This window comes from Barnesiella sp. WM24, from assembly GCF_004570975.1.
In the GTDB taxonomy this organism is placed as follows: Bacteria; Bacteroidota; Bacteroidia; order Bacteroidales; family Muribaculaceae; genus Muribaculum.
In genome coordinates, this window is the sequence record NZ_SPPC01000009.1 from 57,672 (window position 1) to 115,342 (window position 57,671).

A 57,671-nucleotide genomic window follows, 5' to 3' on the forward strand; every position below is an offset into this window, starting at 1 on the left:
TTAAGAGACTCTCAACTGGTCTTGATGCCGGCGGTAAGTGCCTGCCACAGATTGTCGTCGGGCACAGGGGCGGTTATGTCTATGCGTTCTCCGCTGACAGGGTGAATAAACTCTATGCGATGAGAAAGCAGGGAGATGCACCCGTCAGGGTTGCTGCGCTTGTCGCCATATTTAAGGTCTCCTTTTATGGGGCAGCCTATAGCCGACATCTGGACCCTGATCTGGTGTTTGCGACCTGTAAGAAGATTTATTTCAAGAAGGTGATAACGGTCGGATGAAGCGATGTGGCGGTATTGCAATATCGCTTTTTGTGACCCTTTTTTCTCATTGACCGATGCGTAGGATTTATTGTTGCGTTCAGTCGTCGTGATGTAGTGTGTCAATGTGTCAGATTCTTTTGGCGGGCAGTTACGCGTGATTGCCCAATAAGTCTTTTTCACCTCTCCCTTGCGAAACATTTCGTTCATGCGGGTCAATGCCTTGGAGGTCTTGGCGAATACAACAAGCCCTCCGACAGGGCGGTCAAGCCTGTGGACGACACCGCAGAATACATTTCCGGGCTTTGCATATTTCTCCTTAATCCAAAGTTTAAGCTCTTCAACCAGTGGGCGGTCGCCTGTCTTGTCGCCTTGCACAATTTCTCCCGGAGCCTTATTTACTATGATTAAATGATTGTCTTCGTAGATTACTTCCATCTTGGGCTTTTCATTAAAATGCTGGCGACCGCCTATGGAAGTCGCCAGCATTTATTATACATTTTGTGACCGGCTATCAATCAATGCCAAGGTCTTTCTTTATCTGTTCAATCTTGTTGTTGGCGTCAATATTGGCCTTTTCATAGTCAGCGGCTTCTTTCATGACACCTCTTACCTCAACATAGAACTTGATTTTAGGCTCGGTTCCTGAAGGACGTACCGACACCTTTGTGCCGTCGGCAGTGAAATACTGGAGCACATTGCTGGTAGTGGGCATGTCCATCTTGGTTATCTCGCCTGACTTCATGTCTTTCATGTTCAGGTCAGCATAATCCTTTACAAGCACAACGTCGCTTCCTGCAAGCTGCTTGGGCGGGTTGGCGCGGAACTCCTTCATGATTGCTATAATCTCTTCCGCTCCTGACTTGCCTTTACGTACAAGCGAGATGCCGGCTTCATGAGAGTAACCATATTTGATATAGATGTCCTGAAGCATCTGGAGGAAGTTCATGTTTTTGGTCTTAGCCCAAGCAAGTGCCTCAGCCATGAGTGAGATAGCCGATACGGCGTCTTTGTCACGGCAGAAGTCTTCAGCAAGGAATCCGTAGCTTTCCTCTCCGCCTCCGAGATAGCGGCCCACTCCTTCGTTTTCACGGATTACCGCTGCAATCCACTTGAAGCCGGTGTAGCAGTCATACATCTTGAAGCCGTTCTGGTCAGCAATAGACTTGATTGTCTCGGTGGTGACGATTGTCTTTACGATATACTCCTTGCCGGTAATCTTTCCGAGCTCCTTGTTACGGGTCATGATGTAGTTGAGGAGTATCATTACAATCTGATTACCGTTGATAAGCACGTATTCGCCATTGTCATCGCGTAAAACACAGCCGATACGGTCAGCATCGGGGTCAGATGCAAGGATAAGGTCGGCGCCTACTTCCTTTGCCTTTGCGATTGCCATCGCCATTGCCGAGGGGTTCTCGGGGTTGGGTGACTCTACAGTGGGGAAGTCTCCGCTTGTAACGTCCTGTTCGGGCACATTGATTATGTTGGTGAAGCCATAATTGCGAAGTGACTCGGGGATAAGTGTCACGCCGGTGCCGTGGATAGGGGTGTAGACAATCTTCAGGTCATGATACTTTGCCACGGCTTCGGGGCTTAATTGCAATCCCTTGATTGCGGCAAGGAATTTTTTGTCGATTTCATCACCGATGATAGTGATTTTTGACTTGTCGCCCTGGAACTTGACTTCTCCTACGCCTGCGATTTTCTCCACATACTCGATGATATTGGTGTCATGAGGAGCGATAATCTGAGCGCCGTCAGACCAATATGCCTTGTAGCCGTTATATTCCTTGGGGTTGTGGGATGCAGTGATGTTTACACCGCTCTGGCAACCGAGTTCACGGATTGCGTAAGATAGCTCGGGAGTGGGGCGGAAGCTGTCAAACAGATACACCTTGATTCCGTTTGCCGAGAATACATCGGCTACGATTTCAGCAAAAAGGCGGCTGTTGTTACGTACGTCATGACCTACGACAACCGAAATTTCAGGCAGGTCCTTGAATGCGACCTTCAGATAGTTGGCAAGTCCCTGAGTGGCTGCTCCTACTGTATATTTGTTCATACGGTTGCTTCCGGCACCCATGATACCGCGAAGACCGCCTGTTCCAAATTCCAGATCACGGTAGAAAGAGTCGATAAGCTCTGTCTTGTCGTCGGCGTCAAGCATGCGACGCACTTCAACTTTGGTCTCTTCGTCGTAACCGTCGCCCAGCCAGGTATTGGCTTTCGCGATTACCTCTTTCATCAAATCTTCATTCTCCATGTTGGTATTATTTTTGATTTTGTGTTGTTAGTTATATGGCAAAGATAGTGTTTTGTAGCTATAAAAGCAAGCAAGTGGTTAAAATAATCGGATAGTGTCAGAAAATATCGACAGTTTGCATTGTCACCAAGTAAATCCACCGGAATAGTCGGCGGTGTTACCTGCGGCGTCGGTCACCTTCAGGCTCACCGAGTGATGCTTTCCTTTGTCAAAACGTCGTGGATCCATGACAAAACTTAACCGCCCGGTTTTTCCGTCAAGCTCAAACAGGGCAAATTTACCGTCGATTTCGCCTCGCCAGCTTTTCACTCCGCTGAGATTGTCGCTGATTTTAAAGCTTATTTTGCCTTTTTTGCCCCATGAGGCGGGGATTTCAGGCTTTATTACCGGATCCACATTATCGGTAGTGACAGCAAATGATCCGAGCGCGCTCGGAGTGCCTGTTATTGTGCCGTTACTGTATTTGGAGTCAACACGGCTTACTCTTTTGCCATTGATGCGCACAAGGACATATTTCTGCTTGTCGGCTATTGTATCGTGGGGCAGGTCTATCTCTATTACATACTCTCCGGCTACAGGGATTGTGCGGTCGGCTATTTTGTATATCGGGGTGAGATAGGTCTGTGACGGAGAGGTGCTGACCGAGAAGTTCAGGTCATCATAAAAAGTGCCGGCGGGAAACTCGAGTCTTATGCCATCGTTTGACCATGTGTTTTTGCCGTCAAAATTAAAACGGTCGCCTTCGGCGGTAATCTCTGTTATCGGGCGTTTCACGCCTTTTATCGTAAACGGCACTCGCTTCGTGTTGCCGTGTTCGTCGGTCAGAGTCCACTCGCAGTTGTAATCGCGCTCTTCGTTGATGTCGATAATGCCATTTTCTTCAGTGGTGACCATATAGTCGAGAGGTGATGCCGCCGGTTCGTAGGACCACATTGTCCACGACCCGTTGTTGACGACTCCGGCATAGTCTACAAGGGTGTTGACCGCTCTGGTTGTAGCGAAGCTGAAGCGGTCGGTCTTCCTGCGGTAAATCTCCTTGCCGTCAACCTTTAGCGAAAGATGCTTTACGCCGTATATATTGGTCGTTCCGGTCATCTTGTCATAAGCCTTGATGCCGGGTATGACTTTTCCCCATGCCGTGAAGGGTTGGTTGAACGATGCGGGGACATGAGTCTCCGGGCTCGGTTTGCCGTCGACCTCACCTTCTCCTTTTACCGGATACAGCGAGATTGAGCGTATCTCGGGAGCCACATCGTCTTTAATGTAACTCTTGAAGTAGGGCATAGGGTCAAGCGGGTCTTCTGTCGCTGTGTCGCGGATGTCCATGTGGAGGTGCGGGCCGCCTGATGACCCGGAGTTTCCGCTTAAAGCGATTTTTTCGCCTTTGCCTACAGGTATTTCGCCGGGTTCAAAAGTGAGGTCAACCGAAAACTGCTCGCGGTCATACTGGATGTCGCGCACTTTGCAGTCGATCTTGTCGGCAAACTCCTGGAGATGTCCGTATACGGTGGTTATGCCGAGAGAAGGATGAGTGACATATATTGCCCTGCCAAATCCCCACGGCGATACAACCACGCGTGACACATATCCGTCGGCGGCACAATATATGGGTAATCCTGTCCTGCCCTGTGTCTTGAAATCGAGACCGGAATGGAAATGATTGTTGCGCAGCTCACCAAAATTACCGCTCAACAGCAAAGGGATGTTGAGCGGCTTGGCAAGTTCAGGCAACTCGCCTGCACTGATTGACGGCATTGACGCAATCAATGCAGGGAGTAGTAGAAAGCGTATTTTCATCGACGGGCAAATGTAGTTCCTGCGGCGATATTCTGATAAGCGAGCACTCCGTCATGAGAGAGTTCTACAGGCTGCATTGTGCCATCGGGTGCGATCATCTCTACATGGGTGTCATCGATGAATGTCATAAGCTTGTAGCTTTCGCTTCCGTTTGCGCTGACACTCCAGCTGCGGTCAGAGTCATTAAAGTCAAGGCGGACGATGCTGCCATCGTTCTCGCTGGTTATGGTGTAGCCGGTCTTGTCACACTCTACTATGTATTTGCCATCCTGTCCGTCTATCACCTTTTTGCCATAAGCGACAGGGTTGTTTCCGCTCCAGAACTCGATGGAGTTGAACACAACTACATCAGCGAAAGCTGAAACTTCATATACGGGAATAATCCAGAATGCAAAGAACACCAGCTCGTTGACAAATTTGTTGCTGATAGTCTTGTTCCATGTCAGTAACTTGTTGGTCAATGCAAAGCTTCCGATGCATGAAGTGGATAGCATGGATGCCGCGAGGGCAAGCACTACTGCGACGCTGAGATACTTCTTTTTCATAATAGAATGTTTTTTTGTTTGAGTTAATGAGATTATTGTTTTAGAGTGCCACCTGTCTTTGGCAACGCTCATAAAAGTCAAGCACTTTTATGACATATTGTGTGGTCTGTTTCCCTCGGAAATAGCCGTATTTACACACCGGGTCGTTGTAATACTCCGGGTTGGCTTTCATCATGAGGGCTTCCTCGACATTCCCACTCCACACTTGCGGGTTTTTGCCATATTTTTTAGCAAGAGCGATTGCGTCATAAATATGGGCTATGCCCGAGTTATATGCCGCCAGAATGAATTTTCGTCGCTCTTCCGGATCGGCGACATGCTTTTTGAGCGATTTGTCAAGATCTTTCAATATTGCCACCGCAGTGCGGATATTAGCTTCCGGGTCGGTAATCTTTGATGACGGAAGACCATAGGCTGTGGCGGTGCGCGGCATTATTTGCATGATTCCCCTCGCTCCTGCCCATGACACTACATTGGAGTCAAAATGGCTTTCCGTATATCCTTGCGATGCAAGTATTCGCCAGTCCCAGTCAATCTGTGGCGCATATTTTCGGAACAGATGGTCGTAAGGCGAAATCTTGCCTCTTGACAGGTCGATATTGTTGACCGGATTCTCTTTGCTAAGCTCAAAATAGCGTTTCAGCAATCTTGCCTGGGTGTTTTTCGGTTCACTGTCGGCAAGCCAATTGTCAATGCTGTCGGCAAGCCATTGCTTGTCGGTCGCCACTCCCCATGACGAGCGTTGCGGAAAACTGATTTCCATGCCGATGTCAAGAGAATTGTAATATGTCTTATTCAATTGGGCGATGTCGCTGTCTACTACCGTAAGAGGAATTTTTCCGTTGGAGACCATTTCTATGAGGTCTTCGGTGATGAGGGTGTCTTCGGCTACGGTATGGATTATGATTCCGCCGCCGAGCTCTTCGTTCAGGTTGTTGAGGCGATGTTGATATTTTGAATCTTTCTCAACATAGATTTCTCTGCCTACGAGCTGAGTCACGTCAGTGATGTGGTCTTCACCACGGCTTTTGGGCTGGACCAATACCTGGTGGGTGATGTTTTCCGGTCCACAGGGTATTACGCGCCCGCGATATTCCGCGGTAATCGGAATCTCGTAAGCCGCCACGTCTACGTCGCCTGAGTCGACCATCTCGATAAGGGCGGCGAGACTCGGCGCTACTTTAAGGTCTATGACTATGTCTTTGTCTTTTCCAAATCCGGAAATAAGGTCATAGTCATAGCCCATTTTTTCTTCGCGATATATAAAATAGGATGTAGGGCTGTAAAGTGTGCCGACGCGCAGGGTGTCGGGCAGTTTACCGATAGAGTCGTTGTCGTCTCCGGCACCGGCGCCTGCGTGACGGCATCCTGTCATGGATGCCGCCGCGAGTATCAGCGATGGAAGGATAAGACACAGCCCTCTCATAGACGTTAGTATTCAAAAGTCCCTTTGTCGGAAATGATGGTAAGCTTGTTTGCCGGAGCGTCTTCAACTCTTCCCACAATTTGAGCCGGGATGCCCATAGATTCCGAGATTTCAATTACGCGCGCGGCGTCGTCGGGGGAGAGATAAATCTCCATGCGGTGTCCCATGTTGAACACTTTGTACATTTCTTTCCAGTCAGTGGCTGATTCACGCTGTATCATGTCAAACAGCGGCGGCACGGGGAAAAGGTTGTCTTTTATGACATGCTTGTCGGTTACAAAGTGCATGATTTTTGTCTGTGCTCCGCCTGAACAGTGTACCATTCCATGAATCTTTGACCGCATTTCGTCAAGCAGACGCTTGATTACCGGCGCATAGGTGCGGGTGGGGGAAAGCACCAGTTTGCCTGCGTCAAGAGGGGTGCCTTCGACTTTGTCCTGAAGGCGCATAGTGCCGGAATATACAAGCAATTCGGGAACTGCTGCGTCAAAACTTTCAGGATATTTAGCTGCAAGTTCATGACAGAATACATCGTGACGCGCCGAAGTCAGTCCGTTAGAACCCATTCCGCCGTTGTATTCTTTCTCATAATCGGCTTTTCCATAGCTTGCAAGCCCTACGATGACATCTCCGCCTTTTATATTGGCATTGTCGATGACATCGCTGCGTTTCATTCGGCATGTCACGGTGCTGTCCACTATTATGGAGCGCACAAGGTCGCCGACATCTGCTGTCTCACCGCCTGTACTGTAAATGGTGACTCCCATTTCACGCAGTTCGGCAAGCAGCTCTTCGGTCCCGTTTATGACTGCTGCGATTACCTCGCCCGGTATAAGCATTTTGTTCCTGCCTATAGTGGAGCTTACGAGGATATTGTCGGTCGCTCCTACGCAAAGAAGGTCATCGATATTCATTATAAGCGCATCCTGCGCTATCCCTTTCCACACACTGATGTCGCCCGTTTCCTTCCAATAGATGTAGGCAAGTGACGATTTTGTACCTGCACCGTCAGCGTGCATGATGTTGCAATATTCGGGGTCGCCTCCGAGATAGTCGGGTATTATCTTGCAGAATGCCTTGGGATATAGTCCCTTGTCGATATTCTTTATGGCGTTGTGTACATCTTCTTTTGATGCAGAAACACCCCTCATGTCATAGCGCTGGTCGCTCATAATGATGATTAATTTATTATGTGAGATTTATAAATATACGGTGAAAAACAGATAACACAGTGTTGCCGGAAGCACACACAGCAGTGAGTCGATACGGTCAAGTATGCCACCGTGTCCGGGCATGATATTGCCTGAATCCTTGACGTTAAGGGTGCGCTTGATCATTGATTCGACCAGGTCGCCCCATGTCGCGAAAATTGACACGGTCAATGCCATCCCTACAAGCTTGCCGATAGGCATATCCATGAAATACCCCGGCCAGAATGTGCCGAACAGGAGTGCTGCCGCGATGCAGAACACAATGCCTCCCCAGAATCCTTCCCATGATTTCTTTGGCGAAATGCGGGGGAATAGCGGATGTCGCCCGATTGAACAGCCGACAAGGAACGCTCCCGTATCGTTAAGCCATATGAAAATGAACATGGCGAGGGCTATATGCTGATTCATTAATGAAAGGAGAGATATGGGGAGCGCTATGTAAAGCTGCCCCATGAATGAATAGGCAAGATTTACAAGACCGGTGGATTTGCTGATGTAAAGTTGCATCACGAGGCGCGCAAGAAGGTATAAAAGATAGACGACCGGACCGGCGAGCAACTGATAGTTGACGTAGCCCCACACGCCTCCGACTAAAGTCATGGCGCCTAACGTGTCGATGACACAGATGCCGTTATTACGATTCTTGACATTATGATTGCAAAGAGTAAAATACTCTATTTGAGCGAGTATTACAAGGAGCAGGCACAAAGATAGCACGGTCCACTTGCTTACAAGCACACCGGCAACAATAAGTGCGACATAGATTGCGCCTGAGAAACTGCGCAACAGGATATTCTTCATCTATCTACTTAAACAAATAAATTTTGGCTCAAAAATACATAAAAAATATGAATTGATAAAATAACACAAAAAAAGAGTGGGATGTTTACTGTCATGTAAGAAAGAGGATGGAGAGTAGATTCATGATTACGTGCCGGAGAGTCACCGAGTGTGGTTTAATGGTGATATTTATATAAATTAATGTGTAGTAATTTTGGATTTTCACACAATTATGTTAATTTTGCATTTAAGTGTTAATTTAATGCGCTCTTTTTTAAACGGCGATAAAACATTTAACGCTTGCTTTTGTTAACATTATATAATTATAAAGAAGCTTACATATTAAGCGTGTATAATAATTGAAATGAAGAAAGCGACTATTTGGTTTCTGACGATAATAATGGCCCTTACATTCTGTGGGTTACTGTACATTCAGGTCATGTATATGAATGACATGATAAGGATGCGCGACGACCAGTTTGTCGAGGGCGTGAGGCGAAGTCTTTACAGCGTGTCCACCACTCTGGAGCAAGACGAGACCCGTCATTTTCTTGAAGAAGATGCCGCTGCAATAGAAAGTTCGATATTCTCTCAGGTCGACACCAAGAAGCGAAACGGCATAGGCAGTCTGAACTATTCGTTTACCACCCCCGAAGGGCTTGAGGCAAATCTTACGATACAGGGCAATCTCAAGTCGCTTCCCCAGGCCGATGCCACTCCTAAGAAAAATGATTACAGCAATATGCAGGAGAGCATAAGAGGTCAGTATCTTTACCAGCGGGGCTTGCTTAATGAAGTCATACTTAACATATTGAGCCAGTCGAGCAATCGCCCCATACAGGAGCGTGCCGACTCTGCGGTGGTCGACGGCTATCTTCATTCCGAGCTTGAAAACAATGGCTTGAACCTGCCGTTTGAGTTTGCGGTGGTCAACCGCGGGGGCAGGGTGATATATAAGTCAGCCGGTTACAACAGTGCCGATATCGAACATAACAATATGTTTGTCCAGACATTGTTCCCCAATGACCCGGCGAGCCGTACCAACTATCTTAAAGTGTATTTCCCCACTAAAAACGATTATATCCTTTCATCGGTAAAGCTGATGATACCGTCATTCATTTTCACGATAATCCTTCTGATTGTATTCCTTTACACAATCATCATAGCTTTCAAGCAGAAGCGGCTTACGGAGATGAAAAATGACTTTATCAACAACATGACCCATGAGTTCAAGACGCCTATTTCATCAATATCACTCGCGGCCCAGATGCTTAATGACGATTCGGTAAGGAAGTCGCCGGCGATGATGCAGCATATCGCGACAGTAATCAATGACGAGACCAAGCGTTTGCGTTTTCAGGTCGAGAAAGTGCTCCAGATGTCTATGTTTGACAGGCAGAAGGCAACTTTGAGGCTACAGGAAATTGATGCCAACAAGGCTATCGCAAATATTGTGTCGACCTTCAAGCTCAAAGTCGAGAGCTATGGCGGAAAGATTGTGAGCGACCTTGCGGCTGATGATTCAATCGTGGAGGTGGATGAAATGCACTTTACCAATGTGATATTTAACTTGCTTGACAATGCTGTCAAATATCGCAAGGAGGACGCCCCGTTGCAATTAAAGGTGACTACAGCCGATATATCGGGCAACCGTCTTGAAATCCGTATCTCGGACAACGGAATCGGTATACGCCGGGATGACCTTAAAAAGATTTTTGAAAAGTTTTATCGTGTCTCCACGGGCAACCGTCATGATGTAAAAGGCTTCGGTCTCGGTCTTGCCTATGTCCACAAGATGGTGACGGAGCTGAAAGGCGACATACGCGTGGAGAGCGAATTTGGAACAGGAACAACATTTATAATTATATTACCACTCACAAAAAACTAAATTATTATGGAAGAGCGTTTGCGTATATTACTATGCGAAGATGATGAGAATCTTGGCATGTTGCTGCGAGAATATCTCCAGGCAAAAGGCTTCAACGCCGATTTGTTTCCCGACGGAGAGGCAGGTTACAAGGCGTTCCTTAAAGGGAAGTACGATCTTTGTGTGCTTGACGTGATGATGCCGAAAAAGGATGGCTTTGCGTTGGCTCAGGAAATCCGCACTGTCAACTCTGAAGTGCCCATTATTTTCCTTACGGCTAAATCCTTGAAAGAAGATATACTTGAAGGCTTCAAAATCGGAGCGGATGATTATATCACCAAGCCTTTCTCTATGGAGGAGCTTGTGTTTAGAATTGAAGCTATCCTGCGTCGAGTAAAGGGTAAGAAGGGCAAGGAAATCACGATGTATAAAATCGGCAGATTTACCTTTGACACCCAGAAGCAGGTGCTTATGATTGACGACAAAGTGACTAAGCTTACCACCAAGGAGTCGGAACTGTTGAGCCTGCTTTGTGCCCATGTCAACGAAATTCTTGAACGTAACTTTGCGTTAAAGACCATATGGATCGACGACAACTATTTCAACGCACGATCAATGGATGTCTACATCACCAAGTTGCGTAAGCATCTTAAAGATGATCCTTCGATTGAAATCATCAACATCCACGGTAAGGGCTATAAGCTCATCGCTCCCGAGGTTGAGAGCAAGAGCAACTAAATCAGAGTTTATGTAAAAGATAAGGACGCACTATTCGGTGTGTCCTTATCTTTTTTATGCCAAATCGTGGTAATTAAGTAGCGGCAGTCATAGAGTATTGGAAATATTTGTTTAAATTTGCGATATGTAAACATCGATTATTAACCTGAAACAATAATAACTATTATGAACATGAAAGAGACAATCAAGCAGTGCTTCAGCGAACGCTTCGGGACTGCGGGTACGGTATATGCCTCGTCGGGTCGTATCAACCTGATAGGCGAACACACCGATTACAATGGCGGCTTTGTATTCCCCGGCGCTATCGACAAGGCGATTATGGCAGAGATTAAGCCTAACGGGACTGACAAGGTGAGAGCTTATTCGGTTGATATTGATGAATATGCTGAATTTGGACTGAATGAGGAGGATGCTCCCCGTCAGCAGTGGGCAAGATATATATTCGGTGTTTGCCGTGAGATTATCAAGCGAGGCGGGAAAGTAGAGGGCTTTGATACCGTATTTGCCGGAAATGTCCCTCTCGGCGCCGGATTGTCTTCATCGGCTGCGCTTGAAAGTTGTTTTGCGTTTGCGCTTAACGATCTTTTTAATGACAATAAGATTGACAAGTTTGAACTTGCTAAAATAGGTCAGTCGACAGAGCATAATTATTGTGGTGTGAATTGTGGCATTATGGACCAGTTTGCATCAGTATTTGGAAAGAAGGACAATCTTATTCGTCTTGATTGCCGTTCGCTTGAATATGAATATTTCTTGTTCAAGCTTGATGGTTACAGACTGGTGCTTGTCGACTCGAAAGTAAAGCATGAGCTTGTTGACTCTCCGTATAACAAGCGCCGTGCGTCATGTGAGCATGTAGCAAATGTGCTTGGCGTGGAGACACTACGCGACGCAGAGCTTGCCGACCTTGAAAAAGTAAAAGACAGCATCTCTGAGGAAGATTACAATCGCGCCAAATATGTGATTGAGGAAAAACAGCGTGTGCTTGATGTATGTGACGCCTTGGAGAAGGGTGACTACGAGACTGTAGGCGACCGCATGTACAAGACTCATGAAGGAATGTCGAAGCTTTATGAAGTGAGCTGCATAGAACTTGACTATCTCAATGACATCGCAAAAGAATGTGGGGTCACCGGCTCGCGTATCATGGGCGGAGGATTCGGCGGTTGCACAATCAATCTTGTTAAAGATGAATTGTATGACAACTTCATAGCGACGGCAAAGAAAAAATTTGCTGAAAAATATGGTCATGAGCCTCAGATATATGATGTCGTGATTTCTGATGGAGCAAGAAAAATTTAAGATATAATTATGGATATTGAGAAGAAGAGTGTAAAATCGCCTAAGGGCGATATTACACTCTATACATTAACAAATAAGACAGGAGCGTCGGTGACGGTTTCGAGCCTCGGTGCGGGAATCGTTAGTGTGATAGTCCCCGACAGGGATGGAAAGCTTGCCGATGTTTCTCTCGGATATGCGAATCCTGCCGACTATTTCGGCGACGGTCCATGTGCCGGCAAGACTCCCGGACGATATGCCAACCGTATAGCAAAAGGGCGGTTTAAGATAGGCAACAAGGAGTATTGTCTCGCGATTAACAACGGACCCAACGCGTTGCACGGCGGTCCCGAGGGCTTCATGAACCGTATATGGGAATCGGAAGCAAAAGGGAGCCACGTCAAGTTTACATACACGTCGGCCGATGGCGAGGAAGGCTATCCAGGGGAGGTAAAGGCGACGGTCATCTATACATGGAATGATGATAATGAGCTTAAAATAGAGCTTCTTGCCGAGTCAGATAAAAAGACCGTCGTGAATCTTACCAATCATGCCTATTTTAACCTTGATGGAGAGGACAGCGGCACTGTGCTTGACCACGAGTTACAATTGTTTGCTTCACGATGGCTGCCGACCGATGACACCCAGATTCCTTTAGGCGAGATAGCCGAAGTAAAGGATACACCGATGGATTTCACCGCTCCCAAGAAAATAGGCAAGGAGATTCATGCTGATTTCGATGCACTGAAGATAGGAAAAGGCTATGACCATTGCTGGGTGCTTGACGGCTGGCACAAGCATACGATAATCAAGGCGGCACGCCTGTGGTCGGATAAGAGCGGCAGGGTACTGGATGTCCTGACTACACAGCCCGGAGCGCAAGTGTATACCGGCAATTGGCTCGGAGGCAGCCCTGTCGGTAAAAGCGGACGCCCTTATAACGATTATGACGGTGTGGCTATTGAATGTCAGGGTTTCCCTGATGCACCAAACCACCGCAATTTCCCCTGCCAGCTGCTTGGTCCCGGAGAACTTTATGACCAGACAATCATATATAAATTTTCAACGAAGTAATTTAGGATGAAACCTACACTATTTGTACTTGCGGCAGGTATGGGAAGCCGCTACGGAGGGCTCAAACAGCTTGACCCGCTTGGACCCAACGGAGAGACAATCATGGACTACTCTATCTACGACGCCATGCAGGCGGGTTTTGGTAAAGTCGTATTTGTAATCCGCAAGGATTTTGAAGAAGATTTCCGCAATAAGATTCTTTCAAAATATGAAGGACATATACCCGTGGAGGTCGTTTTCCAGTCGACCGACGCCCTGCCTGATGGATTTACATGCCCTGCCGACCGCACAAAACCTTGGGGCACCAACCATGCCGTGCTCATGGGTAAGAGTGTTATCAACGAGCCGTTTGCTGTCATCAATGCCGATGACTTCTATGGTCGTGACGCTTTTGCCGTGATGGCAAAGGAGCTTATGCGTGAGCGTGACAGGAAAGGCGATTACTGCATGGTAGGATTCCGTGTGGGCAATACGATGACTGAAAACGGTTCAGTGGCACGTGGTGTCTGCGAGACAAAAGACGGGCTGCTATCATCGATTGTGGAGCGCACTGCTATAAGCTATGATGACAACCATGACATTGTTTTTGATGATGAAAACGGCGATAAGTGTCATCTTCAGCCTAACACTCCGGTGTCAATGAATCTTTGGGGCTTTACTCCCGATTATTTTGACTTTAGCGAGCGCGAGTTTGTGAAGTTCCTTGAAAAGGACCTGAACACCCCGAAGTCAGAATACTTCATCCCTCTTGTGGTTGACACTCTGATTAATTCGGGTGAGGCTACTGTCAAGGTGCTGGACACCGATTCAAAATGGTTTGGAGTGACATATGCTGCCGACCGTCCCGGAGTCGTGGCTAAATTTGCCGAGCTTCATGACAATGGCACTTATCCGGATAAACTTTTCTGATTGATATAGTCAAGCAGGCAAAAAGGAGAGCGACAGCTCTCCTTTTTGTGTTTTAACGCTATTGTCCGGCAGACTCTTAATCAAGGTCTACGACCGTTATTCCGGCACCGCCGAATTGCACATGCTCGTCGCGATATGACCTTACTCCGGGCACAGTGTCGAGGTATTGCCGAAGGTATTGCCGCAATGCTCCGGTGCCGGTTCCGTGAAGGATTCTTACGGTCTTGGCGTTGAATCTTATGGCGTCATCTATATAATATGTCAGAGCCTGTACCGCCTCGTCGACTCTCATGCCGCGCACATCTATTTCCTGCTTGAAGTTTAGCTGATGTTCTCGTTGAGAGTCGGAAGTGGCGCCTCCTATTACTGCAGTCGTGTTTGTCGCTCCCGACTGAGCACGCGCGATGGTGAGTTTCAGTCGGTCAAGCTTCACGTTGGTTTTCAAAATGCCGAAAGCTACTGTGGCGTTTTTACCTTCGATTGCGAGCACTTCGCCCACGGTGCCTTGTCCGTCAAGCTTTACATTGTCTCCGATTCTTATTGGTCTGTCAGTCTTTTTCGAGTCATTGACCGCCTTTGGCTTTTTACGCTTCGGCGCTTTTTCCAGAAGCGGATGCTCCCGGCTGTCAGCATTGGCGAGGCGTTCTTTCTCTTCGGTCAGCTTGCGTCGTGCTTCTATAGTTTTTTCTTTTTCAGCCTGGGCAAGCTTTATTTCGTGGATTGTGCGCTCGATAGAGGCGTTGCTTCCTTCAAGTATCTTCTTGGCTTCTTCTTTTGCCTCGTTCAATATGGCTCTCCTGCTGTCGCGCAACTGCTGTGCCTCATCTTCATATCGAGTAAGCTGCGCTTCAAGTTTTTTCTCCTTTTGTCTTATGGCAAGTCGCTTGTTTTCCCAATATCTGCGGTCGCGTGCGATATCAAGAAGATATTTGTCCATGTTTATATAGTCGCTGCCAACTATTTCCTCGGCGTCGGAGATAATATAATCGGGCAATCCTATTTTCCGGGCAATCTCTACGGCAAATGAGCTGCCCGGATTGCCTATTGAGAGACGGAACATCGGGCGCATGAGATGACGGTCGTAGAGCATCGAGCCGTTAATCAGGCCGTCGGTGTCTTCAGCGAAATGTTTGAGATTCTGGAAATGGGTAGTGATTACACCCCACATCTCTTTTCCGTTGAACTGCTTTAATATCGCCTGTGCTATGGCTCCGCCGATCTGCGGCTCCGTACCTCCTCCGAATTCATCGATAAGGACAAGTGTCGACCGGTTGCCATTGGCGAGGAAATATTTCATGTCCTTCAGGTGGGAGCTGTAGGTACTCAGGTCATCTTCGATTGACTGGTCGTCGCCTATGTTGACAAATATGTCGCTGAATATGCCTATGTGGGAGTTTTCGTAGACAGGCGGAAGGATTCCGCATTGAGCCATGTATTGCACGATGCCGACTGTCTTCAGACACACTGACTTTCCGCCGGCATTGGGTCCGGAGATTATCAGAATCCTGTTATGTGGCGTCAGTGTGATGTCGAGCGGCACTATCTCCTTGCCTTGTCGGCGGAGGGAGAGGAGCAGGCCGGGGTGGACGGCATGATACCATTCGATTTCCGGCTTGGATTCAAGGATGGGCATGTGGGCGTCAATCTCGCGGGCAAATAATGCCTTTGCATGAATGAAGTCAAGCTCGCCCACGATGGAAAGGCTTGCCGAGATTTCATCGATGTGGGGACGCAGGTCGTCGGCGAGCAGGGTCAGGATTCGTGCTATTTCGCGGCGCTCTTCAAGTTGAAGCTCTCTCACGCGGTTGTTTGCCTCGACGATTTCCGCCGGCTCGATAAATACGGTCTTACCCGATGCCGACTCGTCATGGACTATACCGCTGATGCGGCGCTTGTTCATCGGCGGGACGGGGATTACAAGCCTTCCGTCCCTGATAGCCGGATTTGTGTCGGGCTCGATGTAGCCTGCCTGTGCGGCACGGGATATAACCCTGCGCATCATAGAATTGATTGTGCCCGCCGTGGCTGAAAGCTGCGAGCGTATTGCTGCAAGTCCGGGTGAGGCGTTGTCCTTTATGTTTCCAAACCGGTCGATTATCCGGTCAATCATCCTGATTATCTCAGGAAACGCCACGAGCAGTCGTGCTTTTTCGTCAAGATACGGATATTCCGAACCTTCTTCATGGCGCTTTGAATTGAAGAAGGCTACAAGCCCTCCGATGGTCTCAAGCCCTTTTCTTACCTGAGTGAGTTCCTGAGCGGGAATCATCGTGCCCGGAATCCGTATGGTTGCAAGAAGTTGTGAGATGTCGGAAATACCCGATAGCGGAAAATCTTCGCCTGACTCCAGTATCGTGACAAGCTCTGACGTAGAGATAAGAGAGGCTTTCACTACCTCATAATCGGTAGAGAAAGCCATTGAATCGCAATAGTCAACTCCTGCCGGTGACTGACATCGCTCTTTGAGAAGTGACCTGATTGCTGTAAAACCTACTTTATTCTCGAATGAATTGGGATATATCACTTTGATAATAAAATTTGTTACACTAAATTTTGACGCACCTTGTCAAGATATGCCTGCATTGCTTCCGTGTCGCGTCGTTCAACGATGTCTTGTAGTTCGGAAAGCTTCTTTTGTATCTTTTCAAGCTGTCCCGATGTATTGGGGTTGAAAAGAATCTCGCTGAGCAGGTAGTCGTCTTCACTCATAAGGCCGTCGGCTATTGCTTTGTGGCGCTTGAAAGTTGTGCCGGGGGCATCCTGATGTTTCATGCAGCCTGCAAAAACGAGAGTTGACGCGAAAGGTATCGACAAGGAGTAGGCGATAGTCTCGTCATGCTGGCTGAACGTATATTCCTCGATGTGCAACTTCAGGCTGCTGTAAAGGTCTTTGAAAAACACCTTGCCGAGATGGTCGCCTTCCGAGATGATTATGGCGTTTTCGTTGCTCAGATTGCTTAGCGAGGCAAATGTGGGACCAAACATAGGATGAGTTGACACATACGGGTGTCCGCATTTGGCGTAAAACTCAGGAAGACCAGTCTTTACCGATGCTATGTCGCTAAGTATGCATCTCTCTGTGAGATGAGGCAGCACGGCATTGAACGCGTCAAGGGTATATTTTACCGTGGCGGCGTTTATTACCATGTCGGGCTCAAATTCGTCGACCTCCGACAGATTGCTGAAACGGCGGCACATATAGGTAAACAGTAACCTGCCCGGGTCTGTGTCAAAGATTGCCACATCATGCTTCTGGCTTAGCAGGTCGCAGAAAAACGACCCCATTTTGCCTGCTCCTATAATCAATATCTTCATTATGACAATCGTTTAGTGGGTACGGTCGTTAAAAACCTCAATCTGCTGTCTTACCGACTCTTCGTGGATAGCTGCGAGAACGTTGCGCATGAACTCGCCGCTCATGCCCATCTCTTCAGCAAGCTTTGCGCGTGATTGCATTATTTCGTCGTGTCGTCCTATCTGCAATACCGGCATACGGTGTTCTTTCTTGTATTGTCCGATTTCGCGAGATACTCTCATTCGCTTGTTAAGCACTTCGAGCAGTTCGTTGTCAAGTTCGTCAATCTGTTGACGCAGAAGCGTAAGGCTTTCAGTCGTTACTGAAGAGTCACGCAGTACAAGGGTGTTAAGGATGAAGTTGAGCACATCGGGTGTCACCTGCTGTGCTTTGTCGCTCCACGCGCAGTCGGGTTCACAGTGGCTTTCTATGATAAGTCCGTCAAAGCCCATGTCAAGAGCCTGCTGCGACAGCGGAGCCACGAGCTCGCGTTTCCCACCTATGTGGCTGGGGTCGGAAATCAGTGGAAGATTTGGAAAGCGGCGGCGCAACTCGATGGGTATGTGCCATTGAGGCAGGTTGCGGTACAGATGTTTTCCATAAGAGCTGAATCCGCGGTGTATCGCTCCCAGTTTGTGGATGCCTGCGTTGTAGAGACGCTGGAGGGCTCCGATCCATAGTTCCAGGTCGGGGTTCACAGGATTCTTTACAAGCACGGGGACGTCAGCTTTTGCGTCATGAAGAGCATCGGCTATTTCCTGCATCGCAAACGGGTTTGCCGAAGTGCGTGCGCCTATCCACAATATGTCTACTCCTGCCTCAAGAGCCGCTTCCACGTGCTGTCGCGTGGCGACCTCGGTCGAGGTAAGCATTCCGGTCTCTTCTTTGACGCGACGGAGCCATTGCAGTCCTTCTGCGCCTACGCCCTCAAATCCGCCTGGTTTGGTGCGTGGTTTCCATATTCCGGCACGGAATATTTTAATGCCGTTTTTAGCAAGGTCTTTTGCTGTGGCAAGCACTTGTTCTTCAGTTTCTGCGCTGCAAGGTCCGGCTATGATGATTGGATGCAAGTCGTTGAGCGATCCTTGCAAAAGTGGTTGTAAGTCGGTCATAATATATTGTGATGTTTATTTGTTTTTATTCATTTTGTTTATACGGTCGAGGGCGAGCCTCATTTTTTCTTCTGTCGCGCATAGCGATATGCGGATGTATCTGTCGCCGTTGCTGCCGAATATAAATCCGGGGGTGATGAACACCGATGCATCATACAGCACCTTGTCGGCAAGCTCTTCGCTTGAGCCGTAGCTTTCAGGTATTCTGCCCCACAGGAACAGTCCGCTCTGGGCAGGGTCAAACCGGCATCCGAGCGCGGTCATGATTTCTTCCGCCACCTTGCGGCGTGATGCATACACGGCGTTTACTTCGTCATACCATTCCTTGCCTAAGGCAAATCCTTTTGCAGCGGCAAGCATTAGCGGCTTGAATTGTCCGGAGTCAATATTGGATTTTACTTTAAGTATCCAGTTTATGAATGTGGGATTGGAGGCGAGCATTCCTACACGCCATCCTGCCATATTGTGGGACTTGCTCATTGAGTTCATCTCGATGGCTATATCCTTTGCTCCGTCAACCTTGAGCAGGCTCAATGGCTTGTCGTTAAGTATAAAGCTGTAAGGGTTGTCGTGGGCGATGACTATATTGTGTTTTTTGCCAAATTCAATGATGCGCTCAAAGAGTTGCATTGTTGCGGGGGTTCCGGTAGGCATGTGCGGATAGTTTATCCACATGAGTTTTATCCTGTCGAGCGGGAGTCTTTCAATTGCTTCAAAATCGGGCATCCAGCCATTTTCCTCAGTGAGGTCGTAATTGAAAATCTCCGCCTGGGCGAGCCGGCTTACTGATGAATAAGTGGGGTAGCCCGGATTGGGCACAAGCACTCCGTCGCCCGGATTGAGGAATGTAAGCGACACATGAAGTATACCTTCCTTTGAACCTATCAAAGGCTGGATTTCCGTATCCGGGTCGAGAGTGACGTCATACCATTTTTTATACCAGTCGGCCATGGCTTTTCTAAGAGCGGGAAGGCCTACATAAGGCTGGTAGCTGTGGTTGCCGGGCTGTGAGGCTTCTTCCGCGAGGGTCGAGATTACGTCATGATGGGGCGGACGGTCGGGTCCACCAATGCCGAGAGATATGATGTCGGCACCCTTGGCGTTAAGCTCCGCAATCTCGCGCAGTCGTCTTGAAAAGTAATATTCCTTGACCTCCAGCACGCGGTCGGCGGGGGTTATAGAGAGTTCGTTATATTTCATTTTTGCAAGCTTTATATTCTCCTAATATTCTCAAGTCGTTAAGCAGTGGGCGCACAGCGTCTATCGACTGTCGGTATCGGGCAAAACTGTCAAATGTCAAGTCTACATAAAACCTGTATTCCCACTCTCTGCCGACAATGGGCATTGACTGTATCTTGGACAGGTTGATGTCGTAAAATGACAATATGGTCAATATCTTGGACAGCGCGCCTTTGCTGTGGGGAAGGGTAAACACGATAGAGGCTTTGTCGATTTCGCTTTCCGGAGGCATCATTTCTGACGCCATAAGCGGGTCGGCTATGATGAGAAATCGAGTGAAGTTGCGCTTGTTTGTCTCGATTTCACGACAGAGTATGTTCAAGCCATACAGGTTTGCCGCGTATTCACCACAAACGGCTGCGTGTCCCATGAGATTCTGTTCGGCTATTTCCTTTGCGCTCCCCGCCGTGTCAAATTTTTCAATCATTTTCAGATTGGGGTGACGGTGAAGAAATTGCTCGCACTGGCGCAGTGCCATAGGGTGGGAGTTGACCTCCGTAAGCTGGTCGATACTCTGCCCCGGCAGGGCGGCAAGTGTATGAGATATGCGCATTTTGAACTCGCCGACAATCTGCATGTGACTTTTTCTTAGAAGTTCGTGGTTTTGCAGAAGAGAACCGGCAATGGTGTTTTCTATGGCGAGAATGCCGATCATCGATGCGTCATCGGCGAGAAGTTCAAACATGTCGGGAAACGAGTCACACGGTACTGTCTCAATCTCCTCGTTGCCGAAATACAGTCTTGCCGCTGCGTCGTGATAGCATCCTGCCACACCTTGTATTGTCACGCGTTTAATTGTCATAGCCTGTTTATATAATAGTCAAAGTCCCGACCTTGTAATAAGGAGCGGGACTTTGATGTTTTGTTCAACTTATGTTTTGATTCAACAATTACACATGCTTACCCGCTTTTAATTTCCTGCGAAATAAAAGTAAGAAAAGTAATATGCGTAAAATCGAGTCATTAGTAATCGTTTTTGTTGTTTGACGCTACAAAAGTAAGTCATTTCTTTTAAATCTGCAACAAAATCGTGCAAAAATTAGAGAATTTCTTAATTTTTGTACATTCTTTTATCAAAGAAAAGGATTTTCACGTTTTTCCTCTCCGATTGTGGTCGGGTCGCCATGTCCGGGATATACAGTTGTATCGTCGGGAAGGGCAAACAGTTTGGTTGTTATGCCGTCGATAAGCTGGCTGTGGTTGCCTGCTACAAGATCGGTCCTTCCTATGCTGCGCCGGAAAAGTACATCGCCTGTTATTGCCCATTTTGACTCAGGGAAATACAGCACAAGGCTTCCGGGTGAGTGACCGGGCACCGACAGGATGTCGACCGTTTCGCCTCCGATGTCAATCTTGTCGCCGTCTTTAAGCTCGCGGTCGATTTTTACCGACGCCATGTCGTCGGGTAGTCCGAACATGCGGCATTGCATCGCCGCGCGTTCTCCCAGAAAGCTGTCGGCAGGGGAGGCTGCTATGTCAACGCCATATTTTTCCTTTATATACAGGTCGCCGAAAATGTGGTCGACGTGCATGTGAGTGTTTATGAGATTCCTTACGACAAGCCCGTTGTCAGATATGAATCTGTCAATGGCTGCCTGCTCCCTGTCGTTTATCATGCCGGGGTCTATCACCGCAGCCTCTCCGGTAGCCGGATTCCACACCAGATAGGTGTTTATTCCGAACATATTGAATGTGAATTGTTTAATCTTCAACATATTGCTTCGTATTGTCAGATTTGGACATAAACAAGTTTTTTCGTCTCGAAGAATGGCTCGCTGAAATATTTGCTTACATCTTCTTCGATAATCGGGTTGCGCACTTTAGCCGACTCGCTGTCGAGATTTCCTCCTTTAAGGCATATGAGTCCGTTGGGATAGGCGTTTTTGGACTCCTTACTTATATTTTTCTTTATAAGAGGCACCAGCTCGTCAAGGCGCATCACCGCACGGCTTACGACAAAGTCATATTTGTCACGGCATTCTCCTATGTCGCCATGTTGAAATGTAACATTGTCAAGCCCTGTTTTGTTTGCGATGTCTTCGGCGACACGCAGTTTCTTGCCTATGCGGTCAATGAGGTGAAATTTACAGTCGCCCCACATTATTGCAAGTGGTATTCCGGGAAAGCCGCCGCCGGTACCCATGTCAAGAAACGTGGTGCCCGGTACCGGTGTGAAGAATTTGGCTATGGCGAGTGAATGAAGTATATGGTTCACGTACAGGTTGTCGATGTCTTTTCTTGAAATGACATTGATTTTCTCGTTCCATTCAGGATATAGCTCGCCAAGCAATCTGAATTGTTCTTTCTGCTTATCTGACAAATTGAAATATCGGGTTAAACACTCCATGTGATTTCTATATTATTATTGTGCAAATATACTTAAATTTTGGCATCAAATCTGCCAATAAGCTGGAAAATATGATAAATATTGCCGCCTCGATTTACATTTTCCGGCTCTTTATCGCTGTGTTTTGAAAAATTTTACGCAACTTTGCATATTGTAATGTAAAAACGACCTTAATCATATAAACGCAATGGAGTTTTCAGCAACCCAAATAGCAGCTCTCGTAAACGGCACCGTAGAAGGAAATGGCGATGCCAAGGTTAGCGATTTTGCCAAAATTGAAGAAGGACATCCCGGCGCGATTTCATTTCTTGCCAATCCTAAATATACTCATTATCTTTATGATACAGAGAGTTCTGTCGTGCTTGTGAGGCGCGATCTTGAACTTGAACGCCCTGTTAAGGCTACTTTAATCAGGGTGGATGACCCATATGCGACTGTGGCTCAGTTGCTTGATATGGTGAGCAAAATGATGGCGCCCCATCCTTCCGGTCTTGAGCAGCCATGTCATGTCGCTGACGGAGTGGCTGTTGCCGACGATGTTTATGTGGGTGCGTTCTCTTATGTTGCCACTGGCGTCACGATCGGAAAGAATGTAAAGATTTATCCGCAGTGTTACGTCGGTGCCGGAGTCACAATCGGTGACAATACCATATTGTATCCCGGTGTGAAAATTTATCACGGATGTAAGGTCGGCTCCAATTGCATATTGCATTCCGGCGTGGTGATAGGTGCCGACGGTTTCGGCTTTGCTCCGGTCAATGGCTCATACAATAAGATTCCTCAGATTGGTATAGTTGTTGTGGAAGATGATGTCGAAATCGGTGCCAACACTACTGTCGACCGTGCCACGATGGGATGTACGCGTATTAAAAAGGGCGTAAAGCTTGACAATCTTATTCAGGTCGCCCATAATTGTGAAATAGGCGAAAACACTGTTATGGCATCACAGGCTGGCGTTGCCGGCTCGACAAAGATCGGCGCCAACTGCATGGTGGGCGGTCAGACCGGCTTTGCTGGTCATATACATGTCGGGGATAATGTCCAGATCGGGGCACAGTCGGGTCTTAACAAAGATGTTGCGTCGGGAAGCCGTATCATGGGGTATCCTGCGGTTGACAGCAGAGACTTTGCGCGTCAGACAGTCAACATAAAGAACCTCGGCAAGCTATATGATGAGGTGCGCCGCATAAAAAGTGAATTAGACAATAATAAGTAATAAAATCATCATACAATAGTTATGAAACAACAAACACTCAAGGAGTCCTTCAAAGTTCATGGAAAAGGATTGCATACCGGATTGCAGATAGATGCAGAGTTTTGTCCTGCTCCTGATAATCATGGCTATAAGTTTCAGCGAATTGATCTCGAAGGAGAACCGGTAATCGATGCGCTTGCCGAATATGTCACCGCCACCACCCGTGGAACGGTAATCAGCAAGGGCGATATTAAGATCAGCACTATTGAGCATGCTCTCGCGGCGCTTTATGCTTTTGGTATTGACAACTGTCTTATCAAGTTGAACGCACCCGAGCTCCCTATACTTGACGGCAGCGCAAAGGAGTATTGCGAGAAGATTCTTGAAGTCGGTCTTGAAGAGCAGTCGGCTGAGAAGGATTTTTATGTGGTGAAGCAGAAAATCGAGGTGCGTGACGATACGACCGGGTCTTCTATTGTAGTGCTGCCCGACGATGAATTCAGCATCGACACTATGGTGGCGTTTGACTCGCCTGTGCTTTCCAACCAGTTTGCCTCGCTCGACCATCTTAATGATTTCTCCCGCGAGATAGGTGCAAGCCGCACATTTGTTTTTGTCCGCGAGGTGGAGCCTCTTGTAAAAGGCAATCTTATAAAGGGCGGTGACCTTGACAACGCTATTGTAATATATGATAGCCCGATGGAGCAGACGGAGCTTGACCGCCTTGCCGATCTCATGGGTGTGCCTCATAAGAATGTGACCGAATTTGGTTATATCAACGACTTCCCGCTATTTGCTGAAAACGAGCCTGCACGCCATAAACTGCTTGATGTGCTTGGTGATATAGCGCTTATCGGTCGTCCGTTGAAGGGTAAGGTAATCGCTACCCGCCCCGGACATTCAATCAATACCACTTTCGCAAAGAAGATACGCAAGGAAATCAAGCATCAGGAAATCCAGGCTCCCGTATATAATCCTTCGGTAGAGCCCCTGATGGATGTAAACCGCATACGCGAACTGCTGCCTCACCGCTATCCATTCTTGCTTGTCGACAAGGTAATCGACAAGGGTGAAAACTATATTGTCGGATTGAAGAATGTCACCGGAAATGAACCGTTTTTCCAGGGACATTTCCCTCAGGAGCCGGTTATGCCCGGTGTGCTTCAGGTAGAGGCTATGGCTCAGACCGGCGGTCTGCTTGTGTTGAGCACAGTTGATGATCCCGAGAAGTATTCTACTTATTTCATGAAGATTGACAATGTTAAATTCAGAAATAAGGTCGTTCCGGGCGACACTCTCGTGTTTCATGTGTCATTCATGACTCCTTTGCGTCGTGGATGTGCCATAATGAAGGGATACGCTTTTGTAGGAGAGAAGATTGTCACCGAGTGTGAGTTTATGGCTCAGATAGTAAAGAATAAGTAAATCGACCAAGATATAGAAGATATATATGAAACAACCTTTAGCATATGTTCATCCGGCGGCTAAGATCGCCTCTAATGTGGTCATTGACCCATTTGTAACGATTGACCAGAACGTAGAGATTGGCGAAGGTACCCGCATCGGAAGCAATGTCACCATTATGGAGGGTGCGCGCATCGGAAAAAACTGCGTTATATTTCCCGGTGCTGTAATTGGTGCCATTCCTCAGGACCTGAAGTTCCGTGGCGAGGAGACCCTTGCAATCGTTGGTGACAATACTACCATACGCGAGTGTGTGACCATCAACCGCGGTACAGCGGCAAAGGGTAAGACCGTAGTCGGAAGCAACTGCTTGATTATGGCTTATTGCCACGTGGCTCACGACTGTGTGGTTGGTGACAATGTGATAATGTCCAATGCAACCCAGCTTGCCGGTGAGGTAGTGGTTGACAATTTCGCTGTCATCGGCGGCGGTACGCTTGTTCATCAGTTCTGTCACATCGGACCTCATGTCATGGTGCAGGGTGGGGCGCTCGTGAACAAGGATATTCCCCCCTATGTAAAAGCCGCTCGCGACCCTATCGCTTACGCCGGAGTCAATTCAATCGGTTTGCGTCGTCGTAACTTTACCAACGAACAGATTCGTGACATTCAGGAAATATACCGTTACCTGTATCTGTCAGGGCTTAATGTCAGCGAGGCGGTTGAACGTATCGAGGCGGAATTGCCTGCAACAAAGGAGCGCGACGAGATAATCCTTTTTGTCCGCAACGCCAAGAGAGGTATCATACGCGGCTACGTATAAACCAATACGGACCCGACCGGTAAACAATGCGGTGCAGGCTTATGTGTTTAATTGACACAATTGCCTGCACCGCATTGATGATTTTTTTTCAAGGATTGGGGTCAGTCGTCGGACGGTGTTATCTCTGACGCCTCACGCATTTCTTCATATTCGAGCCAGTCGGGATCATTTTCGGTATATATGGTTATCGGAAGAAGGTCAAATGGGGCAAGCGCCTGATTGATTTTCTTCTCGAAAATATGGACCGAGGTAGTGTAGAAAATCCAGTTTCGCTCATTGTCGCCGGTGTAGATTCCGGTAAGTATGGCAACGGGGTCTTTGTCAAATGTCGCTGTCATGGCGTCCTGAACAGCCTCCATTACCATAGAGGTTGGTTCGTCGGGCATTCCTGCGTCATTGCCGGGATATTTCCATGTGATTTCCACGCGGATGTTATATTTTCCGCTTTCGCGCGCGCTCTCTATGCCTCGTCGTCCTGTGACCATGACAAGGGCTCCTGACTCACTTTCAGTAGGGGATGTCCACCAGTCGTTTCCGATTTTCATAAATTTTATTATTGTAATATTTTTCCGAAATTACTCATTTTTTGTTTTACAGACAATAGATTGCTTAATACAGTTATATGAAAAAATATTTGTCGGTCGTGTTGTTATTGCTGCTCTCGATATGCGGCATATCGGCACGCGAGATAAGGGGTGTGTGGCTGACGACCAACAGTGGACTTGACTGGCCCGGTAACGTGTATGATGAAAAGAGTCAGAAAAGGCTCCTGTCCGAGATGCTTGACCGCCTGCAGAAGGCTCATTTCAACTTGATTTTGTTTCAGGTACAGGCAAACGGTGACGTGGCTTGGGACTCTGCCTTTCAGCCCGCTATGGCGTCGCTGACAGGCGACGGGTCGGCGTCACTCAGCTACGATGTGTGCCGTTATGTCATTGACGAGTGCCACAAGCGTGACATGGAATGTCATGCCTGGGTTGTGCCGTTTCGCCTCGGAGGTGCGGCTAATTCATCGAAGTATGCCTCTAATAAGGTCAAGCATCCTGTGCGCTCAAAGTCAGGGCTGTGTGTACGCTTTGAAGGCTCCTACTATCTTGACCCCGGGCTGCCCGCGACACGTGAATACCTCTTGGGCTTGTACCGGGAACTGGTTGAGAAATATGATTTCGACGGAATAAACCTTGACTATACGCGTTATCCCGGAGCTGCCTTTCCTGACGGTAATTCGTTCAAGAAGCATAATCCAAGGAAGCTGGGCAAAAATGACTGGCGCCGCGACAACATCAATGCATTTGTCGCCGAACTGTATGACATGGTAAAGGAGATCCGTCCCGGCATGGTGGTAGGGTCGGCGCCGATAGGCACATACCGGAATGTGAAGAATTATGGCAATGCCACGGCTTATGACACATATCAGCAGGACCCTGTGCAATGGATAGAGTCGGGACATCATGAGATGATAATCCCCCAGATGTATTGGGATGAAAAATTTGGTTTCTCCGACCATATGGACACATGGGTCAGCTCGGCTCATGGAAAACATGTGGTCGTGGGCCTTGCCCCTTATAAAATGATTGATGGCGGATGGTCGGCCGACGTGGTTATCTCGCAGATGAAGAAGGCTCTGTCGCGGGATGGAGTGAGCGGTGTGTGCTTTTTCAGGACAAAACATCTGCTTGGAAACGAGCCTAAGGTTAAGACCCTATACAATTATCTTGTAAAACATAAACCCTCGGGAAAGAAGTCGGCTAAACGAGACATAAGTCCTAAACATGACAAGCATGATAAAATCGATAGTGTAGAAAAATTCTTGGAGTAAAATTTGGCTATCCTTTAATGATTGTCTATCTTTGAATAAAATAATATAAATTAGATTAGTATAATGGAAATAGAAGGAAGAATCATACTTGCCCTGCCCGAACAGTCAGGTACATCCAAGGCTGGAAATGAGTGGAAAAAGCGCGAATATGTGCTTGAGACTCATGAATCATATCCCCGCAAAGTTCACTTTGATCTCTTCGGACAGAAAGCCGACCAGTACCCGCTTAACGTAGGCGATGAGATACGTCTAAGCTTTGACATCAACAGCCGCGAATATAACGGTCGCTGGTTTACTTCAATAAGCGGATGGAAGGTAGAGCCTGCCGGACAGCCTCAAGGCGTTCCCTCGGCTGCTCCCCAGGATTTCCCCGGAGCTGCTCCGTTCCCTCCTGCACCCGCTGCTCCCGACTTGTCGGCTGATCCCAGCGACGACCTTCCCTTTTGATAATAATAAGTGGTAATATAATCAGGGAGGAGATTCCTAACGGGTCTTCTCCCTTTTTTGCGCCATCCAAAACCGTAAATTTAGCAATGTGATTTCTATATTCGCATACCTCAAGCGTAATATCCTTTGTCGCATCTTTAAGAGCCTTGCGCAGATTGGTGAACAGCTGAGCAATCTCCACTTTCATCACCTTGTCTTCGACGGCTTTTGCGAGAGCTTCGTTTGACACGGCTTTCAGTTGGGGTTCAAGCTCCAGCTTAATCCCTTTCGGCAGTATCTCTGTGACAGACTTTGCGAGCTTCGGATTGATAAGCAAATCCGAGCCTAAGTTTTTCAGTTTGTCGTTTATCTTCTTGATGTCGGCATCGGTGAAATCTTTCAATCCGACCGAATACCACAGCGAACCGAGTTCCGGCATATTCCTAAAAATTTAAAGAGCCTATCGCAGACCGAAGTCTGAAATAAGCTCTTTTGGCTTTAGGCGATATGCCCTATGGGTTAATTAACTATGCAAAGATAGCTATTTTACAGGAAAGTGAAAAGTGCTATTTAAGCGCATCTTCAATATTTTTTATCACGCTTTTAATCCACAAGTCATTTTTTACAATAATATCTTTCAAAAAATCGCCAACTTCAATCTTGGCTTTTTCCTCGTTGCTGTATTTCGATTTAGACATATCGACTCCCATATCAAGGTTGGTAATGACATTGCGGAAATTGCCATCCATTGTGAAGATTAAATTTGGATTATTGTCGTTGTATTTGCTATTTAGTCTTTCTATAGTTTTGAGATATGTGGAAATAGTCTCGATTGTTTTAGACCCTGCATAAGATACATCGGGATTTCCCACTACAAACTGTACGGTATTCACTTTTGATGGGGCAGAGATTTTAATCGCGTCACCTTGTAGTTCGACAATTATTGTCGCTCCGAATCCAATATTTAACGCTCCGTATTGTGCCATAATGCCATGAGCGCCGATTGAATCAATCCTGAATGATATTATGCCCGATTCAGGACAATCAATCATACACTTTTCTTTATAGTTTGAAATGTTTTCTAAACCCCAAAGTCTGACCTTTTTGAAAATTTCAGCATTTGATAACGATGATTGAGTGGTGCTTGTATATAAATTTTGCCCAAATGCTACCATCGGCAGGACAAGCACCAGCGCGAGTAAAAACTTTTTCATGTTGTTATTGATTATGATTGTTTATCTGCGGTGTTATTTGCAAAGTGTCTGGGTGGGCTTTTTCGTTTATTGTCGCACTGCCGGAGCCTCCAATTGTGAATGTATATTCCTTTTGGGATAGAGTTGCCATAAAAATCAGGCCACAGGCAAGAAGCATGAATATAAACGCTCCGAGCACACTTTGTCCCACCCCATACCAAAAACCATTTGGCTTTATTGGTTTTAACTGCTCCTGCATGATTTTTGGAACTTGCTTGTTCACGATGTCAGTAGCAATTCCCTCCACTATACCTCTCAGCATTTGACCATGCCTGTTTTTGCAATCATCGTCAATCTGAGCGGCGGTTTCGCTTAAAGTGTCATTGAGAAAAGAGTTGAGGACGTTTAAGGCTTGCATTTGGTAGCGGTTGATATGCCCGTCCGTGCAAATCATTTCATGGAATCGCTTAAAATCATCCTCTGTAGGCTCTTGCCCTCCATGATTGTTCTTGTAGTCATCAATAAACGCTATCTTGTCCGTTTTATATATCGAGTAGGCAATTGTTCCAACAACATCATCTTCTCGTTCTACTAATTTTGAATATATCAGATTATACTCCCTTCCCATAAGCGCGTGAAGATTTTACTGCCTTTCCAAACGACAGGCGAAGCGCGTCAACTGTGACTTGAACAGAATAGCATTTGCCTCTATATGTAGTAGCTATTGTCATTGACTCCGAAACACACGAACCGCTAACACCAATAGCAGTTCTGCCATTAATGCTATGTTTTGTTTTTCTATTCGCCTTTAATATGGTTTCGTTGCTAATCTTTGACATGGTAATCCTTCTAAATGATTATATTAGTTCTATTACAACGCTCAAATTTAGTAATTTTATTCGAGATTCTTTCTCATTTCTTCTCGTTTTGTCTGATTCTGTCTGCTTCTGAGAAACATGCTGTAAAACATAAAATAGAAAATAAACAGACCTTAGTTTGGATTATATTGGAAAATAGACTACCTTTGCGGCATCAAACATTCTTCGTGGCAGTCGAATGTTGAGAACGACATACGAGCATCCCTTTTGGAGCTGACTGCCACAACAAGTTTCATTAGGGGTGCTCGATTTTTTTTGATGACAACGATAAACAAGATATATGGCAGATATTCAAATTTTCAATAATCCCCACTTCGGTGAAATCCGAACAGTGATAAACGACAACAATGAACCGTTGTTTTGTGCCTCAGACGCATGCAAGGCTCTCGGATATGCCAACGGGCGTGACGCTGTTGCAAAACATGTCAGCGAAGATGATGTAGCGAAATGTGACATCATAGACAGCCTCGGCAGAACACAGTCAGCGTTATTCGTGAATGAGAGCGGACTCTATTCCCTTATATTTGGGAGCAAATTGGAAAGTGCAAAGGCTTTCAAGCGTTGGGTAACATCCGAAGTCCTCCCGAGCATCCGTAAGCATGGGGGCTATATAGTAGCCAATGACGATGATACGGCAGACGAAATAATGGCAAGAGCGTTGGTTATCGCTCAAAAGACACTCGAACGCCGCAACGAGCGAATCCGTCATCTTGAAGCTGTCAACACAGAGCATGCTAAGGCTATAAGTGAAATGTCACCAAAGGCAACATACTACAATATAATCCTGCAAAGCCCCTCAACGATTACTGTTACTCAAATTGCGCAGGACTACGGCATGAGCGCAAAAGCGTTTAACAAATTGCTCAATACGCTTGGCATACAACGCAAGGTTGGTCGTCAGTGGGTGCTTTACAGCGAATATATTTCTAACGGCTATGTTCAGTCTGCGACCGAGCCAATGAAGAACTCGCACAGTGGACGGAGTTATACATACTCACGCTGGACTCAGAAAGGGCGTATCTTTCTGTATAATGAGCTGAAAAATCGCGGAGTGTTGCCACTTATAGAGCAGGTGGCTTAGGTAGTCATTTTCTTGTAATGCTAATATTTGTTAAAGCGGAAAAATCTGCATAATTCAAAAAGTGTGTTTAACTTTGCACCGTCTATCACATACGAGGTGCGGAGTTGAACCGCAAATTTGACCGTTGCGGTATTTTTATACCCTGATGGAAGATATACGGCATTGTACCCCCGTGGAAATCTGTAATGGAAATCCAGCCCTCGTAGGTGATAGACAGCGGGAAAGGCAATGCCGCTTTTCTATTGCCTATAATCTTTCATAAATTTGTCTATCAATGAAAGAAACCTACCCCTATCTGTTCCGTGAGCAATGGGCGAACGACAGGGAAATTCTAATAAGTCGAATAGCTCGCAAGTGTTCCTCTGCGTTACCTGACAATGGAACGGTGTTAGCTCTTAGGCTTATCTTAAAAGAGAAGCGAGAGCTCGCTAAAAACAGCAAAACCTTCAAGGAATGGGAAAGCCGCTTCCCCTTTCCCTTAATCAACCGAGACCAATTCATTGCTCTGCTCGCCGACCGTGTTGCCGCCCTCGAAGTCGCCCTTGCGGAGAAAGGAGTGGTGAGATGAAACCCAAATACATCTATGCTATAAACATATTCTGGGTGATGCTTGTACTCGCAGTCTATATCGGTTCTAAAGTCGCCCTGGTAAAAGTTTGCGGATGGATATGGGGTGTCCTGTACGCAATCGTAGCGTTCATCGCGGCTGTTACAATCATAGCCGATGACTTGGACAAGAGCAAAACCAAACGACGGAAAGGAGGGACACAATGAAAAAGACCGTGTATGACTTCTCAATCTTCGCCGAGCGCATGAACGAAATATGGGACTTGGCAACCATCAAGAAAACGATACTTGAGGCTGTTGGCAACATCGCCGTGGCTGTACACGACAAAGACACCGACCGCATGGCAAAAATCCAGTGCGACCTTATGTAGTGCTATGAGTTTTTTTTTGACACTATAAAGGAGGTGGAGCAATGAACAACATACCTGCCTCCCTCGCCGACGATATAACCACGGCGATTCTCGACCTCAAAAGCATCCGCACCGAAAAGAACCGTGACAAGATTGTATGGGCGCAGTATGTGCTGACCGCCTGTGCCGAGCTTACCAAATCGGTAATCGGCAAGAACTAATGAAGCGACCGCCCTCTGGAGAAATCCGAATGGCTGTTGTTTTATTTAGAGTTTAGTTGTTTGATAATCCTATTCAGTGCCTCCACCTGCATCATCGCTCCCTCGTATGCCTGCTTGTAGTCGGCGTTGAGGTCGCCGCCTCCCTGCAATGTCATCGCTCCCTCGCCGGTGCATATCCACGCGAGGTTGAGCTGTGGGAACGCCTTGATGATGCGTCCGAGCATTTCAGTGCCGATATTACCCTTGCCGGTGTGCATATTGTTGGATATGTATTTCGGCGAGAGGCTGCATATCCGCTCGAAGTCGTATTCACTCTTGCAGAGTCCCTGACCCTGCGCCCATTTGACAAACTCCCGGAGGCGTTGGATGGGGGTGGGATTGTTTTCTTTCAGTTCCATTGGGGTTAGTCTTTTAGCAATTCTAAAAAGAGGTTGTTGAACCGGTTAGCGACCCGTCAGCGTTCGCCCGAGAAGGTATTATGCAGAATGATAGTTTTGCCATAATAAATGTTAAATTTTGATGTGCATGGATTACGCACGGATTTTGTCGCAAATTTGGGCAAAAATCTTCAATCTGGCAACGGTTTTCTCGATATTATAAAACATAAGTTGAAAATCAATCGACTTAATCAACTGATTTTCAACTTGTTCTATTTGAGCCACAAAGGGGGCTCGAACCCCTGACCTTTTCGTTACGAATGAAATGCTCTACCGACTGAGCTATTGTGGCTGATTTGCGAGTGCAAAGATACAAAATATTTTGTGAATACTACATCGTCTGTCGGCTAAAAGTGAGCTTGATTTTTGCTTTTTCAAGATCCAGTTTTGCCATTGCGGGGGTGTTCACGTAGGGGACAATCGCCATGATTACCGTCTCCTGTGTATAGCCTGACTGCGATACTTCCGTAACGGGGGTGACTGCCGTAAGCACAAACTCGCCGTCGCTGTCTTCTATGGTTTCCTTTTCATACATGTCAAGGAAATACTGTCTCATGTAGTTGAATACATAAGAGTTTGTCGTTGAATTGTAGGTCGCGTAGAAAGACGTGCGGTTATTATACAGCTGTTGGTCGGCAAAGAAATCATCTTTTTCATCTTTCTTTACGAGAAGCAGATTGGCGGGAGGATTGATGCCGTAGTCATTGGTGATGACCGATGCGGGTATCTCAAGTGTCATCGAGTTGACGACACTGTAGCTGTTGGTGTTTGAGTGATATTTTTTTATGATGTCTTTTATCGGGATAGTGATTTCTGTGTCATAGCCGATAGGAGCCGCGACGACGGGGGCTGTCGCGGCGAGGGTCTGCAGCTCGTCGCTCACCTGAAGGTGCATGTTGTTGTTGTTTATCACCTCAGGGGTGACAGCAAGAAACGGATTGGACAGGTTGAAGACTGTGTCCTTTGTCTCGAGGGTCACTGTTTTGCGATAGTACATTGACACCAATGAGGCGTAGAATCGCATGAGACGTCCGGAGCCGAAACTGTTCTTTATATATAGTCCGGGAAACCATTTTGCAAAACGCTCCGGGTCGCTGAACAGTGACGGGTCTTGCTTGTATTTGGTGTAAAATTCACGTGCAAGCTCAACCGGAAGGTCTATCTCGACTATACGTATGGTGTCGGGCAGACCGATTGTGTCTCTGCGGCTGTCAGACAGGCCAAGCACTGACGCTGAGTAAACCGTAGAGGCAAGCTTCTCGCCTTTTGTATAATATGTGTCAGGGTCGAAGTTGCTGTATATGGGGGAGGGCAGGTCTTTTGTCACGCGATATACGTCAAGACCCATAGGCACTAACGAGTCGCCGATCATCGCGCTTTTCTGCATGTAAAGGAACATTTTCAGAGAGTCGATGTCGTTGACCGTCACGCCGGTGGTATCGATGGCGTTTGCCGGCATCATTTGTGAAATGAAGTCGCTTGACAGTTTGCCGAATCCCTTGGCGTCGATGACTCCAAGCAGCTGGTTGTCGGTTCTTGCCTGGATTACCGGATTCAGCACAGAAGAGCCTGTCACTGTAAAGGAGGAGTCGATAAGGACTTCTACCTTGTCTTGGATGACTGATGATCCTATTGTGCCGTTTTCCTCACAAGAGAAAAGGGTCGCGCCAATGAGCGCGGCAGGAATCAATCTGTATAGTCTCATTATTGAATATGCAGTAAGTGAATGTTTTTATAATTGAGCATAGAACTCGGCATACTTGTCGACGTAGCCTTCTTCTCCCGGATAAGGAAGAAATTTCTTGCCTGATTTTTCAATATATTCCTTCAATTCGGGGTCGATCTCAGGCGACGCCTGTATTATTCCGTCGGAATAGTCTATGGCAAGCTTGTTAAGCGCTTTCCAGTCTACAGGATTGCCGGCTATAGAGGCAAGGTCTTTGTCGCTGAATCCTTCAAGCTTCAGCTTTTCCATCATTCTCTCGTCGAGGGTGCCTTCAAATTTGTCGTCAAACAACGAATATACCACCTTGGCGTTCTGGAATGCCGGGTCTTCCACATATATCTTCTTCAGATAAATCGGGGCAAGTGCCGACACCCATCCGGAGCAATGTACCAATGTGGGGTCCCAGCGAAGTTTTTTCACTGTTTCGGCTACACCGCGCACATAAAACATTATGCGTTCGTCATTGTCTTCAGGCGACAGGCGAGTCTCAAGATCCTTTGCTGTCTGTCCTCGTAGAAAATAGTCTTCATTGTCAATGAAGTAGACTTGCATCCTCGCCGGTTGCAATGTGGCTACCTTTATTATCAGAGGGTGGTCAGAGTCATCAATCACGATGTTTAAGCCTGAGAGGCGTATTACTTCATGGAGCTGGTTGCGGCGCTCTTTGATACAGCCATATTTTGGCATAAAAGTGCGCACTTCATTGCCTTTTTCCTGAATGCCCTGTGGCAGTTTTTGGCTAAGTTCAGCCATCGGGCTATCGGGTAGATAGGGGGTGATTTCCTGGGAAATGTAAAGAACCTTGTTGGTTTCCATCAAATTGATAATTGAATATATAATATCTGCAAAGATACGAAAAAATTCCGATATAAGCCTCATTGCTGAGCCATTTATATATTTTTGCGACTATTTAGTTGCAAATCATGCAGAATGTCAGTGCCGTCGGTTGAGATTGCGTGACCGATTTAAGACCCCGTTAACAAATATTGGGGAACGGGGTCCTATATCAGGTTCAGCTTTGCGAGAGCCTTGGCGATGCCGTCATTGTCGACTGTGTCAGTGACCATCCGGGCGTGGGATTTTACTTCGTCGGTGGCATTTCCCATCGCAACGCCGATTGCGGCTTTTTCAAGCATCGGCACGTCATTGCCTCCATCGCCAAAAGCGACAGATGCCTCATGGGGCATTCCGATGCTGTCCATTATGATTTCGATTCCATGGGCTTTCGTGTTGCCTTTTGCCGTGATGTCGACGAAAGTCGGATACCACCGGTTAAACTCGCTTCCCGGCATTTGTGCCGCCACTTCCCGCTCAATCTCTTCGGTGATGAACACGGTCATCTGGTATATCTCTTTGTCGATTACGTCTTTAAAGTCGGAGTGGGGGATGTGTTCGACATGAAGAAACTCGTTGAATATCTTGTGAACTTCTTCGGTCGGTTGCACGACTTTCATTTCCGTTTCGGTTACGAATATGCACGCATATCCTTTCTCTTCGCATATGGCGGCAAGGCGTTTTACCTCTTCTTGCGGTATCGCGCTCTTATATAGGATATTGTCGCCAATGAAGCAGTAGGCTCCGTTCATCGTGATATATCCGTCGATGATGTCGCTCTCCTGAAGCGGCTTCAGGTTGTTGATTATTATATAAGGTCGTCCGGTCGAGATGAAAATCTTGTTGCCGTTGTCATGAGCCTTTCGCAGTGCCTCGACTGCCGATGCCGGTATCTCATGGGTCTTGAAGCTTACAAGGGTTCCGTCGATATCAAAAAATAAAGCTTTCTTCATTATGGTAAATGCTCTTGTTTACAAAGACAAAGTTAGTCGTTTATTCTCTAATATTACAAAAATACGCTTTCCAAGTTCGGTTTTCTCTGAATTTGGAGTATCTTTGCATTAGATAAAATGATGTTATGAAACATTCCCGTCAAGAAAAATTAGAAGCTCTCGGCAAGGTGATCGATACCCTTGACATCTTGCGTGTAGAGTGTCCGTGGGACCGTAAGCAGACCAATGAATCTCTGCGTCCTAATACCATCGAGGAGGTATATGAATTATGTGAGGCACTGATAAATAACGATAGCCCCAATATCGCCAAAGAGCTTGGCGACGTGTTACTGCATATACTGTTTTATTCTAAAATCGGAGAGGAAAAAGGTGATTTTGACATCGCCGATGTCGCGGGACGTCTTAATGACAAGCTTATATTCCGTCACCCTCATGTGTTTGGCGATGTCAGCGTCAGCAATGCCCATGATGTCGAGCTCAATTGGGAGCAGATTAAGCTAAAGGAGAAAGATGGCAACAAGACTGTGTTAAGCGGAGTGCCTGTCTCGCTCCCCGCGATGATAAAAGCCGACAGGATTCAGGAAAAGGCTTCAAATGTAGGATTTGATTGGGAAGAGCGTGAGCAGGTGTGGGAAAAGGTAAAGGAAGAACTCTCGGAATTGGACAAAGAGGTTGAGTCGCTCGACCACGACCGGATGGAGGAGGAGTTTGGCGACCTTTTCTTCAGTCTTATCAATGCAGCCCGCCTGTATCATATAAATCCTGAAAATGCGCTTGAAAAGACCAATCGTAAGTTTATCTCCCGGTTTAATTATGTGGAGGCGAAGTCCAAGGAGCAAGGGCGATCGTTGAAAGAGATGACTCTTGAAGAGATGGATGAACTTTGGAATGAGGCTAAACAAATAGAGAGGGGGACACAGTCATGATTTTTAAAAATAGTAACATGCGGGCGTGGATATTTGTAATCTCGATTGCATTTCTTGTGATTGCTGTTTTTGCCGCGCAGGCGCGCACTGAGCGTAACTATCGTCTTTCGGCGGCAAAGCATCTTACTTTGACGGTTGACAGCATAAGCTACCGACAGGCTTTGACGCGTGTGTATGGCAAATTTGTCGGCGTGCCTCACACATCACAGAAACTCCACGGTATAACTGTCGAGTATAAAGGGAAGAGCTATAAGGCTAATGATATAGACGGCGTGGATTTTGACCGTTGGTTTCAGTGGGAGGATGACGGTGTCATCCCGGTAGAGATTGATTTTCCGCGCACTCCGGTGCTGGATGGCGCTACAATGGTTATCTCGACAGAAAAGGGGGTTGACCGTTGTTCATTGACTAAACATTAAAACCGGCGCCTGTCTTGAAACTTTGCATTACAGAGAAACCGAGCGTAGCTAAGGATATTGCTGCGATTTTGGGTGCCGACAGGCGGCAGGACGGCTTCTATGAGGGCGGTGATTACAAGGTTACATGGACTTTCGGTCATTTATGTACACTCAAGGAGCCTGCCGATTATACTGACCTGTGGAAACGATGGTCACTCGGGGCATTGCCGATGATACCGCAGCGATTTGGCATAAAACTGATTGCCGACCGCGGCATAGAAAAGCAGTTTAACGTCATTAAAAAGCTTATTTCTGAAGCCGATGAGGTAATAAACTGCGGTGATGCCGGGCAGGAAGGAGAGCTTATCCAGCGCTGGGTCATGCAGAAAGCCGAGATAAAATGCCCGGTCAGGCGATTGTGGATAAGCTCGCTGACCGATGAGTCTATAAGGGAGGGTTTCCGTGACCTGAAGCCCGAGGCTATGTATGACCGGCTCTATCATGCCGGACTTTCACGTGCCATAGGCGACTGGATTCTCGGTATGAATGCCACGCGCCTGTATTCGTTGAAATATTCATCTCCGGGTAATGTCTTGTCAATAGGGCGTGTGCAGACTCCTACGCTTGCCCTTATCGTGCAGCGTCAGCTGGAAATCGAGAATTTCAAACCTGAGGATTACTGGGAGCTGAAGACCCTGTATCGTGATGTCACATTTAATGTGACTTCCGGTAAGTTCAAGACCGAACAGGAGGCACAGGCGGCTCTTGAAGCCATAACGGGAAAGCCGTTTACAGTAACCGATGTGACTGAAAAGAAGGGCAAAGAGGCGCCTCCACGCTTGTTTGACCTTACGTCGCTTCAGGTGGAATGTAATAAAAAGTGGGGTTGGACAGCCGATGACACATTGCGCTACATTCAGTCGCTTTATGAAAAGAAGGTGACCACTTATCCGCGTGTAGATACTACCTATCTCAGCGAGGACATATATAAAAAGATACCGGTGATACTCGGGCAGATGAAGCCTTACGCTTCGCTGACCGCCAAGGTGCTTGCCGGAAAGATACCTAAGTCTAAGAAGGTATTTGATAATTCAAAGGTTACCGACCACCACGCCATTATCCCTACCGGTGAGGCTCCCGACAGGCTTGTCGGTGATGAAAGGAAGCTTTATCACTTGATTGCGTTAAGGTTCATTTCCGCTTTTTACCCTGACTGTACATTCATGTCGACGACAGTGCTTGGCGAGGTGGAAAAAGTCGGGTTCAAGGCTACCGGAAAGGTGATAGTAGAGCCGGGCTGGCGTGTCGTTTACGGTAATCAGCAGGACGATGACAATCAGAGTGAAGACAAGATTTTACCCCCGTTTACCGTGGGAGAGAGCGGTCCTCATGAACCGTCGCTTTTGAAAAAGCAGACACAGCCTCCGAAGTTTTATACCGAGGGTACGCTGCTGCGCGCGATGGAGTCGGCGGGAAAGACAGTAGAGGATGAGGAGCTGCGCGAGGCGATGAAAGAAAACGGCATAGGGCGTCCGTCAACGCGTGCGGCTATCATAGAGACGCTGTTCAAACGCCGCTACATATTCCGCGAACGTAAAAACATAAAGGCGTCGCAAGCCGGCATTGACCTGATAGCGACGATAAATGAAGAATTGTTGAAAAGCGCCAAGCTTACCGGTCTTTGGGAAAACAAATTGCGCCGTATCGAGCGTGGTGAGTTTTCGGCCTCCGATTTTATCTCTGAGCTAAAGGCTCTGATAAACGAAATTGTGATTAATGTGCTTAACGATAATTCGGCAAGGCGTATTAATGTCGAAGAGGCAGTCCCGGAAAAGAAAAAGAAGGAGTCGGCGGCTTCAGTCAAGAAGCGTCAGTCATCGCCAAGAATCAAGAGCCTTGAGGAGATAGTCTGTCCTGTATGTGGCAAAGGCTTTCTTTTGAAAGGCAGGTCGGCTTACGGATGCAGTCGATTTAAGGAAGGGTGTGATTTCCGTGTTGACTTTACCGAGTGTGGGGCTGACCTTACGCCTGCCCGTGTTGCATCGTTTGTAAAGAAAAAATATAAGCAATGAATAAAGAGGAAATCTTTCCGCTTGTCAACAGTGATGGCGAGGTGGTCGGTAAGGCCACGCGCAGTGAATGTCACAGCGGGTCTATGCTGATGCATCCTGTGGTGCATCTTCATGTCATGAAGAAAGGGGGATGGCTGTATCTGCAGCAGCGCTCCATGTCAAAGGACATACAGCCCGGTAAGTGGGACACTGCGGTAGGCGGTCATGTCGATTTTGGGGAAAGCGTAGAGGATGCCTTGATGCGTGAGGCGCGGGAAGAGCTTGGCTTGAGCGGATTTACTCCCGTAAGTCTTGCGCCTTATGTGTTCAGGTCGTCACGTGAATGTGAATTGATTAACCCTTATTATGTCTACGTTGATGACGATGTTGAGTTGACTCCTGATCCCGGGGAGATTAGCGCCGGTCGATTCTGGCATGTTGAAGAAATCGTCAGGAATTTGCATAATAATGTTTTTACTCCTAATTTTGAGGAAGAATTTGAATCACGAATTAAACAATATCTGAAGTGAACGTTGGTTGGACTTTTCATGATTATCTGCTCCAGTGGATCTGGGTGGGGATAATTGTTGTCTGTGCGGTGGTGTTCTGTATACGACGCTTCATGCGGTCTTCACGTTTGGGTGGAGATAAATCTGACGATGCATGTGGCGATTGTCCGCTAAAGAGCGATTGCAATAAGAGCGTGTCGGAGTGTGACAATATCCCTGATGACAGAAGGCGTGGCGGCCCCGGGTCGTCGTGTAGCTGTTGCTGACTTTATTCCTCCTGATAGAGCTGCGATAGTTTGTGTTCCAGGTCGGTTGATGACAGTCGGCTTGTAATCTTGCCTTTATAGGCAAATGATATGCCTCCCGTTTCCTCGCTGACTACAACTGCCGCAGCATCGGTCGCCTGACTGATGCCGAGTGCCGAACGGTGGCGCAGACCCATTGAACGGGGTATATTGGTGTCATGGCTCACGGGCAATATGCAGCCCGCCGCCTTTATTCGGTCATGGGCTATAATCATGGCACCGTCATGTAACGGGGAATTTTTGAAAAATATATTCTCAATCAGCCTTGAATTGATATAAGCGTCAATCATGTCGCCGCTTTTTTCGTAATGTTCGAGCGGTATTGACTGTTCGATTACTATCAGCGCGCCTGTCTTGGACTTGGACATAGACATGCAGGCATATACAATCGGCATAACCCATTTCCTCATGTCGGCATCATGGTCTTTGTTTCCGTGATGATGCCGGAACATGTCACGCAGGAACCGCCATCGTTTATGGTTGCCTATTTCAACCAGAAACCTTTTTATCTGGTCTTGAAAAAGGATTACCAGAATTATAAGACCGATTGACATCACTTTGTCAAGTATCGTACCGATCAGTCTCATTTCCAGTATTTCCGACGCAACTACCCACACGATGATGAATGCGAGCACTCCGAAAAATATGTTGATTGTGCCCGACTCCTTCATTATCCTGTAGAGATAAAAAAGGATTAGTGCGACAATTATTATGTCGAGGGCGTCTTTTAGTCCGAATGGTGTCATTGCCTGTATGTGAGATTGATGATTTTTACTGCCTCGGCGGCTTCTTTTACATCATGCACCCGCAGGATTGCCGCTCCTGAGAGCAGAGAGATGGTGTTTATTACTGTCGTGCCGTTGAGTGATTGCTGAGGGGTTATGTCAAGAGGGCGATATATCATCGACTTTCTTGAGACGCCGACAAGCAGCGGGCGGTCAAGGATATTGAAAAGTTTCAGGTTGCGGAGCAGGGTGTAGTTTTGCTCGACATTCTTTGCAAATCCGAATCCGGGGTCGACTATGATGTCTTTTACCCCGAGAAGTGACAGACGTTCGATTTTTGCCGACAACTCGGCAAGCACCTCTGCGGTGACATCGTTGTACCGGTCGAGTGACGACATGGTGGAAGGTGTGCCGCGCATGTGCATCAGTATGTAAGGCACATTGAGCTTTGCCACGGTGTCAAACATCCTGTCATCAAGATTGCCACCGGAGATGTCGTTGATTATGTCGGCGTCAAGTTGGGTGATTGACGTTTCTGCTACTTCCGCGCGGAAAGTGTCTATGCTGACGGGTATGTCGGCGTTGACTGAGCGTATGGCTTGCATGCCGGCAGCGAGCCTGTCGATTTCCTCCTGTGGCGACACATCTTCCGCACCGGGGCGTGAAGAGTAGCCTCCCAGGTCAATCCAGTCGGCTCCCTCTTCGATCATTGTCGCGACACGTCGCTTTATAGTATCAGTGTCGTTTACTCGCGATTCCGCATAGAAAGAGTCGGGGGTGACATTTATAATCCCCATGACAAGAGGCCGGTCATATTGTAACAGTGTGCCTCTTCTGTTGATAGTGAATGGCTTGAACTCTAACACTCAGGTGCAAATTTAGAATATCGGTTTCCAAAGCCAAAAGTACTCAAAATCCACCGAATTAGCAAAACCTTTGGACATAGAATGAGTTAAAAAATGATGACTGTCACAATTCTTTTGCCTGCATGTCACACTGCGCGACATAATTGACGCATAATCAGTAAAATTGAGAATAAATACCGAAATATGAGTTGTGACAGCACAATTATTTTCGCTATATTTGTGAAATAAAAATTAATGGAAACCAATCAGATAATGTTGAAGACTATACGTAGGGTTGTTGCAATAATCTGTTTCATTGCAATATCATTGTTGTTTCTTGATTTTACCGCTACGGCTATAAATGGATGGGGATGGCTTGCGAAGTGGCAGTTTATGCCTGCGCTGCTTGCCATGAATATACCCGTATTGGTTGTGCTGCTTCTTTTGACTCTTGTCTTGGGGCGTGTGTATTGTTCGGTCTTGTGCCCGCTCGGCGTGTTGCAGGATGTGATTTCTCATGTGAGGGGATGGCTTGGGAGGAAGCAGCGCAGGCGCTTTGGCTATCGGAGGCCGCTTGTTGTCGTGAGGATTTTATTTCTCGCCACTTTTGCCCTGCTCGTCATGCTTGGCTTCGCGCGGTTTGCCGCCTTCATCGAGCCTTACAGTGAATATGGCAGGATAATGTCGTCGCTTGTCAAGCCTTTATATGTTGATATCAACAATGTTTTAGCATCGTCGCAGGGCGATGATGCCTATACTTTTTACGCTGTCGATTATTTTGTCACTCCGGCGGCGGTAATCGTGGCTGCGGTCACATTGATTGTTATCGGGTGTTTTGCCTGGATTGACGGACGATTGTATTGCAACACAATCTGCCCTGTCGGTACGATACTCGGCTATCTTTCCCGTTATTCATGGCTAAAACCTGTGATTGACCACTCGAAGTGTGTGAAGTGCGGGTTGTGTGCCAAGGAGTGTAAGGCGTCATGCATTGATTCAAAGTCGGGGACGATTGATTATACACGATGTGTCACGTGTATGGACTGCATAGACAGTTGCCATGCAGGCGCGATAAAATATACCCGTCGTCCGGCGTCTAAGAATGTCGATGACGGAGGACGCCGTAAGTTTCTTACCGTAGGCGCTCTTTTGGCGGGAAGCGCAGTGGCACGTGCCCAGGAGAAAACGGTGGATGGCGGTCTTGCTGTAATTATTGACAAGAAAAAGCCGGAAAGACGCACAATGATTACTCCTCCCGGAAGTCGCAGCCACAATAATTTCACGTCTCATTGCACGGCTTGCCAGCTGTGTATAAGCAACTGCCCGGGAAATGTGCTTCGCCCGTCGGCTGAAATGAAGACTTTCATGCAGCCTGAAGTAAGCTACGAACGCGGATATTGTCGCCCGGAGTGTACCGCTTGCTCTGACGTGTGTCCTGCCGGCGCCATATTGCCTATAGACAAAGCTGAAAAAAGCTCGACTCAGATAGGTCACGCCGTCTGGGTGCGTAAAAACTGTCTGCCTGCATCGGAAGGAGTCTCGTGTGGCAATTGTGCCCGTCACTGTCCTGTCGGTGCGATAACGATGATTCCCTCGGTGGCAGGTGACTCTGAGTCGCCACTTGTGCCCTCGGTTAATACAGAGCGCTGTATAGGCTGTGGGGCATGTGAGAATCTGTGTCCGGTAAGACCCTTCAGTGCAATATATGTCGAAGGTCATGAAATACATCGCACTGTCTGATGTTGTCACTTGACCGCGACATGATGCAAAATATAACAATAAACTGTTTTTTTAGTTTCTCATATTGAAGCAAGATGAATGACAAGCATATAAATAGACGTAATTTTCTTAATATACTGGGAGGCGGCGCGCTGGCGGTGACTGCTGCGTCGTGTCTGCGTAAATCTGACGGGAACGACACCCCTTCGTCAATGGCGTCAGGTGACCCTGCCGGCGGGGAGATGACTTATCGTGTCAATCCCAATACTGGTGATAAGGTCTCGATACTTGGGTTCGGGTGTATGCGTCTGCCTACATTGGCGACTGAAAATGCCGATGGCAATAATATCGACCAGGAAGCTGTTAACAGGCAGGTGGATTATGCCCTCGCCCACGGAATCAATTATTTTGACACATCGCCGGCTTATTGTAAAGGATTCAGTGAGCGTGCTATGGGCATCGCGCTTAGCCGTCATCCGCGTGACAGTTACTTTATCGCGACGAAGCTTTCAAATTTCGCTCCCGATACATGGTCAAGAAAAAATTCTTTGGCGATGTATCATAACTCGATGAAAGAGCTCCGGGTCGACTACATAGACTACTTGTTGCTGCATGGAATCGGCATGGGCGGCATGGACTCGTTAAACGGCAGATATATTGATAATGGCATACTTGATTTTCTTGTAAAGGAGAAAGAGTCGGGGAAGATAAGAAATCTCGGTTTTTCCTATCATGGCGATGTGGAAGTGTTTGACTATCTTCTTAAAATGCAGGATGAGGGTCGCATACACTGGGATTTCGTCCAGATTCAATTGAACTACATTGACTGGAAACATGCAAAGGAGGTCAATCCGAGAAACACTAATGCCGAATATTTATACGAAGAGCTTGAAAAGCGCGGTATTCCTGCTGTAATCATGGAGCCGCTTCTTGGCGGAAGGCTCGCGCAGGTAAATGAACACCTTGCCGGGAAGTACAAGAGCCTGCGTCCTGATGACAGTATTGCTTCATGGGCATTCCGTTTTGCCGGTACGCCTAAAGGTGTGCTGACGGTATTGAGCGGCATGACTTACATGGAGCATCTTCAGGATAACCTGCACACTTACTCTCCGCTTGAACCTTGTACGGATGAAGAGCTTGTGATGCTGGAGAATGCGGCACGCGAGATACTGCATTTCCCCACGGTCCCTTGTACTGATTGTAAATACTGCATGCCGTGTCCCTATGGTCTTGACATTCCGGCGATATTCAGCCATTACAATAAATGTATAAATGAAGGCTTTGTCAATGAGGACACTACCGACCCGGCTTATCGAAAGGCGCGAAAGGCATTTCTTGTCGGATATGACCGTTCGGTCCCGAAGCTGCGACAGGCAAATCACTGTATTGGCTGCGGTCAATGTAAGCCCCATTGTCCGCAGGCGATAGATATTCCGGCGCGCATGGTTGCCATTGACAATTACGTGGAATCGCTGAAGCGAAACAAGTGACCGAAGCGCAACAATATATGGCTGGGGACATCTGGAGTGACATCCCCCGGTGTCCTTTTTCTAATGTTCGTGTGCTCCTGTGGAAATGCTGAATATGTGGCTGTATTCTAAAAAATGTATTTCCTCCAAAGTGATTAAAGTGATTCCACAATTTGAATGAGCGAGAAGGTAGCCTAAATTGTATGTTGGCTTATCTGCTTTTTTTGTAAATTTGGGTCTGATAAGAAAACTTCAAAATCAAAACATAATGACCGAATATTGGTATGGCTATTTAATTATTGCAGTGGTAGCTTACCTGCTGCTCTTGGTGTGCAATAAATTTAACATTATCAAATCAAAACCATTACGTTACTTCATGGTAATTTTTGTGACCTCTGCTCTTTGTTGGATTATTTATGACCTCATTATTTGACTGGAAAAGTATATCAAATTCTCAATCATCAACGAAATTTTCTTGGCGATGTCGGGAATAGGCCCGATGCCGAGGACATGCGGATTATCAGTAGCGGAGAATGGCTGAATGGGAATTACGAGATAAGCTATATTAAATGCGCCGGATTTCGATGTCGAAATCCGGCGCATACATTTATGAAAAAGTTAAAACGTCTGATTGTTTATTGACGCGGGATAGGGGGGATGGTGACTGACGGCTTGTCGGTGGCATCGGAATTGTTTTCGCTGCCGGCAGGTGTATTTTCCTGCTTGTCGCTGTCTTCTTCCTTTCCGTCCTTTTTGCCTTCGGTCAACTGCTTCCCTGCAAATATTTCATCGGTGCGCGAAGCCCACGGACGTTTGCCGAATATCGCTTCTACATCTTCCGTGAATATCACCTCGCGGGCGATAAGCACATCGGCAAGTTGCTTGTGACCCTCTGCATATTTACGCAGTATCTCCTTGGCGCGTTCATATTGCTCGTTTATAATGCGTGACACTTCTGCATCTATGTTCTTTGCGCGTTCCTCGCTGTAAGGCTTCGAGAAACCATACTCCTGTCCGGTGGAATCATAATAGCACAGGTTAGGGAGCTTGTCGCTCATGCCGTAGTATGCCACCATTGCGTAGGCGAGTTTGGTCACGCGTTCAAGGTCATTGGCCGCCCCGGTTGATATGTGACCGAGAAACAGTTCTTCCGCAGCACGTCCGCCGAGAGTCGAACACATCTCGTCAAGCAACGCCTCGGTAGGAGTAATCTGTCGTTCTTCCGGAAGATACCATGCCGCTCCGAGCGCTTTTCCGCGCGGTACGATTGTCACCTTGATAAGAGGACTTGCATAGCGCAGATGCCATGATATTGTGGCATGTCCCGCCTCGTGTACGGCGATAGAGCGTTTTTCTTCGTCAGTCGTGATTTTAGACCTCTTTTCAAGACCTCCGATTATGCGGTCGACAGCATCGTTGAAGTCCTGCTTTTCAACACATGTCTTGTTGTGGCGGGCCGCGATAAGAGCCGCTTCGTTACATACATTTGCAATGTCGGCTCCGGAGAATCCCGGTGTCTGGCGAGCCAGAAGCTCGACATCAAGAGAGTCGTCGGTCTTGATTTTCCGTAAATGCACATTGAATATTGCAACACGGTCATTGAGGTCGGGCAGGTCAACATATATCTGACGGTCAAAACGACCGGCACGTAAAAGAGCCTTGTCAAGAATGTCGGCACGGTTTGTAGCGGCAAGTATGATTACACCGCTGTTGGATCCAAATCCGTCCATTTCCGTAAGCAACTGGTTGAGCGTGTTCTCGCGTTCGTCATTGGCTCCCATGTTCGGGTTTCTGCCACGCGCACGACCTACAGCGTCAATCTCGTCGATAAACACGATACATGGCGCTTTTTCTTTAGCCTGACGGAAAAGGTCACGTACGCGAGAGGCGCCGACACCGACAAACATTTCTACAAAGTCGGAGCCTGACATTGAGAAAAACGGTACATTTGCCTCTCCCGCAACTGCTTTTGCAAGGAGTGTCTTACCGGTTCCCGGAGGGCCTACAAGAAGCGCTCCCTTGGGGATTTTGCCGCCAAGGTCAGTGTATCTTTGGGGATTTTTAAGAAACTCAACGATTTCCTCAACCTCGGTCTTTGCTTCCGAGAGCCCGGCTACATCCTTGAATGTAACCTGTATAGGCCCGTCTTTGTCAAATATCTGTGCTTTGGATTTGCCTACGCTGAACACACCGCTTCCGCCACCGTCTTTTCCCGACATGCGTTTCATTATCACAAACCAAAAGACGATAAGCAGCAATATAGGTGCAAATGACCAGAACATGGCGGAGTAGTCGCTGCCTTTCTCAAAGGATACGGAACCGTTGAATACTCCTTCCTGCTGCCACTGGTCGATTTTGTCCTGTAGCTTGTCGGCACTTGGTATTGCAGTGCTGATTTTCACCTCCTGGTGAGTGCCCTGGGTGTACTGGCTTGGTGTAAATATTTTCCTTGCCAAAGAATCAGTGATGAATGCCTCCGCCTCGTTCTTGTTGGTGTATACCACGATTTTTTCGACGCCGCCTTCTGTGACATATTTCTCAAATTCAGAGTAGGTCACAGGCTTTGTAATCGAGTTCTGGTCGAGATAATATACCCCGACAAGCACAAGTATGATAATGGCATACATCCAGTAGAGACTGAAATTAAGCTTTTTCTTCTTTAGGTTTGGTTTCATGTAGCCTGACTGATGATTTATAAAATAGTAGGTTTAGTCTAAGTCCGGAATTGAGGTGATTTCAGCGTCGCTCCACAATTCTTCAAGGTTATAGTATTGCCTTGTCTCGGGAAGAAATACATGGACGAAAGTGTCGCCATAATCTATGACAATCCATTGGGCGTTCTGATAGCCGTCATAATTGTAGGGTTTTATCCCTGCCTCTTTCTGCAGCTTTTCCCTGATGCTGTCGGCTATGGAGGCGACCTGCATGGTGGATGAGCCCTGGCAGATTATAAAACTATGGGCTGCCGCCCCTTCAATCCCGCTAAGATCGACTATTGAGATGTTTTTGCCCTTGCGATCTTGTATTCCCTCAGTGATGAGCTTTATGATATTCGTCTGGTTGGTCATTTATCGTTAAAATTGTTCACAAAGATAGTTCAAATATTCTAATTTTCAGTTATAATTCAAAATATATAATTGAATAACAAAAATCGTGCCAAAATTGATTATCGGTAATGCCGTAATTATTCGTATCGTATGGATTTACAGGGATTTATTTTTGCCACCATATGAGTCGGCAGGATGATTATTAGCCAGGAGACAAGGAATATGCCGAAATTCAGCAGGATTATATACATCCAGTCAATCTTGACCGGCACATAGTTGAGGTAATAGGCGTCGGCGTCAAGCGGCAATATGTGCAGGTGATGTTGCAGGATAATGAAGGAGATGCCGATGACATTTCCTGCAAGCATGCCCCACAGGACAATCCTTTGTGACAGGTAGATGAATATTTTTCTGATTTCGCTGTTGGACGCGCCGAGTGTCTTCAGGATGCCGATCATTCTTACCCGTTCAAGAATCAAGATGAATAGGCATGACACGAGAGTGAATCCCGACACAGCTATCATCAGGATAAGAATCACCACCACATTTGTGTCAAGCAATTCCAGCCAGTTGAAATACATCATTGCCGTGTCGAGCACCGTTGTCAATGTGTAAGCTCCGGTCAGGCGGTTCATGTAGGCCGATGTCATCATCGCGTCCTGAAGCCTTATCCCGCTTTCTGTAATCCGTGACGGGTCACGGGATGTGAGCTCTACCGTTGTTGCCGCAGCGGAATCAGTGCCCCCTATGCCTTGTGTCAGGCTTATGGGGGAGTAGGCATAAATCTTGTCATAGTCGCTGAAGTGGGTGTCGTAGATTGCGGCGATATTTAGCCGTCGGGTTTTTACGGCACCGTTGGAGAAAAAGTAGGCATAGGTCTTGTCGCCCGGGTGTAGACCCAGATCCGAGGCGGTAGTCTGCGAAATCACTATACTGTTTCGGGAGCTGTCGGCGTCAAAGCCGGGCATCGAGCCTTCGGTTATATTTGACGCTATGAAATTGTAGTTCCTGTCTTCCGTTATTCCTTTCAGGATTATGGCTTGAAAGTCGGAGTCAGTCTTTAATATCCCTGACTGCTGCGCTACGAGTTCGGGCTTCTCAAAGCATCCTGTCGAATTGATGATTGAGTCAAGCACAGGCGTGTATTCCAAAAACTCGGCAGGCGAGCCGTCGGCATGCGCCGGATGGATTGTGACGTGTGCGTCAAAGCCATAAACCTTGTTGCGTATCTCTTCCTTGAAGCCGAGCACAATACACATTGCCGCCATCATTATTACTAATGACAGCGCAATGCCTGTAATCGCGATTATGATACTTGTCGACGGGCGACGCCTGTTGCCCGGGTTGAGCCTTAGCCTGCGCGCTATGAACAGTTCATAGCTCATAGTGTGCGGCCGGGATAGGCTTTAAGTGCTTCAGCAAGCACTTTCATCGCTTTTGCAAGATCCTCTTTGTTCAGCACATATGCCATGCGCACCTCGTTTTTGCCCATGCCTGTGGTGGTATAGAAGCCTGAAGCGGGAGCCATAAAGATAGTCTGACCTTCATATTCAAAGCTTTCAAGACACCACTCGCAGAACTTGTCGGCGTCATCAACCGGAAGCTTTACGACAGTGTAGAATGCCCCCATCGGTATCGGCGAGTAGCATCCCGGTATCTTGTTGAGCTGGTCGATGAGAAATTTGCGTCGTTCGACATACTCGTTATATGTGGCGAGCATATATTCACGTGTCGTGTCTATCGACGCTTCTGCCACAATCTGTCCGAGCAGTGGCGGGCTTAGGCGTGCCTGACAGAATTTCATCACGTTTTTCTTTAATTCGGGATGTTTCGTTATGAGCGCGCCGATTCTAATGCCACATTCGTTGTAGCGCTTTGACACGGAGTCGATAAGCACTACCTGGTCTTCTATGCCCGGAAGGTGGAATGCCGAGATATAGGGCGCTCCGGTATAGCAGAATTCTCGATATACTTCATCGGAAAAGAGAAACAGGTCATATTTCTTCACGAGATCTCTGATCTGCAACATCTCTTTCATCGTATAAAGATAGCCGGTAGGGTTATTGGGGTTGCAGATGAGTATGCCTTTGGTCTTCGGGGTGATAAGCTCTTCAAACTTCTCTACCGGAGGTAGCGCGAATCCTTCTTCGATACTTGACGGCACTGTGACAATCTTTGCTCCGGCAGATATGGCAAATGCCATATAGTTGGCATAGGCGGGCTCCGGGACGATTATCTCGTCGCCCGGGTCAAGACATGCCATGAAAGCAAACAATACCGCCTCTGAGCCTCCGGTGGTGACAATGATGTCGTCGACATCCACGTCGATATTGTAGGTGCTGTAATATTGCTGCAATTTCTGGCGGAGAGACAGTAGACCGTCCGACGGGCTGTATTCAAGCACTTTGCGGTCGATATGTTTCAGCGCGTCAAGACCTTCCTGAGGGGTGGGGAGGTCAGGTTGTCCTATATTTAGATGATACACTTTTGTGCCGCGGGCTTTTGCCGCAACGGCAAGCGGTCCCAGGCGCCTGATGGGCGAAGCGGGCATTATTGTACCTCGTTCTGATACTTTCGGCATAATGATAAAATTTATTTCTAACGGCAAAGATAATAATTTATTCGGTATTTCTGCTTAAATTTGTGTCTATGATATCTGATAAACTTACGACATTATATGAGAAAATTACAGGACGGCACACCTGTGATATAAGGCTTCTTCCCGGAGCCGGTTCCAATCGAAAATATTACCGTATCGGTTCTGATCCTTCAATGATAGGTACATATGGTAGTGACGTTGCTGAAAATCAGGCGTTTTTCTATCTTTGCCGTCATTTTTCGGAGAAGGGGTTGCCGGTGCCCGTGTTGTATGGGACAAGCGTTGACAATGAGTGTTATCTTCAGAGTGACCTTGGCGACAGATCGTTGTTTGATTACATAAAAGAAGGTCGCGAACACTCCCTCTGGAGCGATGAGATGATTGAAAAGCTTGAGTTGGCAATAACGCTTTTGCCCGACATTCAGTGGCGGGGTGCTGAGGGGCTTGACTTCGGCAGGTGTTATCCTGTAGCCGAAATGGATAAGGTCAATGTGATGTGGGACCTCAATTATTTCAAATATTGCTTCCTGAAGGCTACGGGGTTGGATATTGACGAAGTGGCGTTGGAAGAAGATTTCAACCGTCTTTCTGATAAGATTCTCTCGGTGAACACGGGCGCGACATTCATGTATCGTGATTTTCAGTCGCGCAACGTCATGCTGAAGGATGGCAAGCCATTCTTTATTGACTTTCAGGGAGGTAGAAAAGGTCCGTATCATTATGATGTTGTGTCATTTTTATGGCAGGCTAAGGCTGCGTTTCCCGATTGGCTGCGCGACCGCCTGATAACGGCTTACATTAAAAGTGCCTCGCGGTATAAGACGATTGATGAGTCATGCTTTAGAAGTGAATTGCGTTATTTTGTGCTTTTCAGGACGCTTCAGGTGCTTGGTGCCTATGGCTTCAGGGGATATGTAGAGCGGAAACCTCATTTCTTGCTGAGCATACCGGGAGCGCTGGCTAACCTTAAAAAGCTGCTGGAAACTCCATTTGATGAATTTCCCTATCTTACATCGTTGCTCTTGCGCATGATGGAACTTGACCGATTTGCTGAAAAGAATTCCGGTGACAGACTCACTGTGAGGGTGGCAAGCTTCGGCTATAACCGCAGCGGCATCCCTCAGGACAATACCGGCAACGGAGGCGGATTTGTGTTTGATTGCCGCGGATTGAATAACCCCGGACGCTATGCGCAGTATAAGTCACTCACCGGTCGCGACAGGGCGGTTATTGATTTTCTTGAAGAAGACGGCGGTATAACCGGATTTCTGGAGCATGCCTATGCTATGGTCGATAACTCGGTGGACATGTATCTTGCCCGCGGATTTACATGTCTTTCCGTGAGTTTCGGCTGCACGGGAGGACAGCACAGGTCGGTTTATTCGGCAGAACATATGGCGGCTCATCTTATAAAGAAATATCCGCAGATAAGGGTGGAATTGACTCATTTTGAGCAAGGGATTAAAGAAATATTTGAATCGGTAGAATAATGAAAGCAATGATATTTGCCGCAGGACTCGGAACAAGGCTGCGCCCTTTGACCGACTCTATGCCGAAGGCGCTTGTAAAAGTAGGGGGGATTCCTATGCTTGAGAGGGTGATAACCCACTTGAGAGACTGTGGCTTTGACCGAATCATAGTGAATGTCCATCATTTCGGGCAATCTATAATTGATTTTCTTAATGAAAACGATTTTGGCATAGAGATAGCCGTAAGTGACGAGCGTGATACTTTGCTTGACACAGGAGGCGCTATTGTCAAGGCTCGTGAATGGCTTGACGGTGATGAGCCATTTTTAGTCCATAACGCCGATATTCTGACCGACCTTGACCTGGGAGAGATGATGCGGCGACACGAGCGTCTTGGTGCATCGGCGACATTGCTTGTTTCCGGGCGACAATCGTCACGCTATCTGCTTTTTGACGACAATATGCGTCTGCATGGATGGACCAATGTGACGACCGGTGATTGCCTGCCTGTCGGGATTGATGCAGGGCGGTATTCGAGGTTTGCATTTGGAGGCATTCATGTGATTTCACCCTCGCTGTTGAACCGTCTGCATGCCTATGGCGGTGACGCGCCGTTCCCTATTGTGCCGTTTTATGTGAAATCGTGCGCTGAATCCGGTATTTACGGCTATGTGCCTGAGGGGCAGTATTCATGGTTTGATATAGGCCGACATTCAACCCTGGAGGCAGCCGAAAGCTATCTGTCACGTAAAGAAACTGATAAAAAATGACTATCTTTGTAGTCTGTAACAATAAGAAAATAGATAAACCATTCCTTATCTGCCTGTTTTAGAAATGAGATTTGACGAGCTTAATCTGAGCGATGACCTGCTTGACGCGCTTGATGCGATGCAATTTGAAGAGTGTACTCCTATACAGGAGCGTGCGATAGATGTTGTGCTTGACGGTAACGACCTTATTGCCGTGGCACAGACCGGAACCGGAAAAACCGCCGCCTATCTGCTTCCTGTCATTGATCTTCTTTCCGGAAGCGGGCAGAAATCAAAAGGGGTCAGGTGTGTTATCATGGTGCCGACTCATGAGCTTGCACAGCAGATTGACCGTCAGCTTGAGGGATTTTCCTATTATCTTCCGGTGAGTGGAATCGCTATTCACGGAGGGTCTGACGGAAAGGAATTTGCTCGGCAGCAACAGGCTTTCAAGATGGGCGCTGACGTCGTTATTGCCACTCCGGGACGTCTTCTCGCCCACATGAAGATGGGCTATGTCGACCTGTCGCATGTAGAGTTTTTTGTGCTTGATGAGGCTGACAGGATGCTTGACATGGGATTTTACGACGACATAATGCAGATTGTCAAGAGGCTCCCTTCTCAAAGGCAGACACTCATGTTTTCGGCGACAATGCCCAAAAAGATCCAGACACTTGCATCTGACATCCTTCATAACCCGACCGAGGTTAAAATCGCTGTGTCGCGGCCTACTGAAAAAATCGACCAGTCGGCATTTGTGTGTCATGAACCGCAGAAAGAGGGTCTCCTTAAACATCTTTTTGAATCAGGCTACTCAAAAAAGGTGATAGTCTTTGCCTCGTCGAAGTTAAAGGTAAAGGATCTTACCCATTCACTGCGCCGCAGCCGGTTCAAGGCTGCCGAGATGCACTCCGATCTTGACCAGTCGGCACGTGAGGACGCTATCAACGGATTCCGCTCCGGGCGTATCGATATACTTGTTGCCACCGATATTATTGCCCGTGGCATCGATATTGACGACATCAGCATGGTGGTTAATTTTGACGTTCCCCGCGAGGCTGAGGATTATGTGCATAGGATAGGACGTACGGCGCGTGCCAATGCCGACGGAAAAGCGGTCACTTTTGTGTCGGGGCGCGACCAGTCAAAGTTCAAGTATATTGAAGACTTCCTCGGCTATGAAGTGAGAAAAGAGCAGGTGCCGGAAGCACTCGGCGAGGCTCCTGAATATAATCCGCGGAAGGATGGAAAGGGCGGCGGCAAGAGACGTTTTGCCCGAAAGGGAGGCAACGGAAGTCAAAGAAATGGTGGCCGGAATAAGAAAACCCGCAATGACGCGGGGCAACAACCGGCACAAGGCGCTCCTGCCGGCTCTCCTGATAAAAAGCGGCGCAGATTTTACGGGAAGCGCCGTAACGGCGGTAATGGCGCTGCGGAAAGCAACAATAGTGACAAATAGTAAACCAATAAATAACTTGACAATTTTAACTGTTTTATGAAAAATTGCAGATTACACACAATCGCCGCCTTAGCGGCTCTATTCTGTATGACAGGAATCTCCGTCACCTCTTGCAGCAGTGACGATGACATGTTTTATAATTACCCTGAGTCGGTGATTTCATTAAACATGATGAATGAAAGCAATGGAAACACCAAGCTTGCCGACTCTAACGTATACATTAATAATGCCGATAATTTCACGTCGACATCAACTTCTGCGGTTATTGCGCCGCTTGGCACAAACGGAGGCTTCACGGCATCGCCTGCGCTTTCTCAGTTGGCAAGTGAGGTGGCGGTCATTCCCGGCGAGTTTTATCAGGTGTTCAATGATAAGGATGTAAGAATGTTTGCTTCGGGGAAGCGTGCGCTTAGCGTTGATGCATCATATTACAATCTATATGTGGCTTCTTGGATTAATGACGATAATGGAAAGCATATCGGTGCCAAGGTAAGCTATAATATTGAATCTCTCGAAAACACGACACTGCCCGCATGGAATGAAACGGCATGCACACTTATACATGGCATTGGTGCCAACTCTTCATGGGTGGAGCCTGAGGATGGTGCTGTGTGCAAGTTTCCCGCGGGCAGCGAGATTAATGTCGACTATAATGGCTGGGAAAACTATATTACAATTGAAGTTGAGGGCAATGTCGTGACTGCACGGTTTACCAACAATCGTCCGCGAGAGTCGGGACAGGCTTATCTCTATGTCCGCGACGGAAGTTTTTATACGCGCGCGACTGTCAACATCAGGTTTGTCACTTACGACATTTAGGATTTCTCTTCCCAGAGTTTATCTTCCTGGTCAAGCTTGTAATAGTGAGCGAGCATGGCTATGAAACGCGATATTTGAGTAAGCGCCTTTTGAGTGTCGGCGCTTATTTCTTTTCCCTGAAGCCTTAACATGAGAGTTCCGTAAAGGGCGGTGAAGCATGTCTCGATTTCATCGAGCTTGTCATCGCCCTGTTTTGCACGCAGTTCGACGATAAAGGGTAGCGTCTTATAAAATTCCGCCGTGTATTCTGCAAACTTTGGGTCTTTAAGCAGCGCGTGATGAAGGTCGTCGAGCTGTATGATGATATTCTTGTTAAGTTGCAGATGTCCGGATTTCTGTACATTTTCCCTGCGCATCATGTCAATGAGCGATTCATACCATTCGCTCATCTCTTTTTTCTGTGTGTCGTCAAGACCGTAACGGTCTATTATGTTTACGGTTATTTTGTCGAGGTCAAGTCCGTTGGCTCGGATAATATCCTCAATCTGCCACATGTACAGCAGGTATTCTGCAATGTTTTCTTTCCTTTTTTGTGAAGCGATATACATAATTCCGGAGTTTTATAATTTTATAACGCAATAAGATTGAATAAAGATTAGCGTAGCCGGTTAAGGGCGTCAAGCATGGCGACAAGCTCTTTTCTTATCGCTTTTAGCCTGTCGACCGCGGCTGCATGGCGCGATACACCGTCATGGTTATGTTTCAATTGCTCCTGCGCCGCATCAAGTTTCAGCCCTTTTTCTTTTACAAGATAATAGACCATCTTTATTTTTTCAATGTCAGACACGGTGTAGAAGCGTGTCCCCCGGTCGTTGCGTCGCGGTTTTATAATGGTGAATTTCTGTTCCCAGAATCGCAGGGTCGAGAGCGGCAGTCCCGTTAGTTCCGCGACTTCCCTTATCTTATAATATTTTTTATCACCGGTCTCCATCGTTATTGTCAGTCCATGACGTGACCTGCATTTTCGGCAAGTCTTATCATCTCGTTGTATTCGTCGGGAGTGAGGTCCATGAAATAATAATTGATAGGGTTCTGCGGCGTGTCATTAAGCCTTACCTCATAGTGGAGATGTGAGCCGGTAGACTTGCCTGTGTTACCTACTTCCGCTATCTTGTCGCCGCGCTTTACCGCTTGCCCTTCTACGACATCAATTTTGCTCAAATGAGCATAACGTGTCACATAGCCGTAGCCGTGGGACACTTCTATGAGGTTGCCGTAGCCTCCCTGCCATCCTGCATGGATGACCTTCCCGTCGGCTGTGGCATATACGGGGGTGCCACGGTCGGCGGCAAAGTCGAGCCCTTCATGAAATCGGCTTGTGCCGTATATCGGGTCGCGGCGGTAACCGTAGCCCGAAGCCATCTGCTTCATGTTTTCACTTGATATAGGCTGGATTGCCGGGATATGCTTTATGCGCTCCCGGTTGTTTCGGGCAAGATGTTGCAGCTCGTCAAATGATTTTATCTGTGTGTACAGTTGGCGGTCAAGAATGTCAAGTTTCCGGGTCAGATTTTTTATAATCTCGGCATCGGGCAGGCTGTTCAGGTAATTGTAGCGGTTTTCGTTGTCAAGACCGGCATATCGCTTGGCTGTCGAAACACGCTGCGCGCCCATTATGACCCTGTAGAAATTGTCGTCGCGCGAGGTGATGTCGTTCATTACCTCGATTGATGCGTTGAGGCGCCTGTTCATGATGTCGAGCTCAGCGCGCAGCTGCTCATTTTCGTGTTTCAGCATTTTCTCGCGGGGAGTGCCCACAAAAAGATATACGACGCCGATTATGGCTCCGCATATCACAGTCCAGAAGAGCAGATTGCGTATAATTCCGTGGAGACGTTCTCGCTTGGTAGGGAAGACGCGCTCATACTCGTCATTTGCCGGGTTGTATCTATAGAAAACTTTCTTGCTCATTGCATCGGCTGCAAATATAGTAAAATTTTTAGAAACACTCCGCCACGGGATTATCTGTCATGCTTTAAAAACTCTTTTAGCGGGCAGTCGCTCTTCAGCAGACCGTCGGCTATGCTCTCCGCGTTAAGCCGTGCGCCGGCAAGGGAGGAGTGGGTGTGGTCGTGCTTGAAATATGCCTTGCTTTTCTCTTTTCCGAGTTTCTGCAGCTTTTGTCCGGAGATTGAGTTAAGGTCAATAAAGCATGCTCCCGCGCTTTCAGCCGCTTCGCGTGCCCATTTACCCAAGTTGTCTTTGTTGCTTTCGATTGAGTCGCCGCGCCATCGGTTGCGTGGTGTGTGGCTTAATATGACAGGCGTGGCGCCTTTTTCCCGGGCATCCATTACAAACTTGCGCAGATACCATCCGTAAGTGTAAACGACCTTGTTTATGCCGGTTGACTCCATCTTGAACACTTTGCTTTCATTGCCTGCTCCGTGAAGTTCTCCGCGGGCTTTCCCGGTGTTGATGTCGCCTCCGTCATTATGCCCGAACTGGATTAACACGAAGTCGCCGGGCTGGAGTGCATTGTAAATTTTGTCCCATCTCCCTTCGTCAAGAAATGTGCGGGCGCTTCTGCCGGG

57 protein-coding genes and 1 tRNA gene (2 of these 58 cut by a window edge) are annotated in these 57,671 nt (G+C 47.4%); 26 read left to right on the forward strand and 32 right to left on the reverse strand.

Annotated features, from left to right (window positions below):
• On the forward strand, positions 1–4 hold the 3' end of the coding sequence (locus E4T81_RS10890; RefSeq protein ID WP_135044449.1) for a M18 family aminopeptidase. Its footprint begins 1,298 nt before the window's first position; 4 of the gene's 1,302 nt are visible here — the last part of the coding sequence; the start codon falls outside the window, past its left edge; the stop codon is at positions 2–4.
• Positions 5–11: 7 nt separating this feature from the next.
• On the opposite strand, the gene E4T81_RS10895 is transcribed toward E4T81_RS10890, so the two are convergent.
• The 7 genes from E4T81_RS10895 to E4T81_RS10925 all read right to left on the reverse strand — a co-directional run bounded on the left by E4T81_RS10895 (position 12) and on the right by E4T81_RS10925 (position 8,303).
• Positions 12–695: an RluA family pseudouridine synthase gene (locus E4T81_RS10895; RefSeq protein WP_135044585.1), complete on the reverse strand. Its 684-nt coding sequence runs from the start codon at positions 693–695 to the stop codon at positions 12–14.
• Positions 696–771: 76 nt separating this feature from the next.
• Positions 772–2,523, reverse strand: a complete 1,752-nt coding sequence (locus tag E4T81_RS10900; RefSeq protein ID WP_135044451.1) for a phospho-sugar mutase — start codon at positions 2,521–2,523, stop codon at positions 772–774.
• A gap of 123 nt (positions 2,524–2,646) precedes the next feature.
• Entirely contained in the window at positions 2,647–4,320 is a 1,674-nt protein-coding gene (locus E4T81_RS10905; protein ID WP_135044453.1) for a M23 family metallopeptidase, read from the reverse strand.
• Positions 4,317–4,865, reverse strand: coding sequence for a DUF3332 domain-containing protein (locus E4T81_RS10910; RefSeq protein WP_135044455.1), 549 nt, complete (start codon positions 4,863–4,865; stop codon positions 4,317–4,319). The genes E4T81_RS10905 and E4T81_RS10910 overlap by 4 nt, the downstream gene beginning before the upstream one ends.
• Before the next feature lie 40 nt (positions 4,866–4,905).
• Entirely contained in the window at positions 4,906–6,291 is a 1,386-nt protein-coding gene (locus E4T81_RS10915; RefSeq protein WP_135044457.1) for a transglycosylase SLT domain-containing protein, read from the reverse strand.
• Positions 6,292–6,296: 5 nt separating this feature from the next.
• A complete protein-coding gene (locus E4T81_RS10920; RefSeq protein WP_135044459.1) occupies positions 6,297–7,463 on the reverse strand; it encodes an AIR synthase related protein in 1,167 nt (388 codons plus the stop codon).
• Positions 7,464–7,490: 27 nt separating this feature from the next.
• Positions 7,491–8,303: a phosphatidate cytidylyltransferase gene (locus E4T81_RS10925; protein WP_135044461.1), complete on the reverse strand. Its 813-nt coding sequence runs from the start codon at positions 8,301–8,303 to the stop codon at positions 7,491–7,493.
• A gap of 343 nt (positions 8,304–8,646) precedes the next feature.
• On the opposite strand from E4T81_RS10925, the gene E4T81_RS10930 reads away from it, so the two are divergent.
• From E4T81_RS10930 to E4T81_RS10950, 5 genes are all read left to right on the forward strand, one after another.
• A complete protein-coding gene (locus E4T81_RS10930) occupies positions 8,647–10,170 on the forward strand; it encodes a sensor histidine kinase KdpD (protein ID WP_135044463.1) in 1,524 nt (507 codons plus the stop codon).
• Positions 10,171–10,176: 6 nt separating this feature from the next.
• Positions 10,177–10,887 carry a response regulator transcription factor gene (locus E4T81_RS10935; RefSeq protein WP_135044465.1) on the forward strand — a complete coding sequence of 237 codons (711 nt, stop codon included), beginning with the start codon at positions 10,177–10,179 and terminating at the stop codon, positions 10,885–10,887.
• A 171-nt stretch (positions 10,888–11,058) separates the two neighbouring features.
• Positions 11,059–12,189 carry a galactokinase gene (gene galK, locus E4T81_RS10940; RefSeq protein ID WP_135044467.1) on the forward strand — a complete coding sequence of 377 codons (1,131 nt, stop codon included), beginning with the start codon at positions 11,059–11,061 and terminating at the stop codon, positions 12,187–12,189.
• A 9-nt stretch (positions 12,190–12,198) separates the two neighbouring features.
• Complete coding sequence (locus E4T81_RS10945; RefSeq protein WP_135044469.1) at positions 12,199–13,242, forward strand: aldose epimerase family protein; 1,044 nt, start codon at positions 12,199–12,201, stop codon at positions 13,240–13,242.
• Between the two features lie 6 nt (positions 13,243–13,248).
• Positions 13,249–14,151 carry a sugar phosphate nucleotidyltransferase gene (locus E4T81_RS10950; protein WP_135044471.1) on the forward strand — a complete coding sequence of 301 codons (903 nt, stop codon included), beginning with the start codon at positions 13,249–13,251 and terminating at the stop codon, positions 14,149–14,151.
• Positions 14,152–14,227: 76 nt separating this feature from the next.
• On the opposite strand, the gene E4T81_RS10955 is transcribed toward E4T81_RS10950, so the two are convergent.
• From E4T81_RS10955 to rsmG, 7 genes are all read right to left on the reverse strand, one after another.
• On the reverse strand, positions 14,228–16,675 hold the full coding sequence (locus tag E4T81_RS10955; RefSeq protein ID WP_135044473.1) for an endonuclease MutS2: 2,448 nt from the start codon (positions 16,673–16,675) through the stop codon (positions 14,228–14,230).
• Positions 16,676–16,692: 17 nt separating this feature from the next.
• Complete coding sequence (locus E4T81_RS10960; protein ID WP_135044474.1) at positions 16,693–17,466, reverse strand: prephenate dehydrogenase/arogenate dehydrogenase family protein; 774 nt, start codon at positions 17,464–17,466, stop codon at positions 16,693–16,695.
• Between the two features lie 12 nt (positions 17,467–17,478).
• Entirely contained in the window at positions 17,479–18,558 is a 1,080-nt protein-coding gene (locus E4T81_RS10965) for a bifunctional 3-deoxy-7-phosphoheptulonate synthase/chorismate mutase type II (protein ID WP_135044476.1), read from the reverse strand.
• A gap of 15 nt (positions 18,559–18,573) precedes the next feature.
• Positions 18,574–19,758: an aminotransferase class I/II-fold pyridoxal phosphate-dependent enzyme gene (locus E4T81_RS10970; protein ID WP_135044478.1), complete on the reverse strand. Its 1,185-nt coding sequence runs from the start codon at positions 19,756–19,758 to the stop codon at positions 18,574–18,576.
• Complete coding sequence (locus E4T81_RS10975) at positions 19,748–20,599, reverse strand: prephenate dehydratase (RefSeq protein WP_209308186.1); 852 nt, start codon at positions 20,597–20,599, stop codon at positions 19,748–19,750. The genes E4T81_RS10970 and E4T81_RS10975 overlap by 11 nt, the downstream gene beginning before the upstream one ends.
• Positions 20,600–20,870: 271 nt before the next feature.
• Positions 20,871–21,512 (reverse strand): MBL fold metallo-hydrolase, encoded by a 642-nt coding sequence (locus tag E4T81_RS10980; protein ID WP_245207064.1) that lies wholly within the window; start codon positions 21,510–21,512, stop codon positions 20,871–20,873.
• 14 nt (positions 21,513–21,526) lie between these two features.
• Positions 21,527–22,144, reverse strand: coding sequence for a 16S rRNA (guanine(527)-N(7))-methyltransferase RsmG (gene rsmG, locus E4T81_RS10985; RefSeq protein ID WP_135044480.1), 618 nt, complete (start codon positions 22,142–22,144; stop codon positions 21,527–21,529).
• A gap of 187 nt (positions 22,145–22,331) precedes the next feature.
• On the opposite strand from rsmG, the gene lpxD reads away from it, so the two are divergent.
• The 3 genes from lpxD to lpxA are packed head-to-tail and all read left to right on the forward strand — an operon-like array spanning position 22,332 to position 25,566.
• Complete coding sequence (gene lpxD, locus E4T81_RS10990) at positions 22,332–23,360, forward strand: UDP-3-O-(3-hydroxymyristoyl)glucosamine N-acyltransferase (RefSeq protein WP_135044482.1); 1,029 nt, start codon at positions 22,332–22,334, stop codon at positions 23,358–23,360.
• 21 nt (positions 23,361–23,381) lie between these two features.
• Positions 23,382–24,764, forward strand: coding sequence for a bifunctional UDP-3-O-[3-hydroxymyristoyl] N-acetylglucosamine deacetylase/3-hydroxyacyl-ACP dehydratase (locus E4T81_RS10995; RefSeq protein ID WP_135044484.1), 1,383 nt, complete (start codon positions 23,382–23,384; stop codon positions 24,762–24,764).
• Positions 24,765–24,789: 25 nt separating this feature from the next.
• Positions 24,790–25,566, forward strand: a complete 777-nt coding sequence (lpxA, locus tag E4T81_RS11000; RefSeq protein WP_135044486.1) for an acyl-ACP--UDP-N-acetylglucosamine O-acyltransferase — start codon at positions 24,790–24,792, stop codon at positions 25,564–25,566.
• Between the two features lie 101 nt (positions 25,567–25,667).
• Here lpxA and E4T81_RS11005 read toward each other — a convergent pair whose 3' ends face one another.
• Positions 25,668–26,111, reverse strand: coding sequence for a DUF695 domain-containing protein (locus E4T81_RS11005; protein ID WP_135044488.1), 444 nt, complete (start codon positions 26,109–26,111; stop codon positions 25,668–25,670).
• A gap of 77 nt (positions 26,112–26,188) precedes the next feature.
• On the opposite strand from E4T81_RS11005, the gene E4T81_RS11010 reads away from it, so the two are divergent.
• Positions 26,189–27,385, forward strand: a complete 1,197-nt coding sequence (locus tag E4T81_RS11010) for a glycoside hydrolase family 10 protein (protein WP_135044490.1) — start codon at positions 26,189–26,191, stop codon at positions 27,383–27,385.
• A 63-nt stretch (positions 27,386–27,448) separates the two neighbouring features.
• The gene (locus E4T81_RS11015) at positions 27,449–27,832 is read left to right on the forward strand and encodes a DUF3127 domain-containing protein (RefSeq protein ID WP_135044492.1); all 384 of its coding nucleotides are present in this window, start codon (positions 27,449–27,451) and stop codon (positions 27,830–27,832) included.
• A 545-nt stretch (positions 27,833–28,377) separates the two neighbouring features.
• Here the strand turns inward: E4T81_RS11015 and E4T81_RS11020 are convergent.
• Together E4T81_RS11020 and E4T81_RS11025 are read right to left on the reverse strand one after the other, a co-directional pair.
• The gene (locus tag E4T81_RS11020) at positions 28,378–29,025 is read right to left on the reverse strand and encodes a hypothetical protein (RefSeq protein WP_135044494.1); all 648 of its coding nucleotides are present in this window, start codon (positions 29,023–29,025) and stop codon (positions 28,378–28,380) included.
• A 4-nt stretch (positions 29,026–29,029) separates the two neighbouring features.
• A complete protein-coding gene (locus E4T81_RS11025; RefSeq protein WP_135044496.1) occupies positions 29,030–29,632 on the reverse strand; it encodes a hypothetical protein in 603 nt (200 codons plus the stop codon).
• A 530-nt stretch (positions 29,633–30,162) separates the two neighbouring features.
• Here E4T81_RS11025 and E4T81_RS11030 point away from each other — a divergent pair.
• From E4T81_RS11030 to E4T81_RS15640, 5 genes are all read left to right on the forward strand, one after another.
• Positions 30,163–30,963 (forward strand): phage antirepressor, encoded by an 801-nt coding sequence (locus E4T81_RS11030; RefSeq protein WP_135044498.1) that lies wholly within the window; start codon positions 30,163–30,165, stop codon positions 30,961–30,963.
• 274 nt (positions 30,964–31,237) lie between these two features.
• Positions 31,238–31,531, forward strand: a complete 294-nt coding sequence (locus tag E4T81_RS11035; protein WP_135044500.1) for a hypothetical protein — start codon at positions 31,238–31,240, stop codon at positions 31,529–31,531.
• Positions 31,528–31,737 (forward strand): hypothetical protein, encoded by a 210-nt coding sequence (locus E4T81_RS11040; protein ID WP_135044502.1) that lies wholly within the window; start codon positions 31,528–31,530, stop codon positions 31,735–31,737. The genes E4T81_RS11035 and E4T81_RS11040 overlap by 4 nt, the downstream gene beginning before the upstream one ends.
• Complete coding sequence (locus tag E4T81_RS15635; RefSeq protein ID WP_167761854.1) at positions 31,734–31,901, forward strand: hypothetical protein; 168 nt, start codon at positions 31,734–31,736, stop codon at positions 31,899–31,901. The genes E4T81_RS11040 and E4T81_RS15635 overlap by 4 nt, the downstream gene beginning before the upstream one ends.
• A gap of 41 nt (positions 31,902–31,942) precedes the next feature.
• Positions 31,943–32,101, forward strand: coding sequence for a hypothetical protein (locus E4T81_RS15640; RefSeq protein ID WP_167761856.1), 159 nt, complete (start codon positions 31,943–31,945; stop codon positions 32,099–32,101).
• Between the two features lie 41 nt (positions 32,102–32,142).
• Here the strand turns inward: E4T81_RS15640 and E4T81_RS11045 are convergent, their stop codons facing one another.
• The 5 genes from E4T81_RS11045 to E4T81_RS11065 form a co-directional block, all read right to left on the reverse strand.
• Positions 32,143–32,499 carry a hypothetical protein gene (locus E4T81_RS11045; RefSeq protein WP_135044504.1) on the reverse strand — a complete coding sequence of 119 codons (357 nt, stop codon included), beginning with the start codon at positions 32,497–32,499 and terminating at the stop codon, positions 32,143–32,145.
• A 258-nt stretch (positions 32,500–32,757) separates the two neighbouring features.
• Positions 32,758–32,830 (reverse strand) — tRNA-Thr (locus E4T81_RS11050).
• Positions 32,831–32,869: 39 nt separating this feature from the next.
• A complete protein-coding gene (locus tag E4T81_RS11055) occupies positions 32,870–34,243 on the reverse strand; it encodes a DUF4270 family protein (RefSeq protein WP_135044506.1) in 1,374 nt (457 codons plus the stop codon).
• Between the two features lie 27 nt (positions 34,244–34,270).
• The gene (locus tag E4T81_RS11060; protein WP_371683047.1) at positions 34,271–35,083 is read right to left on the reverse strand and encodes a glycogen/starch synthase; all 813 of its coding nucleotides are present in this window, start codon (positions 35,081–35,083) and stop codon (positions 34,271–34,273) included.
• 182 nt (positions 35,084–35,265) lie between these two features.
• Positions 35,266–36,051 (reverse strand): Cof-type HAD-IIB family hydrolase, encoded by a 786-nt coding sequence (locus tag E4T81_RS11065; RefSeq protein WP_135044510.1) that lies wholly within the window; start codon positions 36,049–36,051, stop codon positions 35,266–35,268.
• Between the two features lie 125 nt (positions 36,052–36,176).
• Between E4T81_RS11065 and mazG the strand changes: the two genes are divergently transcribed.
• From mazG to E4T81_RS11085, 4 genes are read left to right on the forward strand one after another with little or no spacing between them, the layout of a single operon-like run.
• Positions 36,177–36,977 carry a nucleoside triphosphate pyrophosphohydrolase gene (mazG, locus tag E4T81_RS11070; protein WP_135044512.1) on the forward strand — a complete coding sequence of 267 codons (801 nt, stop codon included), beginning with the start codon at positions 36,177–36,179 and terminating at the stop codon, positions 36,975–36,977.
• Complete coding sequence (locus tag E4T81_RS11075) at positions 36,974–37,396, forward strand: hypothetical protein (protein WP_135044514.1); 423 nt, start codon at positions 36,974–36,976, stop codon at positions 37,394–37,396. Before mazG ends, E4T81_RS11075 begins: the two co-directional genes overlap by 4 nt.
• 14 nt (positions 37,397–37,410) lie before the next feature.
• Positions 37,411–39,447, forward strand: a complete 2,037-nt coding sequence (locus E4T81_RS11080; RefSeq protein ID WP_135044516.1) for a DNA topoisomerase 3 — start codon at positions 37,411–37,413, stop codon at positions 39,445–39,447.
• Positions 39,444–39,956 carry an NUDIX domain-containing protein gene (locus E4T81_RS11085; RefSeq protein ID WP_135044518.1) on the forward strand — a complete coding sequence of 171 codons (513 nt, stop codon included), beginning with the start codon at positions 39,444–39,446 and terminating at the stop codon, positions 39,954–39,956. Before E4T81_RS11080 ends, E4T81_RS11085 begins: the two co-directional genes overlap by 4 nt.
• A 247-nt stretch (positions 39,957–40,203) precedes the next feature.
• On the opposite strand, the gene cdaA is transcribed toward E4T81_RS11085, so the two are convergent.
• Positions 40,204–40,986, reverse strand: a complete 783-nt coding sequence (cdaA, locus tag E4T81_RS11090; RefSeq protein WP_135044520.1) for a diadenylate cyclase CdaA — start codon at positions 40,984–40,986, stop codon at positions 40,204–40,206.
• The gene (gene folP / locus E4T81_RS11095) at positions 40,983–41,762 is read right to left on the reverse strand and encodes a dihydropteroate synthase (RefSeq protein WP_135044591.1); all 780 of its coding nucleotides are present in this window, start codon (positions 41,760–41,762) and stop codon (positions 40,983–40,985) included. Before folP ends, cdaA begins: the two co-directional genes overlap by 4 nt.
• Before the next feature lie 321 nt (positions 41,763–42,083).
• Here folP and E4T81_RS11100 point away from each other — a divergent pair, with 321 nt between their 5' ends.
• Both E4T81_RS11100 and E4T81_RS11105 read left to right on the forward strand, forming a co-directional pair.
• Positions 42,084–43,550 carry a 4Fe-4S binding protein gene (locus E4T81_RS11100; RefSeq protein WP_135044593.1) on the forward strand — a complete coding sequence of 489 codons (1,467 nt, stop codon included), beginning with the start codon at positions 42,084–42,086 and terminating at the stop codon, positions 43,548–43,550.
• A gap of 74 nt (positions 43,551–43,624) precedes the next feature.
• Positions 43,625–45,019, forward strand: a complete 1,395-nt coding sequence (locus E4T81_RS11105; RefSeq protein ID WP_135044522.1) for an aldo/keto reductase — start codon at positions 43,625–43,627, stop codon at positions 45,017–45,019.
• 614 nt (positions 45,020–45,633) lie between these two features.
• On the opposite strand, the gene ftsH is transcribed toward E4T81_RS11105, so the two are convergent.
• The 4 genes from ftsH to E4T81_RS11125 form a co-directional block, all read right to left on the reverse strand.
• Positions 45,634–47,673, reverse strand: a complete 2,040-nt coding sequence (gene ftsH, locus E4T81_RS11110; protein ID WP_135044525.1) for an ATP-dependent zinc metalloprotease FtsH — start codon at positions 47,671–47,673, stop codon at positions 45,634–45,636.
• Between the two features lie 33 nt (positions 47,674–47,706).
• Complete coding sequence (gene rsfS, locus E4T81_RS11115; RefSeq protein WP_135044527.1) at positions 47,707–48,066, reverse strand: ribosome silencing factor; 360 nt, start codon at positions 48,064–48,066, stop codon at positions 47,707–47,709.
• A 116-nt stretch (positions 48,067–48,182) separates the two neighbouring features.
• The gene (locus tag E4T81_RS11120) at positions 48,183–49,430 is read right to left on the reverse strand and encodes an ABC transporter permease (RefSeq protein ID WP_135044529.1); all 1,248 of its coding nucleotides are present in this window, start codon (positions 49,428–49,430) and stop codon (positions 48,183–48,185) included.
• Positions 49,427–50,626 (reverse strand): pyridoxal phosphate-dependent aminotransferase, encoded by a 1,200-nt coding sequence (locus E4T81_RS11125; protein WP_135044531.1) that lies wholly within the window; start codon positions 50,624–50,626, stop codon positions 49,427–49,429. Before E4T81_RS11125 ends, E4T81_RS11120 begins: the two co-directional genes overlap by 4 nt.
• A gap of 68 nt (positions 50,627–50,694) precedes the next feature.
• Between E4T81_RS11125 and E4T81_RS11130 the strand changes: the two genes are divergently transcribed.
• From E4T81_RS11130 to E4T81_RS11145, 4 genes are all read left to right on the forward strand, one after another.
• Entirely contained in the window at positions 50,695–52,134 is a 1,440-nt protein-coding gene (locus E4T81_RS11130; protein WP_135044533.1) for a phosphotransferase, read from the forward strand.
• Entirely contained in the window at positions 52,134–52,883 is a 750-nt protein-coding gene (locus E4T81_RS11135; RefSeq protein ID WP_135044535.1) for a nucleotidyltransferase family protein, read from the forward strand. The genes E4T81_RS11130 and E4T81_RS11135 overlap by 1 nt, the downstream gene beginning before the upstream one ends.
• Positions 52,884–52,947: 64 nt before the next feature.
• Entirely contained in the window at positions 52,948–54,321 is a 1,374-nt protein-coding gene (locus E4T81_RS11140) for a DEAD/DEAH box helicase (RefSeq protein WP_135044537.1), read from the forward strand.
• A gap of 36 nt (positions 54,322–54,357) precedes the next feature.
• Positions 54,358–55,140 carry a DUF5036 family protein gene (locus E4T81_RS11145; protein WP_135044539.1) on the forward strand — a complete coding sequence of 261 codons (783 nt, stop codon included), beginning with the start codon at positions 54,358–54,360 and terminating at the stop codon, positions 55,138–55,140.
• Here E4T81_RS11145 and E4T81_RS11150 read toward each other — a convergent pair.
• The 4 genes in view from E4T81_RS11150 to E4T81_RS11165 are tightly spaced (at most 50 nt apart) and all read right to left on the reverse strand, a layout consistent with a single transcriptional unit that may run on beyond the window.
• Positions 55,137–55,688 carry a DUF4924 family protein gene (locus tag E4T81_RS11150; protein WP_135044541.1) on the reverse strand — a complete coding sequence of 184 codons (552 nt, stop codon included), beginning with the start codon at positions 55,686–55,688 and terminating at the stop codon, positions 55,137–55,139. The genes E4T81_RS11145 and E4T81_RS11150 overlap by 4 nt on opposite strands.
• Positions 55,689–55,735: 47 nt before the next feature.
• Entirely contained in the window at positions 55,736–56,071 is a 336-nt protein-coding gene (locus E4T81_RS11155) for a MerR family transcriptional regulator (protein ID WP_135044543.1), read from the reverse strand.
• Positions 56,072–56,079: 8 nt separating this feature from the next.
• Positions 56,080–57,051: a M23 family metallopeptidase gene (locus E4T81_RS11160; protein WP_135044545.1), complete on the reverse strand. Its 972-nt coding sequence runs from the start codon at positions 57,049–57,051 to the stop codon at positions 56,080–56,082.
• Positions 57,052–57,101: 50 nt separating this feature from the next.
• On the reverse strand, positions 57,102–57,671 hold the end of the coding sequence (locus E4T81_RS11165) for a rhamnogalacturonan acetylesterase (protein ID WP_245207065.1). Its footprint extends 1,068 nt past the window's final position; the window shows 570 of its 1,638 coding nt (coding positions 1,069–1,638); its start codon lies off the right edge, out of view; the stop codon is at positions 57,102–57,104.

Coding starts and splice junctions, on each gene's coding strand:
- E4T81_RS10895 (WP_135044585.1), bottom strand. CDS start 695: ATGGAAGTAATCTACGAAGACAATCATTTAATCATAGTAAATAAGGCT.
- E4T81_RS10900 (WP_135044451.1), bottom strand. CDS start 2,523: ATGGAGAATGAAGATTTGATGAAAGAGGTAATCGCGAAAGCCAATACC.
- E4T81_RS10905 (WP_135044453.1), bottom strand. CDS start 4,320: ATGAAAATACGCTTTCTACTACTCCCTGCATTGATTGCGTCAATGCCG.
- E4T81_RS10910 (WP_135044455.1), bottom strand. CDS start 4,865: ATGAAAAAGAAGTATCTCAGCGTCGCAGTAGTGCTTGCCCTCGCGGCA.
- E4T81_RS10915 (WP_135044457.1), bottom strand. CDS start 6,291: ATGAGAGGGCTGTGTCTTATCCTTCCATCGCTGATACTCGCGGCGGCA.
- E4T81_RS10920 (WP_135044459.1), bottom strand. CDS start 7,463: ATGAGCGACCAGCGCTATGACATGAGGGGTGTTTCTGCATCAAAAGAA.
- E4T81_RS10925 (WP_135044461.1), bottom strand. CDS start 8,303: ATGAAGAATATCCTGTTGCGCAGTTTCTCAGGCGCAATCTATGTCGCA.
- E4T81_RS10930 (WP_135044463.1), top strand. CDS start 8,647: ATGAAGAAAGCGACTATTTGGTTTCTGACGATAATAATGGCCCTTACA.
- E4T81_RS10935 (WP_135044465.1), top strand. CDS start 10,177: ATGGAAGAGCGTTTGCGTATATTACTATGCGAAGATGATGAGAATCTT.
- galK (WP_135044467.1), top strand. CDS start 11,059: ATGAAAGAGACAATCAAGCAGTGCTTCAGCGAACGCTTCGGGACTGCG.
- E4T81_RS10945 (WP_135044469.1), top strand. CDS start 12,199: ATGGATATTGAGAAGAAGAGTGTAAAATCGCCTAAGGGCGATATTACA.
- E4T81_RS10950 (WP_135044471.1), top strand. CDS start 13,249: ATGAAACCTACACTATTTGTACTTGCGGCAGGTATGGGAAGCCGCTAC.
- E4T81_RS10960 (WP_135044474.1), bottom strand. CDS start 17,466: ATGAAGATATTGATTATAGGAGCAGGCAAAATGGGGTCGTTTTTCTGC.
- E4T81_RS10965 (WP_135044476.1), bottom strand. CDS start 18,558: ATGACCGACTTACAACCACTTTTGCAAGGATCGCTCAACGACTTGCAT.
- E4T81_RS10970 (WP_135044478.1), bottom strand. CDS start 19,758: ATGAAATATAACGAACTCTCTATAACCCCCGCCGACCGCGTGCTGGAG.
- E4T81_RS10975 (WP_209308186.1), bottom strand. CDS start 20,599: ATGACAATTAAACGCGTGACAATACAAGGTGTGGCAGGATGCTATCAC.
- E4T81_RS10980 (WP_245207064.1), bottom strand. CDS start 21,512: ATGTTGAAGATTAAACAATTCACATTCAATATGTTCGGAATAAACACC.
- rsmG (WP_135044480.1), bottom strand. CDS start 22,144: ATGGAGTGTTTAACCCGATATTTCAATTTGTCAGATAAGCAGAAAGAA.
- lpxD (WP_135044482.1), top strand. CDS start 22,332: ATGGAGTTTTCAGCAACCCAAATAGCAGCTCTCGTAAACGGCACCGTA.
- E4T81_RS10995 (WP_135044484.1), top strand. CDS start 23,382: ATGAAACAACAAACACTCAAGGAGTCCTTCAAAGTTCATGGAAAAGGA.
- lpxA (WP_135044486.1), top strand. CDS start 24,790: ATGAAACAACCTTTAGCATATGTTCATCCGGCGGCTAAGATCGCCTCT.
- E4T81_RS11005 (WP_135044488.1), bottom strand. CDS start 26,111: ATGAAAATCGGAAACGACTGGTGGACATCCCCTACTGAAAGTGAGTCA.
- E4T81_RS11010 (WP_135044490.1), top strand. CDS start 26,189: ATGAAAAAATATTTGTCGGTCGTGTTGTTATTGCTGCTCTCGATATGC.
- E4T81_RS11015 (WP_135044492.1), top strand. CDS start 27,449: ATGGAAATAGAAGGAAGAATCATACTTGCCCTGCCCGAACAGTCAGGT.
- E4T81_RS11020 (WP_135044494.1), bottom strand. CDS start 29,025: ATGAAAAAGTTTTTACTCGCGCTGGTGCTTGTCCTGCCGATGGTAGCA.
- E4T81_RS11025 (WP_135044496.1), bottom strand. CDS start 29,632: ATGGGAAGGGAGTATAATCTGATATATTCAAAATTAGTAGAACGAGAA.
- E4T81_RS11030 (WP_135044498.1), top strand. CDS start 30,163: ATGGCAGATATTCAAATTTTCAATAATCCCCACTTCGGTGAAATCCGA.
- E4T81_RS11035 (WP_135044500.1), top strand. CDS start 31,238: ATGAAAGAAACCTACCCCTATCTGTTCCGTGAGCAATGGGCGAACGAC.
- E4T81_RS11040 (WP_135044502.1), top strand. CDS start 31,528: ATGAAACCCAAATACATCTATGCTATAAACATATTCTGGGTGATGCTT.
- E4T81_RS15635 (WP_167761854.1), top strand. CDS start 31,734: ATGAAAAAGACCGTGTATGACTTCTCAATCTTCGCCGAGCGCATGAAC.
- E4T81_RS15640 (WP_167761856.1), top strand. CDS start 31,943: ATGAACAACATACCTGCCTCCCTCGCCGACGATATAACCACGGCGATT.
- E4T81_RS11045 (WP_135044504.1), bottom strand. CDS start 32,499: ATGGAACTGAAAGAAAACAATCCCACCCCCATCCAACGCCTCCGGGAG.
- E4T81_RS11055 (WP_135044506.1), bottom strand. CDS start 34,243: ATGAGACTATACAGATTGATTCCTGCCGCGCTCATTGGCGCGACCCTT.
- E4T81_RS11065 (WP_135044510.1), bottom strand. CDS start 36,051: ATGAAGAAAGCTTTATTTTTTGATATCGACGGAACCCTTGTAAGCTTC.
- mazG (WP_135044512.1), top strand. CDS start 36,177: ATGAAACATTCCCGTCAAGAAAAATTAGAAGCTCTCGGCAAGGTGATC.
- E4T81_RS11075 (WP_135044514.1), top strand. CDS start 36,974: ATGATTTTTAAAAATAGTAACATGCGGGCGTGGATATTTGTAATCTCG.
- E4T81_RS11085 (WP_135044518.1), top strand. CDS start 39,444: ATGAATAAAGAGGAAATCTTTCCGCTTGTCAACAGTGATGGCGAGGTG.
- cdaA (WP_135044520.1), bottom strand. CDS start 40,986: ATGACACCATTCGGACTAAAAGACGCCCTCGACATAATAATTGTCGCA.
- folP (WP_135044591.1), bottom strand. CDS start 41,762: ATGGGGATTATAAATGTCACCCCCGACTCTTTCTATGCGGAATCGCGA.
- E4T81_RS11100 (WP_135044593.1), top strand. CDS start 42,084: ATGTTGAAGACTATACGTAGGGTTGTTGCAATAATCTGTTTCATTGCA.
- E4T81_RS11105 (WP_135044522.1), top strand. CDS start 43,625: ATGAATGACAAGCATATAAATAGACGTAATTTTCTTAATATACTGGGA.
- ftsH (WP_135044525.1), bottom strand. CDS start 47,673: ATGAAACCAAACCTAAAGAAGAAAAAGCTTAATTTCAGTCTCTACTGG.
- rsfS (WP_135044527.1), bottom strand. CDS start 48,066: ATGACCAACCAGACGAATATCATAAAGCTCATCACTGAGGGAATACAA.
- E4T81_RS11120 (WP_135044529.1), bottom strand. CDS start 49,430: ATGAGCTATGAACTGTTCATAGCGCGCAGGCTAAGGCTCAACCCGGGC.
- E4T81_RS11125 (WP_135044531.1), bottom strand. CDS start 50,626: ATGCCGAAAGTATCAGAACGAGGTACAATAATGCCCGCTTCGCCCATC.
- E4T81_RS11130 (WP_135044533.1), top strand. CDS start 50,695: ATGATATCTGATAAACTTACGACATTATATGAGAAAATTACAGGACGG.
- E4T81_RS11135 (WP_135044535.1), top strand. CDS start 52,134: ATGAAAGCAATGATATTTGCCGCAGGACTCGGAACAAGGCTGCGCCCT.
- E4T81_RS11140 (WP_135044537.1), top strand. CDS start 52,948: ATGAGATTTGACGAGCTTAATCTGAGCGATGACCTGCTTGACGCGCTT.
- E4T81_RS11145 (WP_135044539.1), top strand. CDS start 54,358: ATGAAAAATTGCAGATTACACACAATCGCCGCCTTAGCGGCTCTATTC.
- E4T81_RS11150 (WP_135044541.1), bottom strand. CDS start 55,688: ATGTATATCGCTTCACAAAAAAGGAAAGAAAACATTGCAGAATACCTG.
- E4T81_RS11155 (WP_135044543.1), bottom strand. CDS start 56,071: ATGGAGACCGGTGATAAAAAATATTATAAGATAAGGGAAGTCGCGGAA.
- E4T81_RS11160 (WP_135044545.1), bottom strand. CDS start 57,051: ATGAGCAAGAAAGTTTTCTATAGATACAACCCGGCAAATGACGAGTAT.